Source organism: Pseudomonas batumici, assembly GCF_000820515.1.
GTDB lineage: Bacteria > Pseudomonadota > Gammaproteobacteria > Pseudomonadales > Pseudomonadaceae > Aquipseudomonas > Aquipseudomonas batumici.
In genome coordinates, this window is sequence record NZ_JXDG01000053.1 from 55369 (window position 1) to 113039 (window position 57671).

Sequence of the window (57671 nt, forward strand, 5' to 3'; positions counted from 1 at the left end):
TGGACCTGAGCCAGCACCTGGACAAGGATGACTATGAAGAGCAACTGATTACCGAGCAGGCGCGACTGGCCGGCCTGCTGCGGGACAAACGCATGCGCCGGCACGCGCTGGTGGCGGTGTTCGAAGGCAATGACGCGGCAGGCAAGGGGGGAGCGATCCGGCGGGTGGCGGCGGCGCTCGACCCACGGCAATACCGCATCATTCCCATCGCCGCGCCGACCGAGGACGAACGCGCCCAGCCTTACCTCTGGCGGTTCTGGCGGCAGATCCCGGCGCGGGGCAAGTTCACCGTGTTCGACCGCTCCTGGTATGGCCGGGTGCTGGTGGAGCGGATCGAAGGCTTCTGCAGCCAGGCCGACTGGATGCGCGCCTACAGTGAAATCAACGATTTCGAGGAACAACTGAGCGACGCCGGGGTGATTGTGGTGAAGTTCTGGCTGGCCATCGACAAGCAGACCCAGCTGGAGCGCTTCCAGGAACGTGAAGAGATTCCGTTCAAGCGGTTCAAGATCACCGAAGACGATTGGCGCAACCGCGAGAAATGGGACCTGTACCGCGATGCTGTCGGCGATATGGTCGACCGTACCAGCACCGAAGTGGCGCCCTGGACGCTGGTGGAAGCCAATGACAAGCGCTGGGCCCGGGTCAAGGTGCTGCGCACGCTCAACCGGGCGATCGAGGACGCGTTCGAAAAACGCGACAAGCACGACAAGAAGGGCAAGTCGAAGTAGAACGATGGCCGCGCATACGCCGGGTGAATGATTGTCGCGGTCGGGAATCGGGTGGGCTTATGCTCGCTCGATCCTTCAAACCGACAACAACAATCCATGAGGTGGGCCATGCGTGAAGTGGTGATCGTCGACAGCGTGCGGACTGGCCTGGCCAAGTCCTTTCGCGGCAAATTCAACCAGACCCGGCCGGACGACATGGCGGCCCATTGCGTCAATGCCTTGCTCAGCCGCAACGGCATCGACCCGGCCAGCGTCGAGGATTGCATCGTCGGCGCCGGTTCCAACGAAGGTGCGCAGGGCTACAACATCGGGCGCAATGTCGCGGTGTTGTCGAAGCTGGGCACCGGCACCGCCGGCATGACCCTCAATCGCTTCTGCTCGTCGGGCTTGCAGGCCATCGCCATTGCCGCCAACCAGATTGCCTCCGGTTGCAGCGAGATCATCGTCGCCGGCGGGGTCGAATCCATCAGCCTGACGATGAAAAGCGTCAACACCGAAAACCTGATCAACCCGTTGCTCAAGGAGCAGGTGCCCGGGATCTATTTCCCCATGGGCCAGACCGCCGAGATCGTCGCGCGGCGCTACGGTGTCAGTCGCGAGCAGCAGGACCTCTATGCGCTGCAAAGTCAGCAGCGCACCGCCGCCGCCCAGGCTGCGGGGCTGTTCGACGATGAAATCGTGCCGATGGCCGTGACCTACGCGGTCGAGGACAAGGCCAGCGGGCAGATCCAGCGTCTCGAGGGCGTGGTGGATCGCGATGACTGCAATCGTCCGGACACTACGCTGGAAAGTCTGGCCGGGTTGAAACCGGTGTTTGCCGAAGACGGGTCGGTGACGGCGGGCAACTCGTCGCAACTGTCCGATGGTGCCTCGATGACCCTGGTGATGAGCCTGGAAAAGGCCCTGGAGCTGGGGCTCACGCCCAAGGCGCTGTTCCGCGGTTTTGCCGTGGCCGGTTGCGAACCGGACGAGATGGGCATCGGTCCGGTGTTCTCGGTGCCAAGGCTGCTCAAGGCCAAGGGCCTGAGCGTGGCGGACATCGATCTGTGGGAGTTGAACGAGGCGTTTGCCTCCCAGTGCCTGTACAGCCGTGATCGGTTGGGCATCGACAACGAGAAGTACAACGTCAACGGCGGTTCGATTGCCATCGGCCATCCGTTCGGCATGACCGGCTCGCGCCAGGTCGGGCATCTGGTGCGTGAGCTGCAACGGCGCAAGCTGCGTTATGGCATCGTCACCATGTGCGTGGGCGGTGGCATGGGCGCGACGGGACTGTTCGAAGCGTTGCGCTGAGCCGGGGCCAAACCCTGTTTCTACAGGGTTTGGCTGGCCTTGATGGCGTTGGCCAGTTGCATGCGTGTGACATACACCTGGGTTCCGCGCTCGGCATCGGTGCGGGTAAAGAACGGCCCTTCCAGGGTGTTTTCCCGGGTGCTGAAAAAAAACCGGCCGTTGATGGCGGTCACCCGATGACTGCGGAAATGGGTGGCCTCGGTGCTGTCTTGCGCGCGTTTACCGAACATGGCGAAATCTCGCTGGTGAACATGGCTGTCAAGAATTCAGCATAAAACGTATAAAGATAGCGCGCCTGACCACCCGATCAATGGCAGGAGCCAATTTATTGGCGACGCTCCTGGTACGGTCGAGGTCGCATCCGGCTGCGGTTTCCGGCTGCGTTGCCGCATCTGCCGGGTCTAGAATGGCGGCATCCCCCACATGGCCACAGGACTCCTCATGCACATCTCATCCGGTCGCTGGGGTTATGGTCTGTTCCTGGCGCTGCTGACCGCCGTGCTCTGGGGCATTCTGCCGATCAAGCTCAAGCTGGTGTTGCAGGTGATGGATCCGGTGACCGTGACCTGGTGCCGATTGATCGTCTCGGGGGGCTTTCTCTTCGTTTACCTGGCGGCGACCCGACGTTTGCCGAGCCGGCGAGACCTCGGGCCCCGTGGCGGTTGGCTGGTGCTGCTGGCGGTGTTTGGCCTGGTGGGCAACTACGTGCTTTACCTCATGGGGCTGAACCGGCTCAGTCCCGGTACCGCGCAACTGGTGGTGCAGATGGGGCCGATCTTCCTGTTGATCGCCAGCCTGTTCGTGTTCAAGGAGCGGTTCAGCCTGGGGCAGGGGATCGGGCTGCTGGTGCTGCTGTTCGGCTTCGGCCTGTTTTTCAACCAGCGCCTGGAAGAGCTGCTGACCTCCCTGGGGACTTACACCGCCGGTGTCCTGCTGGTGCTGTTGGCGTCCACGGTCTGGACCTTCTATGCCTTGAGCCAGAAGCAATTGTTGACGGTGTGGAATTCGTTGCAGGTGATGATGGTGATCTACCTGTCTTGCGCCTTGTTGCTCACGCCCTGGGCGCATCCGGCCGAAGTCCTGCAACTGAGTCCGTTGCAGGGCTGGCTGTTGCTCGCTTGCTGCTTCAACACCCTGGTGGCTTACGGGGCCTTTGCCGAGGCCCTGGCGCACTGGGAGGCCTCGCGGGTCAGCGCGACCCTGGCGATCACGCCCCTGGTGACCTTTGCCGCGGTGGCCCTGGCGGCCTGGCTGTGGCCCGGGTTTGTCCAGGCCGAGGACATCAATGGCCTGGGCTATGGCGGGGCGCTGCTGGTGGTGCTGGGGTCGGCGCTGGTGGCGTTGGGGCCGTCGCTGATAGCCGGGCTCAAGGCCCGGCGCCTGCGCCTGACGGCGAACTGAAGCCCAGCGTCAGCCGTTCTTGCCGGATTCGAGCATGTTCTCCGGGCGGACCCAGGTGTCGAACTCCTCGTCGGTCAGGTAACCGAGTTCCAGCGCCGCCTCGCGCAAGGTCAGGTTTTCTCCATAGGCCTTCTTGGCAATCTGGGCCGCCTTGTCGTAGCCGATATGCGGGTTCAACGCCGTCACCAGCATCAGGCCGCGTTCCAGATGCGCGGCCATCTGCACGGGATCGGGTTCCAGCCCGGCAATGCAGTGCTGCTGGAAATTGCTGCAACCATCCCCGAGCAGACGGATCGACTGCAGCAGGTTGTGGATGATCACCGGTTTGAAGACATTGAGCTGCAGGTGACCCTGGCTCGCGGCAAAGCCGATCGTCACGTCATTGCCCATCACCTGGCAGGCCAGCATCGACAACGCCTCGCACTGGGTCGGGTTGACCTTGCCGGGCATGATCGAACTGCCCGGTTCGTTGGCCGGCAACTTGACCTCGGCCAGCCCGGCACGGGGCCCGGAGCCCAGCAGGCGCAGGTCGTTGGCGATTTTCATCAGGGCCACGGCCAGGGTTTTCAGGGCGCCGGAGAGGGTGGTCAAGGGTTCATGGCCGGCCAGGGCGGCGAACTTGTTCGGTGCGCTGGTGAACGGCAGGCCGGACAGCGCCGCCAGTTCGGCGGCGATCGCCTCGGCAAAGCCATGGGGTGCATTGAGCCCGGTGCCCACGGCCGTGCCGCCCTGGGCCAGTTCGCACACCGCCGGCAACGCCGAGCGAATCGCCCGCTCGGCGTAGCCCAGTTGCGCGATATAGGCCGAGACTTCCTGGCCGAAGGTGATCGGCGTGGCATCCATCATATGGGTGCGCCCGGTCTTCACCAGCTTCATGTGCCGCGCTGCCAGTTCCTTCAGCCCGCCGGACAACTCGGCAATGGCTGGCAACAAATGCCGATACACCGCCTGGGCGGCGGCGATGTGCATCGCGGTGGGGAAACAGTCGTTGGAACTCTGGGAACGGTTGACGTGATCGTTGGGGTGTACTGGCAACTTGCCGCCGCGGCCCTTGCCCGCCAGTTCGTTGGCGCGCCCGGCAATCACTTCGTTGGCGTTCATGTTGCTCTGGGTGCCGCTGCCGGTCTGCCAGACCGCCAGCGGGAATTGGTCGTCATGCCCGCCGAGCAGCACTTCGTCGGCGGCCTGTTCGATCAGCCGGGCGACATCGGCGGGCAGGTCGCCATTGCGGCTGTTGACCCGTGCCGCGGCCTTCTTGATCAGCGCCAGGGCGTGCATGACCGCCAGGGGCATTTTTTCCGTGCCGATGGCGAAGTTGATCAGCGAACGCTGGGTCTGGGCGCCCCAGTAGGCGTCTTCCGGTACATCCACCTGGCCAAGGCTGTCGGTTTCGATGCGGCTCATTCGGGTTCACTCCTGAAGGCGGGTTAGCAAAGTTTAGGTCCTGATCGGGCGCTTGGGTTCCCTTCCGGGTGTTTACCCGTTTCACGACCGCCGGACAGCCGCGCGGCAGCCTCGGGGTTGAGTGACACACTTTGTTAGGCGCAGAATGGTCGCCCTTGGGGTTTTACCTCGCCTGTTTAGAAAGGAAACTCGATGACCCGTCTTCGTGCCCTCTGTACCGCGGTTGCTCTGGTATGCGCCAGCGGCCAGGTTTTCGCCGATACCGCCAGCCACAACGCCAGTGCCGAAGCTTTCCTGACGCTGGCCCATGCCGACAAGCTGGGGACTCCGGTCTACGCGCAAGTGCAGCAAATGTTCGCCCAGCGTTTCGAGCAGACCCAGGCGCCGGCCTCGAAAAAGCCGTTGCTGGACACCTACCAGGCCAAGGCCAATGCCGCCCTGGACCAGGCCATCGGCTGGAACAAGCTGAAGCCGGACATGGTCAAGCTCTACACCGACAACTTCAGCGAATCCGAGCTCAAGGACCTGGTGGCGTTCTACCAGTCGCCACTGGGCAAGAAAGTCCTGGAAAAAATGCCGCAACTGACCCAGCAATCGGCCATGATGACCCAGGCCAAGCTGGAAAGCGCGGTACCGGTGGTGAACAAGCTGCTCGAGGACATGACCAACGAGCTGGCACCCGCCAAGGCCGCAGCGCCGGCAGCCAAGAAAAAGCCGTAAGCGGAGCCTGACATGAGCATGCAGCAACGTATCGAAACCGCATTGGCCGCCCTGCAACCCGAGCACCTGCAAGTCCTGGACGAAAGCCATATGCACAGCCGCGGGTTGCAGACCCATTTCAAGGCGGTGCTGGTCAGCGAACAGTTTGCCGGGTTGAACAGCGTCAAGCGCCACCAGAAGGTCTACGCCACCCTGGGCGACCTGATGAGTGAGTTCCATGCGTTGGCCCTGCATACCTACACCCCTGAAGAGTGGGTGAAAATCGGCGCGGCACCGGCATCGCCGGTCTGCGCCGGCGGAGGGCATTGATCCCTGGTTTTTCGACCGGTGTTTTTTTGCTAGAATCCGCAACGCGCCGCTCTGTCGGCGCGTTTTTTTTGCATCCGGTTCGCCCTTTGCGAGGGCTGCCACCTGGAGAGAATCACCCATGACTCAACCCATAGTCGTGGCGGCACTTTACAAGTTCGTCACCCTGGAAGACTACGTTGCCCTGCGCGAGCCACTGCTGCAGGCGATGGTCGACAACGGCATCAAGGGCACCCTGCTGATCGCCGAAGAAGGCATCAACGGTACCGTTTCCGGTAGCCGCGAAGGCATCGATGGCCTGTTGGCCTGGCTCAAGCTGGATCCGCGGATGGTCGATATCGACCACAAGGAATCCTATTGCGACGACCAGCCGTTCTATCGGACCAAGGTCAAGCTGAAGAAGGAAATCGTCACCCTGGGTGTCGAGGGCGTGGACCCGAACAAGCAGGTCGGCACCTATGTCGATCCGCAGGACTGGAATGCCTTGATCGCTGACCCGGAAGTGTTGCTGATCGACACCCGCAACGATTATGAAGTCTCGATCGGCACCTTCGAAGGCGCCATCGACCCGAAGACCACCAGTTTTCGCGAATTCCCCGACTACATCAAAGCCCATTTCGACCCGGCCAGGCACAAGAAAGTCGCCATGTTCTGCACCGGCGGCATTCGTTGCGAGAAGGCCTCCAGCTACATGCTCGGCGAGGGCTTCGACGAGGTCTATCACCTCAAGGGCGGGATCCTGAAGTACCTCGAAGAGGTGCCCCAGGCGCAAAGCAAGTGGCAGGGCGACTGCTTTGTCTTCGACAATCGCGTCACCGTGCGCCACGACCTCAGCGAAGGCGACTACGATCAATGTCATGCCTGCCGTACACCGGTCAGCGTCGAGGACCGTGCGTCGGAGCACTACGTGGCCGGTATCAGTTGCCCGCATTGCTGGGACAAGTTGAGCGAGAAGACCCGTCGCAGCGCCATCGACCGGCAGAAGCAGATCGAACTGGCCAAGGCACGCAACCAGCCGCACCCGATCGGTTACAACTACCGTCAATCTTCCGAGGACTGAACCATGTCCGCGCGCCTGCTCTATGTCATGGACCCGATGTGTTCCTGGTGCTGGGGATTTGCCCCGGTGGCCGAGGCGCTGGTCAAGCAGGCGCAGGCGGCGGGTGTCGAACTGCACCTGGTGATGGGCGGCTTGCGCACCGGCAGCGGCACCGCGCTGGAACCGACGACCCGGCGCTATATCCTGGAACACTGGCAGGCGGTCACCGAGACCACCGGCCAGCCGTTCAAGCTCGACGGTGCCTTGCCGGACGGTTTCGTCTACGACACCGAGCCGGCCTGTCGGGCGGTCGTCACGGCGCGCAGCCTGGCGCCGGACTGTGCGTGGACGCTGGTGGGGCTGATCCAGCGGGCCTTTTATGTCGAGGGGCGTGATGTCACGCAGGCCAGCGTGTTGGTGGAGCTGGCGGAACAGGCCGGACTGCCGCGCATCGAATTTGCCGGCGCCTTCGACACGGCCGAGCAGCATGCGGCCACCGCCGCCGATTTCACCTGGGTCCAGGACCTGGGGATTGCCGGTTTCCCGACCTTGCTGGCCGAACGCAATGGCCAGTTGGCGCTGCTGACCAACGGCTACCAGCCGCTGGCTGAACTCGCTCCGCTGCTCGGCCGTTGGCTGGAGCGTGCGGCCTGTGCTTGATCAGCCCGATCCCGACCCCGTCAAGCCACTTGCGGACCGCCTGAGCTGGGCAGAAATTCGGCGCCTGGCCCTGCGGCATAAAAAAGCGCTGTGGGTCGCCAATGCGGTGGCCGTGCTGGCGACCTTGTGCAGCGTGCCGATTCCCCTGCTGTTGCCCTTGCTGGTGGACGAAGTCCTGCTGGGGCATGGCGATGCCGCGCTCAAGGTCATGAACCACCTGCTGCCCGGCCCCTGGCAGCGCGCCGTCGGCTATATCGGCCTGATGCTGCTGGCGACCCTGGCCCTGCGCTGCGGGGCGCTGCTGTTCAACGTGGTGCAGGCGCGGCTGTTCGCCGGGTTGGCCAAGGACATCGTCTATCGCATCCGCACACGGCTGATCGAACGCCTGAAGCGCATTTCCCTGGGCGAATACGAAAGCCTGGGCAGCGGTACCGTGACCACGCACCTGGTGACCGACCTGGACACCCTGGACAAATTCGTCGGCGAAACCCTGAGCCGCTTTCTGGTGGCGATGCTGACGCTGGTGGGGACCTCCGTCATCCTGGTCTGGATGCACTGGAAGCTGGCGCTGCTGATCCTGCTGTTCAACCCGCTGGTGATCTACGCCACGGTGCAGTTGGGCAAGCGGGTCAAGCACCTCAAGAAGCTGGAAAACGACAGCACCTCGCGCTTTACCCAGGCCTTGACCGAGACCCTCGATGCGATCCAGGAAGTGCGCGCCGGCAATCGCCAGGGATTTTTCCTCGGCCGTCTGGGGATGCGCGCCCGGGAAGTGCGTGACTATGCCGTGGCTTCCCAATGGAAAAGCGACGCATCGAGCCGGGCCACCGGGCTGCTGTTCCAGTTCGGTATCGATATCTTCCGGGCGGCGGCGATGCTCACGGTGCTGTTTTCGGACCTGTCCATCGGCCAGATGCTCGCGGTGTTCAGTTACCTCTGGTTCATGATCGGGCCGGTGGAGCAACTGTTGAACCTGCAATATGCCTTCTATGCCGCCGGCGGTGCGCTTGAGCGGATCAACGAATTGCTGGCGCGGGCCGACGAACCGCAGTACCCCGGCGGCGTCGATCCCTTCGTGGGGCGTGACACCGTGGGCATCGAGGTGCAGGCCTTGAGTTTCGCCTATGGCGAGGAGCCGGTGCTCGACCAGTTGGACCTGTCCATCGCCCCCGGCGAAAAAGTCGCGATTGTCGGGGCCAGCGGCGGCGGCAAAAGCACACTGGTTCAACTGCTGCTGGGGCTGTATACACCCCAGGCCGGGACCATCCGCTTCGGCGGTGCGTCCCAGGCCGATATCGGCCTGGACACCGTGCGCGAGAACGTCGCGGTGGTGTTGCAGCATCCGGCGCTGTTCAACGATACGGTACGCGCCAACCTCACCATGGGCCGCGAGCGTAGCGATGAAGCCTGCTGGCGGGCGCTGGAAATTGCCCAGCTCGACGCTACGATCAAAGTGTTGCCGCAAGGCCTGGACAGCATTGTCGGGCGCTCCGGGGTGCGCTTGTCCGGTGGTCAGCGTCAGCGCCTGGCCATTGCCCGGATGGTGCTGGCCGAGCCCAAGGTGGTGATCCTCGACGAAGCGACCTCGGCGCTGGACGCGGCCACCGAATACAACCTGCACCAGGCCTTGAGTCGGTTTCTCAGCGGTCGTACGACCTTGATCATTGCCCACCGCCTGTCCGCGGTGAAACAGGCCGATCGGGTGCTGGTATTCGATGGCGGGCGGATTGCCGAGGACGGCGACCACCAGCAGCTCATTGCCGACGGCGGTCTTTATGCCAAGCTGTACGGGCATCTGCAAAAAATTTGACGTGCTTGAGTTTTGCCTGGTTTTCTGTGCTTAGTGGTTGAATTGGTTGGCGGAAAGACTGTTTTCTCTGTGCGTGCGAGCGATGGATGAGTTCCGGGGAGCGGCAAGGGATCGTTGATCCCTTCGATATCGTGGAAATTAGCCTAGGCTGTGCTATCAGGAGTGGATTTCTCTCGAGTGCTCATCTGGCAGTGCTGATGCAAGGGATCTCATGAAGCAAACGCGGACTCTCGGAACGCCACGGCTGTTGGGCATCGTCTGGCCATTTATCGCTGTTGTCCTGCTTCAGGCCTTGCTGGGCTGCCTGAGCCTGTACGTGCTTTCCGCCGTGCGCGGTTATGTGGCCGGCGAGAGCCTCTGGTCCAAGGGTCAGAAGGACGCCATCTACTACCTCAACCTGTACGCCGATAGCCGCGACGAAACGATTTTCCGCAAATACCAGGAGGCCATTGCCGTTCCCCAGGGTGGGCACGACCTGCGTATCGCCCTGGATGCGCCGACGCCGGACCTTGCGGCGGCCCGGCGCGGTATCCTGCAAGGCGGCAACCACCCCGACGATGTCTCCAGCATCATCTGGTTGTACCTGAACTTCCGCCACTTCAGCTATATGCAACGGGCCATTGAAAAATGGACGGTGGGCGACAGCTACCTGGTGCACCTGGACACGGTCGCCCAGCAGATGCACCGGGCGATCTCCGTCAACCAGGACAGCAATGACGATATCCAGCGCTGGAAGAGTCAGATCTTTGCCATCAACGATGGCGTGACGCCGGCTGCCAGGGCCTTCAGCGATGCCCTGGGCGAAGGCTCGCGGGTCATTCTGCGGCTGTTGCTGATCACCAACCTGGCCACCGCCCTGGGGTTGATCGCCCTGGCCTTGCTGCGCACGCACAAGCTTCTGGCCCAGCGCCATGCCTTTGCCGATGCCTTGCAACTGGAAAAGGACCGGGCGCAGATCACCCTCGAGTCCATTGGCGACGGGGTCATCACCACCGATGTGGAAGGCGCTATCGCCTACATGAACCCGGCCGCCGAGCACCTGACCCACTGGAAAGCCGGGCAGGCCTGTGGCCTGCCCCTGGCGGCGCTGTTCAACCTGTTGGACGAGAATGCCCAGGACGATGGTTATACCCTGATCGAGCATATCCTCAGTGGACGCTTGAAAGGTGGCAGCGAGCATTCCAAGCTGATCCAGCGCCTGGATGGCAGCACCGTGTCGGTCACCCTGGTAGGAGCACCGATCCGTAACGCCGGCAAGGTCAGTGGCACGGTGCTGGTGCTGCACGACATGACCCAGGAGCGGCAATACATCGCCAACCTGTCCTGGCAGGCCACCCATGATGCCCTGACGGGACTGGCCAACCGGCGCGAATTCGAGTACCGCCTGGAGCTGGCGCTGTACAACCAGAATCGCCAGCCCGCACGGCACGCATTGATGTTCCTCGACCTGGACCAGTTCAAGTTGGTCAATGACACCTGCGGTCATGCGGCCGGCGATGAATTGCTCCGGCATATCTGTGCATTGCTGCAATCCGGCTTGCGCGAGGGCGATACCCTGGCACGCCTGGGGGGCGACGAGTTCGGGATACTGCTGGAGAACTGTCCGGCGGAGGCGGCGGAAAAGATCGCCGAAAGTCTGCGACAGACCGTACAGAACCTGCATTTCGTCTGGAAAGGGCGGCCGTTCCAGACGACGGTCAGTATCGGCCTGGTGCATATCGCCCAGGTGCCGACCACGCTGGAGGCCTCGCTGCGGGCGGCGGACATGGCCTGCTACATGGCCAAGGAGAAGGGGCGCAACCGGGTTCAGGTGTATCACGCGGACGATTCGGAGTTGTCCCTGCGCTTCGGCGAGATGGCCTGGGTCCAGCGTTTGCACATGGCCCTGGAAGAAAACCGTTTCTGCCTGTACGCACAGGAAATCGCCTCCCTGGGGCATGCCGATCACTCCGCCGGGCATGTGGAAATCCTCCTGCGTTTGCACGACGAGGCGGGGCGGATGATCCTGCCCGACAGCTTTATCCCGGCCGCCGAACGCTATGGCCTGATGACTCAGCTCGATCGTTGGGTGGTGCAGAACGTCTTCAAGGTCATTGCCGAATGCATCGCCCAGCAGCGCGAAGGGGCGATGGCGATGTGCGCGATCAATCTGTCGGGCATTACCATTGGCGACGAGGAGTTCCTGGGCTTCCTGCATGAGCAGTTCAAAGTGTATGGCATTCCTGCGGATATGATTTGTTTCGAAATAACTGAAACCAGCGCCATCTCCAATCTCGGCAGCGCCATACGATTTATCAATGAACTCAAGAGCTTGGGCTGTCGGTTCTCCCTGGACGACTTTTGTGCCGGAATGTCTTCGTTCGCATATCTCAAACATTTGCCTGTAGACTTCCTGAAGATCGATGGAAGTTTCGTAAAGGATATGCTGGACGACCCGATTAACCGCGCCATGGTCGAGGTGATCAATCACATCGGCCATGTCATGGGGAAGCGAACAATTGCAGAGTTTGTCGAAACGCCGCAGATCGAGCAGGCCTTGCTCGAGATCGGTGTCGACTACGCTCAAGGCTACGTGATTGAGCGACCGCAATTGTTCACCTGCGACAGCCTGTTGTGTCGACCGGCACGACCTCGGCCACTCCTGCTCAAGGCGCCCGGTACATTCCGCTGAAACCTTTGCTGATCTGCTTAAATCACCACTCAGAAGGAGCCCGATAGTGATCGACACATTCAGCAGAACCGGCCCGCTTATGGAGGCCTCCAGCTACCCCGCGTGGGCGCAGCAGCTCATTCAGGACTGTAGCGAGAGCAAGCGCCGGGTTGTCGAACACGAACTTTACCAGCGGATGCGCGACAACAGGCTGAGCGCAAAAACCATGCGCCACTATCTGATTGGCGGCTGGCCGGTGGTTGAACAGTTTGCGTTATACATGGCACAGAACCTCACCAAGACCCGCTTTGCCCGCCATCCCGGCGAGGACATGGCGCGGCGTTGGCTGATGCGCAATATCCGCGTGGAACTGAACCACGCCGACTATTGGTTGCATTGGAGCCGGGCCCACGGCGTGACCCTCGAGGACCTGCAGGCGCAGGAGGTGCCGCCCGAGCTGCACGCGCTGAGTCATTGGTGCTGGCACACCAGTTCGGCTGATCCCTTGATCGTGGCGATTGCCGCGACCAACTACGCCATCGAAGGGGCTACCGGCGAATGGTCGGCGCTGGTCTGTTCGACGGGGGTCTATGCGGCGGCGTTCCCGGAGGAAGACCGCAAGCGTGCGATGAAATGGTTGAAGATGCATGCCCAGTACGATGATGCCCATCCGTGGGAAGCACTGGAAATCATCTGCACCCTGGCCGGCAACAATCCCGCCAAGGCGTTGCAGGTCGAGCTCCGGCAGGCGATCTGCAAGAGCTATGACTACATGTACCTGTTCCTGGAGCGTTGCATGCAGCTGGAACCCGCGGAAAAGGCCCCGGCTGCCCGTGGACGCCAGGCCGCCCTCGCTGAGGGTTGACTTGCACTGTAGTCACTGTGGGAGCGGCCGGTCGACGCTCGATTGCCGGCGATGAGGCCCTCTAGTCTTGCTGCGTCTATCCAGACGCCATCGCCGGCAAGCCGGCTCCTACAATAAGAACAAGGTTTGTGTGGTGGGGGTTACCCCGCCATGGCCAGTCGGTTGCGACCCTCCCGCTTGGCCACATACAGGGCACTGTCCGCGCGGCGTAGCAGGCTTTCCGTGGACTCTCCCGGCAACAGCGTGGCGCAACCCAGGCTCACCGTCAGGCTGACCAGTTGGCCATCACCTTGGTAATCCTGGACTTGCGCCGCATGGCGCAGGCGCTCTCCCACCAATGCCGCCGCTTCGCGGTGGGTATTGGACAGCAGGATCAGAAACTCCTCGCCGCCGTAGCGGAACACCCTGTCGATATTACGCAGTTGGTCCTTGATCGAGGCGGCCACGGTCTTGAGTACCGTGTCGCCGACGCTGTGTCCGTAGTTGTCATTGATTTGCTTGAAGTGGTCGATATCCAGCATCAGCACCGAGATCGGCTGGCCATGACGGCGTGCCAGCTCGAACTCCCGTTGCAGGGCCTGCTCCATGGCGACACGGTTGCCGGTTTCGGTCAGCGGGTCGCGCAGGGCACTGCGGGTGGCGGCACGATAGAGCAGGGCGTTACGCATCGGATACAGCAGGCTCGCCAGCAATGATTCCAGGCTGCCCAGTTCCTGTTCGGTGAAGCGTTGGTTGCGACGGAATATCAGCTCGCCCAGCTGCTCGCCTTCATGGCTCAGGCTGTAGCTGATCGAGTGATGGCCGCGCTGTCCGAACTCCAGGCGCAGATCACTGATCGGGTGCAGGTATCTCAACGCATCGAGCGGGACCACCCGCTGAATCTCGTGGAAGAAGATTTCCAGGATGCGCGCAGGCTCCAGGCTGATTTGCAACTGCAGGGCCAGTTGCTGGCGCAGTTGAGCCAGGCTGATGGGGCGTTGCTGGGTGAGCGGGAGCTGGCCAAAGCCCAGCCGTTGCAATCTGGCGCGATCGAAGTCAATTGCGTTGGTCTGGGTCGGCGTTTTCATGGTGGCAAGCCCCTAAGCGCAGAGTACGGTCTTGCAGGCTGGGCGAGAGCGGCTTGGGGCAACGCATCTTACTGGTCCATCAGTCCGGCAGGACCTTGGTACCAGTCTAGTCCTTTTGGCCCAGGCTTCTATAGCCGGTCGATGCAGCTCCCCCAGGCAACGCTCGCGCTGCATGTCTGAGGAAGTTAGAGCGAAAGTCGTGCCAATCGGCCCAACCGAATAAAACTCGTTTGAATTCAGTGGGATCGATTTGTCGGGACGGGCGTCGCCGGCAGAAAGGGTGGCAGTTGTTTGACTGGCGCTGATGGCTTTTTGAAATTGCGCTCCTGTGCGCCGGTATTCCGGCGCGCAGGGGCTGGGTGATGCGGGTGCTTACTGTGCGTCGAAGGCCTGGCCGTTGACGCCGCTGCTGTCGGGGCCCATCAGGTACAGGTAGACCGGCATGATCTGCTGGGGTGTCGGGTTGTTTTCCGGGTTCTCGCCGGGATAGGCCTGGGCCCGCATGCTGGTGCGGGTGGCGCCGGGGTTGATGCTGTTGGCGCGCACCGGAGCCACCGTATCGAGCTCGTCGGCCAGGGTTTGCATCAGGCCCTCGGTAGCGAACTTGGAAACCCCATAGGCGCCCCAGTAGGCGCGGCCTTTGCGGCCGACGCTGCTGGACGTGAAGATTACCGAGGCGTCCCGGGACAGCTTGAGCAGGGGCAGCAAGGTGCTGGTCAGCATGAACATGGCATTGACGTTGACGTGCATGACACGCATGAAGTTTTCGCCGGACAGCTGTTCCAGCGGCGTACGCGGGCCAATGATGGACGCGTTGTGCAGCAGGCCGTCGAGGTGGCCGAATTCGCTTTCGATCATCGCCGCCAGCTCGTCGTACTGGTGCGGCAGGGCGGTCTCCAGGTTGAACGGGATCACCACCGGTTGCGGGTGGCCGGCGCCTTCGATCTCGTCGTAGACCTGGCTCAGGTTGGCTTCGGTCTTGCCCAGCAGCAGCACGGTGGCGCCGTGGGCGGCATAGGTCTTCGCGGCCGCGGCGCCGATGCCACGACCGGCACCTGTCACCAGGATGACACGGTCCTTGAGCAGATCGGGGCGGGCGGAATAATCGAACATGGCTAAACCTCTACAAATGTAAAACAGGCAGGCGGCTCAACAGCTGCACAGCGCGTTATCCAATACCTTGCGCAACTCCAGCGGGTGATCGACCACCACATCGGCGCCCCAGTGATCGGGGTTGTCTTCCGGGTGAATGTAGCCGTAGCGCACGGCTGCGGTGCGGGTACCGGCGTCGCGCCCGGACTCGATATCACGCAGGTCGTCCCCCACGAATAATACGCTGGCCGGGTCCAGGTCGAGCATCTTGCAGGCCAGGATCAGCGGCTCCGGGTCGGGCTTGCTGTTCTTCACATGGTCCGGGCAGATCAGCAGCGCCGAGCGCTCCGCCAGTCCCAGCTGTTGCATGATCGGCTCGGCAAAGCGCAGTGGCTTGTTGGTGACCACGCCCCAGCGCAGATTGGCCTTCTCGATGTCGGCCAGCAGCTCGGTCATGCCGTCGAACAGGCGGCTATGGACGGCGCAGGCCTTGAGGTAGCGCTCCAGGAACTCCTGGCGCAAATCCTCGAAGCCCGGCGACTCGGGGTCCATCATGAAGGTCACGGCGACCATGGCGCGAGCGCCGCCGGAGATCTCATCGCGAATCGACTGGTCGGCAATCGGCGGCAGGCCGCGATCGGCCAGCATGGCCTGGCAGATGGCGATGAAGTCCGGCGCGGTGTCGAGCAGGGTGCCGTCCATGTCGAAGAGAACCGCTCTCAAGCGCATCGGTTATTCCTCGCGCAGGGTCTGGATCATGTAGTTGACGTCGACGTCCGCGGCCAGCTTGTAGTGCTTGGTCAGGGGGTTGTAGGTCAGGCCGATGATGTCCTTGACCGCCAGGCCCGCCTCGCGGCTCCACGCACCCAGCTCCGACGGGCGGATGAATTTCTTGAAGTCGTGGGTACCGCGCGGCAGCAGGCCCATGATGTATTCCGCGCCGACGATGGCGAACAGATAGGCCTTGGGGTTGCGGTTGATGGTGGAGAAGAACACCTGGCCGCCGGGCTTGACCATGCGAAAGCAGGCACGGATCACCGAGGACGGGTCGGGGACGTGCTCGAGCATTTCCAGGCAGGTCACGACGTCGAACTGTTCGGGCATTTCCTCGGCCAGGGCTTCGGCGGTGATCTGCCGGTATTCGACGTCGACACCGGACTCCAGCTGGTGCAGTTGGGCCACGGCCAGGGGCGCTTCGCCCATGTCGATGCCCATGACGGTGGCGCCGCGCTGGGCCATGGCCTCGCTGAGAATGCCGCCGCCGCAACCGACGTCGAGGACCTTCTTGCCGGCGAGCTTGACCCGCTCGTCGATCCAGTTGACCCGCAGCGGGTTGATATCGTGAAGCGGTTTGAACTCGCTTTCGCGGTCCCACCAGCGATGGGCCAGGGCTTCGAACTTGGCGATTTCAGCGTGGTCGACGTTGCTCATGGGCTATCCTCTAAAGCTTGGAAATCAGGTTGATGTCGCCTACAGGGTGGCGCCATCTTCAATTCAATGCGCTCGGAGGCGCGTCAATCAGTGTCCGTGGCCGCCGATGCGTTGGCCCCAGGACCGGGCCGTGGCGTTCAGGCGCTGTTCATCCAGGCGGGTCAGGCGCCGGTCTTCGAGCAGTGGCTTGCCGCCGACCCAGAGATGTTGCACACAGTCGCGACCGCTGGCGTAGATCAGCTGCGACACCGGGTCGTAGATAGGCTGCTGGGCCAGGCCCGACAGGTCGAAAGCGACGATGTCCGCGGCCTTGCCGACTTCCAGCGAGCCGATCTCCTGCTCCAGGCCCAGGGCCCGAGCACCATTGAGGGTCGCCATGCGCAGCGCGCGGTGCGCGTCCAGTGCCGTGGCGGAGCCGGCGACGGCCTTGGCCAGCAGGGCGGCGGTGCGGGTTTCGCCGAGCAGGTCGAGGTCGTTGTTGCTCGCCGCGCCGTCGGTCCCCACGGCTACATTCACGCCGGCCTGCCACAGGCGCTGCACCGGGCAGAAGCCGCTGGCCAGTTTCAGGTTCGATTCCGGGCAGTGGACCACGCTGGTGTTGCTTTCTACCAGCAGTGCCAGGTCATCATCGCTGACCTGGGTCATGTGAACGGCCTGGAAGCGCGGACCGAGCAGGCCGAGGCGGCCCAGGCGCGCCAGCGGGCGTTCGCCGCGTTGCTCCAGCGATTGCTGCACCTCGAAGGCGGTTTCGTGCACGTGCATGTGGATCGCGGCATCGAGTTCTTCGGTGATGACCCGGACTTTTTCCAGGTTTTCGTCGCCAACGGTGTAGGGTGCATGGGGGCCGAAGGCTATCTTGATCCGCGGATGGTGCTTCAGCTCGCCGAACAGTTCGACGGCCTGGCGCAGGGAGTCATCGACGCTGGCGGCGCCGGGGATCGGGAAATCGAGGATCGGGATGGCGATCTGTGCGCGAATGCCGCTGTTGTGCACGCGTTCACTGGCGACTTTAGGGAAGAAATACATGTCCGCGAAACAACTGATGCCGCCCTTGATTTGCTCGGCGATGGCCAGGTCGGTGCCATCGCGGACGAAGGCTTCGTCGACCCATCTGGCTTCGGCGGGCCAGATATGCTGTTCCAGCCAGGTCATGAGCGGCAGGTCGTCGGCCAGGCCGCGAAACAGCGTCATGGCGGCATGCCCATGGGCATTGACCAGGCCAGGGGCGAGCAGGGTATCCGGCAGCTCGCGGACTTGCGCGGCGCCGAGTGCAAGCGCCTCGGCCCGTGTACCGATAAAGGCGATGCGTCCGTCGCGAATGCCCAGGCCATGCTCCTTGAGCACCACGCCGGCGGGTTCGACAGGGACCAGCCAGGTCGGTAGCAGGAGGAGATCGAGCGGGGCTGCGGTGTTCGGCATCGTGGGCGGCGTCCGGGCTTTATCTGGAATAATGGCGAAGTATACCCGAGCGTCCTCGCTGGGGGATCGCTATAATCGGCGGCTTTTGTCGCTTCGTTGAGGATGAATCATGCGTAATCGATTGTTGGCTGCGGAAAAAGTGAAGGCCATCGATTGGCGTGATGGTGCCTTGTATCTGCTCGATCAGCGCATTCTGCCGTTCGAGGAAACCTGGTTGGCTTACGACAGTGCCGCAGGGGTTGCCGAGGCGATTCGCTCGATGGTGGTGCGCGGGGCGCCGGCCATCGGCATCAGCGCCGCCTATGGCGTGGTGCTGGCGGCGCGGGCGCGACGGGCGCAGGGCGGCGACTGGCTGGCGGCGATGGAAGCCGATTTTGCTCTGCTGGCGAGTTCGCGACCGACCGCGGTCAATCTGTTCTGGGCCCTGGACCGGATGCGTGAGCGTCTGGAACGGGTCAAGGACGGCGCTGATCCGCTGGCGGCCCTGGAGCTCGAGGCGATCGCGATCCATGAAAGCGATCGCGAGGCCAACCTGACCATGGCGCAGCTGGGGGTGGACCTGATCCGCAAGCACCAGGGCAATGCCCAGGCGATCCTCACCCACTGCAATACCGGCGCCCTGGCCACCGGCGGCTTCGGTACGGCCCTGGGGGTGATTCGCGGCGCCTTCCTGGAGGGCATGGTCGAGCAGGTCTATGCCGATGAGACCCGGCCCTGGCTGCAAGGCTCGCGCCTGACCGCCTGGGAGTTGGCCAACGAAGGCATCCCGGTGTCCCTGAACGCCGATTCGGCCGCCGCGCATATCATGAAGACCAAGGGCGTGACCTGGGTGATCGTCGGCGCCGACCGCATTACCGCCAATGGCGACGTGGCCAACAAGATCGGTACCTATCAACTGGCGGTCTGCGCCATGCACCATGGTGTGCGCTTCATGGTGGTGGCCCCGAGTTCGACCATCGACATGGACCTGGCCAGTGGCGACGACATCCCGATCGAGGAGCGCGACGGCAGTGAACTGTTGAGTGTCGGTGGTCATCGGGTCGGGGCCGAAGTCGATGCCTTCAACCCGGTCTTCGATGTGACGCCGGCGGACCTGATCGATGTCATCGTGACCGAAAAAGGCATTGTCGAACGTCCTGACACCGCAAAGATGGCGCAGTTGATGTGCCGCAAGCGTCTGCATTGACCTGCTTTTGTCCCTGGCCGAAGAGTATTTTGCCCGCCTCAGGGGTGGTCATCTTGCCTGTAGGCCCCTCTCGGCGCGCTCTCGGTGGGTTGCAGCTGCCGCCCGTCTACTTCCTTGCCTATCCCGGGGTAGGTGCGTGGCGGCGATTGTGATAACATCCGACGGTTTCCAGGGTAGCCCGAACCGGCTGCCTTCACTGCGCAGATCCAAGGCATAACTCGTTGATTTGTCGTAAGTCGTTGCAGGGCATCAGGCCCGCGGCGGCGAGCTTCGTTCGTCCCATATGGATGTGACGAAGTTTCACCAGAAAAAGGAATCAGGCTTCTCATGGGCGAACTGGCCAAAGAAATCCTCCCGGTCAATATCGAAGACGAGCTGAAACAGTCCTACCTCGACTACGCGATGAGCGTGATCGTCGGGCGGGCACTGCCTGATGCGCGCGATGGTTTGAAGCCCGTGCACCGGCGTGTGCTGTTCGCCATGAGCGAACTGGGCAACGACTGGAACAAGCCGTACAAGAAATCTGCCCGTGTGGTCGGTGACGTGATCGGTAAGTATCACCCGCACGGTGATACCGCGGTCTACGACACCATCGTTCGGATGGCGCAGCCATTCTCCCTGCGCTACCTGCTGGTCGATGGCCAGGGTAACTTCGGTTCCGTGGACGGCGACAACGCCGCGGCCATGCGATACACCGAAGTGCGCATGACCAAGCTGGCCCACGAGCTGCTGGCCGACCTGCACAAGGAAACCGTGGACTGGGTGCCGAACTATGACGGCACCGAGCAGATCCCGGCGGTCATGCCGACCCGTATCCCCAACCTGCTGGTCAACGGCTCCAGCGGTATCGCCGTGGGCATGGCGACCAACATCCCGCCGCACAACCTCGGTGAAGTCATCGACGGTTGCCTGGCGCTCATCGACAACCCCGACGTGACCGTCGATGACCTGATGCAATACATCCCGGGGCCGGACTTCCCGACAGCCGGGATCATCAACGGCCGTGCCGGCATCATCGAGGCCTATCGCACCGGTCGCGGGCGCATCTACATGCGCGCCCGCTCGACCGTCGAGGACATCGACAAGGTTGGCGGCCGCCAGCAGATCGTCATCACCGAGCTGCCGTACCAGCTGAACAAGGCCCGCCTGATCGAGAAGATCGCCGAGCTGGTGAAAGAGAAGAAGCTCGAAGGTATTACCGAGCTGCGCGACGAGTCCGACAAGGATGGCATGCGCGTGGTCATCGAGCTGCGCCGTGGCGAAGTGCCAGAGGTGATTCTCAACAACCTCTATGCCCAGACCCAGTTGCAGAGCGTGTTCGGCATCAACATCGTCGCGCTGATCGACGGTCGTCCGCGGATCCTCAACCTCAAGGACCTGCTGGAAGCATTTGTGCGTCACCGTCGCGAAGTCGTGACCCGGCGTACCGTGTTCGAGCTGCGCAAGGCTCGCGAGCGTGGTCACATCCTCGAAGGCCAGGCGGTCGCGCTGTCGAACATCGATCCGGTCATCGCCCTGATCAAGGCCTCGCCGACACCGTCGGAAGCCAAGGAGGCGCTGATCAGCACGCCTTGGGAATCCAGTGCGGTGATGACCATGGTCGAGCGCGCCGGCGCCGATTCCTGCCGTCCGGAAAACCTCGATCCGCAATACGGCCTGCGTGATGGCAAGTACTTCCTGTCGCCGGAACAGGCGCAAGCCATCCTGGAACTGCGTCTGCACCGCCTGACCGGCCTGGAGCACGAGAAGCTGCTGGCCGAGTACCAGGAAATCCTCAACCAGATCGGCGAGCTGATCCGCATCCTCAACAGCGCCACGCGCCTGATGGAAGTGATTCGCGAGGAGCTGGAAGTCATTCGTGCCGAGTACGGCGACGTGCGTCGTACCGAAATCCTCGATGCCCGCCTGGACCTGACCCTGGGTGACATGATCCCGGAAGAAGACCGCGTGGTGACCATCTCCCACGGCGGCTACGCCAAGACCCAGCCGTTGGCGGCCTACCAGGCCCAGCGCCGTGGTGGTAAAGGCAAGTCGGCGACCGGTGTCAAGGATGAGGACTACATTGCCCACCTGCTGGTTGCCAACAGCCACACCACGCTGCTGCTGTTCTCCAGCAAGGGCAAGGTGTACTGGCTCAAGACCTATGAAATTCCCGAGGCTTCCCGTGCCGCCCGTGGTCGTCCGCTGGTGAACCTGCTGCCGCTGGATGAGGGTGAATACATCACCACCATGCTGCCGGTGGAGGAATACACCGAAGGTCACTACATCTTCATGGCCACCGCTGACGGTACCGTGAAGAAGACCCCGCTGGAAGCGTTCAGCCGCCAGCGCAGCGTCGGTCTGATCGCCCTGGAGCTGGACGAGGGCGACGTGCTGATCAGCGCCGCGATCACTGATGGCGAGCGCGAGGTCATGCTGTTCTCCGACGCCGGCAAGGTGACGCGCTTCAAGGAATCCGACGTGCGTGCCATGGGCCGTACCGCGCGCGGTGTGCGCGGCATGCGCCTGAACGAAGGGCAGAAGCTGATCTCCATGATTATCCCGGAGGAAGGCAGCCAGATCCTCACGGCGTCCGAGCGCGGCTTCGGCAAGCGCACCGCGATCACCGAGTTCCCCGAGTACAAGCGCGGCGGCCAGGGTGTGATCGCCATGGTCAGCAACGAGCGTAACGGTCGTCTGGTCGGTGCGGTGCAGGTGCTCGACGGTGAGGAAATCATGCTGATTTCCGACCAGGGCACGCTGGTGCGTACCCGGGTCGATGAAGTGTCCAGCCTGGGTCGCAATACCCAGGGCGTGACGCTGATCAAGCTGGCCAATGACGAAACGCTGGTGGGCCTGGAACGTGTCCAGGAGCCATCGGAAGTCGAAGGCGAAGAACTGGAAGAAGGTGTCGGCTTCGATGGCGAAGCGCTGATAGACGAAGGTGCCGACGACCAGCCGTTGGATTCGGCGACCGACGACGCGCAACCGCAGGACTAAAAAGCGCCTGTCTGCTCTACTCTCTGGCGTAGGCGTAGCCGGTCTGGAGTAGGGCGCAGGCCGGTGTGTATTCAAAAGCATAGCGAGAGTGGATGTGAGCAAACGAGCCTATAACTTCTGCGCGGGTCCCGCTGCGCTGCCCGAAGCTGTCCTGTTGCGTGCCCAGTCCGAGCTGCTCGACTGGCACGGCAAGGGCCTGTCGGTCATGGAGATGAGCCACCGCAGCGATGAGTTCGTGTCCATCGCCACCAAGGCCGAGCAGGACCTGCGTGACCTGCTGGACATTCCCTCGAACTACAAGGTGCTGTTCCTGCAGGGCGGCGCCAGCCAGCAATTTGCCCAGGTGGCGTTGAACCTGCTGCCTGAAAGCGGCAAGGCCGACTACATCGAGACCGGTATCTGGTCGAAGAAAGCCATCGAGGAAGCCTCGCGTTTCGGTCACGTCAATGTCGCCGCCAGCGCCAAGCCCTACGACTATTTCGCCATTCCCGGCCAGAACGAATGGAAGCTGTCGAAAGACGCGGCCTATGTTCACTATGTATCGAACGAAACCATCGGCGGCCTGGAGTTCGACTGGATCCCGGAGGCCGGTGACGTACCGCTGGTGACGGACATGTCCTCGGACATCCTCTCGCGTCCGGTGGATGTTTCCCGCTTCGGCATGATCTACGCCGGTGCGCAGAAGAACATCGGCCCGAGCGGCATTGTCGTCAACATCGTCCGTGAAGACCTGCTGGGTCGCGCCCGTTCGATCTGCCCGACCATGCTCGACTACAAGGTCGCGGCCGACAACGGCTCCATGTACAACACCCCGCCGACCCTGGCCTGGTACCTGTCGGGCCTGGTCTTCGAGTGGCTCAAGGAGCAGGGCGGTGTCGAAGCCATCGGCAAGCTCAACGAAGTCAAGCAACGCACGCTGTATGACTTCATCGACGCCAGCGGCCTGTACAGCAACCCGATCAACAAGAGCAACCGCTCCTGGATGAACGTGCCGTTCCGCCTGGCCGACGATCGCCTGGACAAGCCGTTCCTGGCTGGCGCCGAAGAGCGCGGCCTGTTGAACCTCAAGGGGCACCGTTCGGTGGGCGGCATGCGCGCCTCCATTTACAATGCCGTCGACATCCATGCGGTGAACGCGCTGGTGGCGTACATGGCGGCGTTCGAGAAGGAACACGGCTGATGTCCGAGCAAGAACTCAAGGCACTGCGCCTGCGTATCGACAGTCTCGATGAGAAAGTCCTCGAGTTGATCAGCGAGCGCGCACGCTGCGCCCAGGAAGTCGCGCGGGTAAAAATGGCCTCGCTGGCCGAAGGCGAAGTGCCGGTGTTCTATCGTCCCGAGCGTGAAGCTCAGGTGCTCAAGCGGGTCATGGAGCGTAACCAGGGGCCGCTGGGCAACGAAGAGATGGCGCGCTTGTTCCGCGAGATCATGTCTTCCTGCCTGGCCCTGGAACAGCCGCTGAAAGTGGCTTACCTGGGTCCTGAAGGTACCTTCACCCAGGCGGCGGCCATGAAGCATTTCGGCCATGCGGTGATCAGCAAGCCGATGGCGGCCATCGACGAGGTCTTCCGCGAAGTGGCGGCGGGCGCGGTGAATTTCGGCGTGGTGCCGGTGGAAAACTCCACCGAGGGGGCGGTCAACCACACCCTCGACAGTTTCCTCGAGCACGACATGGTGATTTGCGGCGAAGTCGAGCTGCGTATTCACCACCACCTGCTGGTGGGCGAGAACACCAAGACCGACAGCATCAGTCGCATCTACTCCCACGCCCAGTCCCTGGCCCAGTGCCGCAAGTGGCTGGACGCCCACTACCCGAACGTCGAGCGCGTGGCGGTGTCCAGCAACGCCGAGGCGGCGAAGCGGGTCAAGGGCGAGTGGAACTCGGCGGCGATTGCCGGCGATATGGCGGCCGGTCTCTATGGCCTGACGCGCCTGGCGGAGAAAATCGAGGACCGTCCGGACAACTCCACGCGGTTCCTGATGATCGGCAACCAGGAAGTGCCGCCTACCGGCGACGACAAGACCTCGATCATCGTTTCCATGAGCAACAAGCCCGGCGCGCTCCACGAGCTGCTGGTGCCGTTCCACGACAACGGGATTGACCTGACGCGTATCGAGACCCGACCTTCGCGCAGCGGTAAATGGACGTATGTGTTCTTTATCGACTTCGTCGGCCATCACCGTGATCCGCTGGTCAAGGGTGTGCTGGAGAAGATCAGTCAGGAAGCCGTCGCCCTCAAGGTGCTGGGCTCCTACCCGAAAGCGGTTCTGTAAAGGCGTTGATCATGAGCGGTAACTTCCTCGCCCTGGCGCAGCCGGGCGTGCAACAACTGTCGCCTTACGTTCCGGGCAAGCCCGTGGACGAGCTGGCTCGCGAGCTGGATATCGATCCGGCGCGGATCATCAAGCTGGCCAGTAACGAGAACCCCCTGGGGGCGAGTCCCAAGGCCCTGGCGGCGATTGCCGAGGCCCTGGCCGAGCTGACCCGTTACCCGGACGGCAACGGCTTCGAGCTCAAGCAGCGTCTGTCCGAGCTGTGCCGGGTGCAGGCCAGCCAGGTGACCCTGGGCAACGGTTCCAACGACATTCTCGAACTGGTTGCCCGTGCCTACCTGGCGCCGGGGTTGAACGCGGTGTTCAGCGAACACGCCTTTGCGATCTATCCCATCGTGACCCAGGCGGTGAATGCCGAGGCCCGCGTGGCGCCGGCCAAGGACTGGGGGCATGACCTGGCGGCGATGCTCGCGGCCATCGACGAAAACACTCGCGTGGTGTTTATCGCCAACCCGAACAACCCGACGGGCACCTGGTTCGGTCCGCAGGCGCTGGAGGCGTTTCTCGCCGCGGTACCGCGGGATGTCCTGGTGGTGCTGGACGAGGCTTATATCGAGTACGCCGAGGGTGTCGACCTGCCGGATGGCCTGAACTACCTGGCGAGCTATCCGAACCTGCTGGTTTCGCGCACCTTCTCCAAGGCCTACGGCCTGGCGGCCTTGCGCGTCGGTTATGCGCTGTCGTCGCCCGCCGTGGCGGACATCCTCAACCGTGTTCGCCAGCCGTTCAACGTCAACAGCCTGGCGCTGGTCGCGGCCCGTGCCGCGCTGGATGATGTCGAGTATGTCGCCCGCAGCCGCAGCTTGAACGAAGCCGGCATGCAGCAACTGGAGGAAGGTTTTCGCCAGTTGGGGCTGAGCTGGATTCCCTCGAAGGCCAACTTCATCGCGGTCGATGTCGGGCGTGACGCGGGGCCGGTGTACCAGGGGCTGCTGCGCGAAGGCGTGATCGTGCGTCCGGTGGCCGGTTACGGCCTGCCGAGGCACCTGCGGGTCAGTATCGGCCTGGCCAGCGAGAACAGTCGTCTGCTGGAGGCGCTGGCCAAGGTCCTGGCCCGTGGTTGATGTCATGTCGATGCAATCTGTGAAGCCTATGATCGGCCGCCTTGTGGTGGTCGGCCTGGGTTTGATCGGCGGATCCTTTGCCAAGGGGCTGCGTGAAAGCGGTCTGTGCCGGGAAGTGGTCGGTGTCGATCTGGATCCGCTGTCGCGCGAACTGGCGGTCGAACTGGGTGTGGTCGATCGCTGCGAGGCAGACCTGGCCGCCGCTTGCCAGGGCGCCGACGTGATCCAGCTGGCGGTGCCGATCCTGGCCATGGAGAAAATGCTCGGCCTGCTGGCCGATATGGACCTGGGCCACGCGATCCTGACGGATGTCGGCAGCGCCAAGGGCAATGTCGTGCGTGCCGCCGGTCAGGCCTTTGGTCGCATGCCGGCGCGTTTCGTCCCGGGACACCCGATTGCCGGGTCCGAGCAGAGTGGCGTGCAGGCCTCCAACAGCGCGCTGTTCCGTCGGCACAAGGTGATCCTGACGCCGTTGGCCGAGACCGATCCGTCGGCGCTGGCGACGGTCGATGCGCTCTGGCGGGCCCTGGGGGCGGATGTCGAGCACATGCAGGTCGAGCGCCACGACGAAGTGCTGGCGGCGACCAGTCATCTGCCGCATCTGCTGGCCTTCGGTCTGGTGGACTCGTTGGCCAAGCGCAACGAGAACCTGGAAATTTTTCGCTATGCGGCGGGTGGGTTCCGTGATTTCACGCGGATCGCTGGCAGCGATCCGGTGATGTGGCACGATATCTTCCTGGCGAACCGGGATGCTGTCCTGCGTGCGCTGGACAGCTTTCGCGGTGACCTGGACGTCTTGCGCGATGCCGTCGATGCCGGGGACGGGCCTCAGTTGCTGGAGGTGTTCCAGCGTGCGCAGGCGGCGCGTGAGCATTTCGGCAGAATCCTGGCCCGCCGGGCCCGCAAGGGCACCCTGAACGCCAATGATGATCACAAAGAGGCACGCTCGTGAATATTCAAGCTCCAGTTATCACCATTGACGGGCCGAGCGGTTCGGGCAAGGGCACGGTCGCCGGGATCCTGGCCAAGCGCCTGGGCTGGTGCCTGCTGGATTCCGGTGCGCTGTATCGGTTGCTGGCGTTCGCTGCGCGCAACCATGGGGTCGACCTGACCAACGAGGAACTGCTCAAGGCCCTGGCCGCCCACCTGGACGTGCAGTTCGTCGGGGCGACCAGTGACCGTACGGCGCGAATCATTCTTGAAGGCGACGACGTCACCGAGGATATCCGCAACGAGCAGGTCGGCGCCTGGGCTTCCCAGGTGGCGGCGTTGCCGGCGGTGCGCGAGGCCTTGCTGCAACGCCAGCGGGCGTTCCAGGAGCCACCGGGCCTGGTGGCCGATGGCCGGGACATGGGCACGGTGGTGTTTCCCGATGCGCCGCTGAAGATTTTCCTGACCGCCAGCCCCGAGGAGCGGGCTCGTCGTCGGTACTTGCAGTTGAAGGCCAAGGGCGATGATGTTAGTCTGTCGAGTCTGCTAGATGAGATTCGTGCACGCGATGAGCGTGACACCCAGCGAGCGGTAGCCCCGCTCAAACCGGCGGCTGACGCCATACAGCTGGATTCCACGGAATTGTCCATCGAGCAGGTGCTGGAACGCATCATGAGCGAGATCGCCATTCGCGACCTCGCCGGATGACCAAGAAGCGTGCAGGGGACCAGTCATAGTCCTGCATGGCTTCTTTCATATGAACGTAACCCACACCGTCTGGGGTGTGGCAGATGGGCGTATTCTTCGCCCTTATCAACAGGAATTAAAATGAGCGAAAGCTTTGCGGAACTCTTTGAAGAGAGCTTGAAGACCCTTAATCTTCAGGCTGGTTCGATCATCACCGGTGTTATCGTTGATATCGATTACCAAGCTCGTTGGGTCACTGTCCACGCCGGTCTGAAGTCTGAAGCTCTGATCCCGCTAGAACAGTTCTACAACGATGCTGGCGAGCTGAACATCAACGTCGGTGACGAAGTTCACGTGGCGCTGGATTCGGTTGAAGACGGCTTCGGTGAAACCAAGCTGTCCCGTGAAAAAGCCAAGCGCGCTGAATGCTGGATCGTTCTGGAAGCAGCCTTCGCAGCCGAAGAAGTGGTCAAGGGCGTTATCAACGGTAAGGTTAAAGGCGGCTTCACTGTCGACGTTAACGGCATCCGTGCGTTCCTGCCAGGTTCTCTGGTTGACGTCCGTCCAGTGCGCGACACCACGCACCTGGAAGGCAAAGAGCTCGAGTTCAAGGTCATCAAGCTGGACCAGAAGCGCAACAACGTTGTCGTTTCCCGCCGCAGCGTCCTGGAAGCCGAGAACTCCGCCGAGCGTGAAGCTCTGCTGGAATCCCTGCAGGAAGGCCAGCAAGTCAAGGGTATCGTCAAGAACCTCACCGATTACGGCGCATTCGTCGATCTGGGTGGCGTCGATGGCCTGCTGCACATCACCGACATGGCTTGGAAGCGCATCAAGCACCCATCGGAAATCGTCAACGTTGGCGACGAGATCGATGTCAAGGTTCTGAAGTACGATCGCGAGCGCAATCGTGTTTCCCTGGGCCTCAAGCAACTGGGCGAAGATCCATGGGTCGCTATCAAGGCCCGTTACCCAGAAAGCACTCGCGTCACCGCTCGTGTGACCAACCTGACCGACTACGGCTGCTTCGCTGAGCTGGAAGAAGGCGTTGAAGGTCTGGTACACGTTTCCGAAATGGACTGGACCAACAAGAACATCCACCCTTCGAAAGTCGTACAAGTCGGCGACGAAGTGGAAGTCATGGTTCTGGACATCGACGAAGAGCGTCGTCGTATCTCCCTGGGCATCAAGCAGTGCAAGTCGAGCCCATGGGAAGACTTCTCTGGCCAGTTCAACAAGGGCGACAAGATCTCCGGCACCATCAAGTCGATCACCGATTTCGGTATCTTCATTGGTCTGGACGGCGGCATCGACGGTCTGGTTCACCTGTCCGACATCTCCTGGAACGAAGTGGGCGAAGAAGCCGTACGTCGTTTCAAGAAGGGCGACGAGCTGGACACCGTTATCCTGTCGGTTGACCCGGAGCGTGAGCGTATCTCCCTGGGTATCAAGCAACTGGAAAGCGATCCGTTCTCCGAGTACGTCTCGGTTAACGACAAAGGCGCCATCGTTAAAGGCACTGTGAAAGAAGTTGACGCCAAAGGCGCCATCATCGTTCTGGCCGACGATATCGAAGCGACTCTGAAAGCCTCCGAAATCAGCCGTGACCGCGTTGAAGACGCGCGCAACGTTCTGAAAGAAGGCGAAGAAGTAGAAGCCAAGATCATCAGCGTTGACCGCAAGAGCCGCGTGATCCAGCTGTCGATCAAGTCGAAAGACGTTGAAGACGAAAAAGAAGCCATCCAGAGCCTGCGCGACAAGCCAGCTGCTTCGGATGCTCCAGTCGACACCACTCTCGGTGCTCTGCTGCGTGCTCAGATGGAAAAACAGAACTAAGTTCTGTCAGACCATAGAAAAAGGGCGACTTCGGTCGCCCTTTTTTGTGGGTGAAATTTGAGGCGAGGAAACCAAATGGGGGGCTAGTGGTCCTATTGGATGCCTGTATGGGGGGTATATTCTAACCTTATGGATAGGTCGATGCATGGGCTGTTCAAAACCCTTCAGTCGTGCTAAAACCTTCGAAGCACTTTTCCTAGTTGCTTGAAAAAGAAGGGAAAAATATGACGAAGTCGGAGTTGATCGAACGAATTGTGACCCATCAGGGGCTGCTTTCATCTAAGGATGTGGAGCTGGCCATCAAGACCATGCTTGAGCAAATGTCCCAATGTCTGGCTACTGGAGATCGTATCGAGATCCGGGGGTTTGGCAGCTTCTCTCTGCACTACCGCGCTCCACGGGTTGGTCGTAATCCGAAAACTGGGCAGTCTGTCAGTCTCGACGGCAAATTCGTCCCGCATTTCAAACCGGGTAAAGAATTGCGTGATCGTGTAAATGAGGAGGAGGAAGGTTTAGGTGGCGATGAGTTGCTGAGATAAGAGTCGCATCAAGCGATTCATGATCACTGGGCTTGTCTTGTTAATATGAATTACAAGCTTGCTGCTCTTCGTGCTGGAAAGCTAGCAGTTTGTCGTAGTTTCCCTCTTCGGTTTTTCGTCAGCCTAGCTACAGATCTCGCTGTTCGGAGTTGCTTTGTTCCTGATGGGGGTGATTTTTGGTAGAGGGGCGTGGTGGCTCATTTCCTGGAGAGGAGGTGCGGACGATAGGCTGGGCGTTGATTTTGCTTGGTATTATTGATTTGCGCGCCCATCGGCGTAATAAAATATTTTCGTGACTTTAGAAAAGGACTGTTGTAGTCTCCTTCGTCTCTGTCTGGTTTATGTTGACTTATCTCAAATGGTTTTGTTTTTGTAGTTAACATAACCGCTTAAGTGAAAAAGGCTAGCAATATATGAGTGTTGATTCAAAAAAAGATAATGGGCTGGAAGATTTTGAGTTTCAAAGATTTGTTCGTGGAATTTTAAGGCGGAAACTTGTTGTTGTCGGCTCTGCTGTTTTGGGGGCTGTTATAGCAGCGAGCTATGCTTTTCTGGCCTCTCCCGTCTATGAGGCGAAAGTTTTTGTGACGTCGCCGTCTCAGAGTGATATATCCAACTTAAACTACGGTCGAATAAAAGAGTCGGGTTTGGCTCTTTACACAGTTAAAGATGTCTATGATATTTACACTCGATATCTGCAGGCAGAGTCCCTCCGTCTAGATTTTTTTAACAAGATTTATGTGCCGAGTTTGCCACTGGATGAGCAAAAAAAATCCCGGGATGTCCTGCGTTCGGAGTTTTCCGAGGTGTTGCGTGTAGTTCCGCCGCTCGGTGCTAGCTCTGACAGGTATTCGATTGTCGTGCGGACCACTGATCCCGAGAAGGCCAAAGAGTGGGTTGCTGAATATGTGGCTCAGGCTGGTGAATTGGCCAAGAACGAAATAATCAAGAACATTTCAATTGAGAATGAGGTCTGGGCTCGTAATGTGGAGCAGCAGATTGGTTTCGTCAGAGAGAAAAGCAGCAAGGTGAGAGAAGACACAATTGCCAGGTTGGGTGAGGCGCTGCAGATTGCCGAGTCAATCGGTCTGGAGAAGCCGCCAGCGATCACGGTGAGTCAGTCGGCCATTGCAGGTGGGGAGTCTGGTCAGCTTACGTATATGCGTGGCTCGAAAGCGCTAAGGGCAGAAATTGAAAGTATACAGGCGCGCAAGTCCGATGACCCTTTTACGGATCACTTGCGTGATCTTCAGGAGCGATACAGCTTCTTCAAGGGGCTGAAAATCGAGCCGGCGGTGGTGTCCGTTTATCGGCAAGACGGGGTTGTGGAGTTGCCAGATAAACCGGTGAAGCCTAACAAGGCGCTGATCCTTGTATTGGGTGTTATTGCTGGCCTGATCACAGGCATTGCTTTCGTATTGCTTCGTGGGCTGTTTGTCGTTAGGCCGGAATAGCGAGGTTTGTAGGAAATCACCCAGGGAGGAATTTTTGTCCTTGGCTCAGATATAGACTGTTTGGCCGTTTGGTCGAAACGGATCGGGTTCTGGTTGGGGTATTGATTTCAGCGCCCTTGCGGCTGTCAATCCTGACAGGAATGCTTACGGGCAAAACGCCGCTATCCAGGGTTCGCGTGTTTTTTAATGTGTGGGGTTGAATGTGTGCTTGGTGCCATGCTAGGTCGGGTGCGATCAAAGATTGGTAGTTGCGTTGCAGGCGCGGCTCTGAGTGTGTGCAGGCGGAAAGGAGGGGGTTGAGCTCTTCGTTGGCTTTCTGAAAATTCTTATGGCTCCCATAGGTAGGCGCTTTCGGTATAATTTCTAGTTTACGCAGACGTAATGTTTGTTCTAAAACGCGAAATTTGGCGCGTTTTTTGCGATTGACTTAAATATTGATGAAAGGCAAGGGAAAACAATGCTTAAACTCGAAGATGTGAAGTTGGCCATAGTGGGGCTCGGTTATGTGGGCTTGCCGCTGGCGGTTGAGTTTGGCAAAAAAATGCAAGTCGTCGGATTTGATATCAGCCAGCTTCGAATCGAGGCGCTCAAGGCAGGTCATGACGCTACTCTCGAAGTGTCTGATTCTGAGTTGCGTTCTGCGTCGGGTTTAAACTTTAGCTCTGTGCTGGAAGAGTTGTCTGCCTGCAATATATATATTGTTACCGTCCCAACTCCGATTGATGAGCATAAGAGACCGGATCTGACTCCTTTGGTTAAAGCCAGTGAGTCGATTGGACGTGTTTTGAAAAAAGGCGATATCGTTATTTATGAGTCAACAGTCTATCCTGGCGCTACTGAGGAAGACTGTGTTCCAGTGCTGGAGAAAGTATCCGGACTGAAGTTTAATGTCGATTTCTATGCAGGCTATAGTCCGGAGCGGATAAATCCTGGCGATAAAGAGCATCGTGTTGCTACCATCAAGAAGGTGACAGCTGGGTCCACTCCAGAGGTCGCTGATCTGGTTGATGCTTTGTATAATAGAATAATTGTCGCCGGCACTCATAAGGCCAAAAGTATCAAGGTTGCCGAGGCAGCAAAAGTTATTGAAAATACACAGCGCGACTTGAATATTGCCCTGATCAATGAGTTGGCACTTATTTTTAATAAAATGGGTATCGATACTCAGGCGGTCCTGGAGGCGGCGGGGACGAAGTGGAACTTCTTGCCTTTCCGTCCGGGACTGGTTGGCGGGCACTGCATCGGTGTAGATCCCTATTACTTGACTCACAAGGCGCAATCCATCGGATATCATCCGGAGATCATTTTGGCGGGTCGTCGCTTGAATGACAGCATGGGAGCATATGTGGTATCTCAACTTGTCAAGGCGATGCTCAAACGCAAAATTCATGTTGATGGTGCTCGCGTCTTGATCATGGGGTTGACGTTCAAAGAGAACTGCCCGGACCTGCGTAACACTAAAATCATCGATATCGTGAATGAACTCGCTGAATTCAATATTGTTGTTGATGTTTATGATCCGTGGGTAGATGCGGCGGAAGCAATGCACGAGTACTCAATCACTCCTATCGGGCAACCACAGGTTGATTCTTACGACGGTATCATCTTGGCTGTCGCACACAATGAGTTCTCTGCGATGGGGGCTGAACAGATTCGCAGCCTGGGTAAAGCTGAGCACGTTCTCTATGATCTCAAGTACCTGCTGGATGCCTCTCAATCAGATCTGCGTCTCTGAATATCAGGGGCTGTAAAGATTCTGGTTCGTTACCGCCGGAAAAACAAGTCGAGAGTCAAATGATCCGTTTCGAAGAAGTTAAAGCTGAAATTCAACAATCCCCAAAGGTTTGGCTGGTTACGGGGGTGGCCGGGTTTATTGGCTCCAATTTACTGGAGACACTGCTGCAATTAGATCAGCGGGTTGTAGGTCTCGATAACTTTGTAACAGGGCACCAGCATAATCTCGATGAAGTGCAATCAGTAGTGAGTCCTGAGCAATGGTCGCGCTTCGTGCTGGTAAAAGGTGATATCAGAAATATTGACGATTGCAGAACCGCGATGACTTTTCCTGCGGCCACCGATATTCCGGTGGATTACGTTTTGCACCAGGCAGCATTAGGCTCTGTTCCACGCTCCATCAATGATCCCGTTACAACGAACAGCACCAATATCGACGGTTTTCTGAATATGTTGGTTGCGGCGAAGGATGCGAAAGTAAAAAGTTTTACCTATGCCGCGTCGAGTTCTACCTATGGCGATCATCCTGGACTTCCAAAGGTTGAAGGTGTGATTGGCAAGCCGCTGTCCCCTTATGCGGTCACAAAGTATGTAAACGAACTGTATGCTGAGGTTTTTTCCAGTACATACGGGTTCAATACCATTGGGCTTCGCTATTTTAACGTCTTTGGCAAGCGTCAGGATCCGAACGGCGCCTATGCAGCCGTGATCCCTAAGTGGACGGCGGCCATGATCAATAACGAAGAGGTTTTCGTCAATGGCGATGGTGAAACAAGTCGGGACTTTTGCTTCGTAGAAAACGCAGTGCAAGCCAATATACTGGCTGCCTGTGCCAGTCCTGAAGCAAAGAATAATGTTTACAACGTCGCCGTCGGTGACAGAACAACATTGAATCAAGTTTTTTTCTGCATCAAGGACGCTTTGGCTCGCGTTGATGTCAAGTCTACATCGGAGATGGTCTATCGGGATTTCCGGGCTGGCGACGTAAGGCACTCGCAGGCGAATATTGATAAGGCTAAGAGTTTGTTGGGCTATAAACCGCTTTTCACTGTTGGTGAGGGTATGTTGAAAGCAGCAAGTTGGTATGTCTCGTTCTTTGCGGGAAGTTAAGACTGGTGATTAAAGAGATCTGCGCAATCACCGTTCTTGCAAACAAGCTTTGCATGTTTGTATTGTTGTTCAGTTTGGCAAGAATTTTAGGTGTCGAACTATACGGTGTGTTTTCTTACCATTACGCGATAGTCACAGGCATCGCAACGGTGGTAGGAGAGTGCTTGAGTGTGGCGTTGAGTCGTTATGCGGTCCTGAACGCAGAGGAAGTAAATTACAAGACTTCCTTGGGACTCATGTTATGGGGCGGTATCATTGTAGCTGCTCTCTGTGTCATCGTGTTTTTGATTTTTCCGGCGCCTGCTTCTTCTTACGGAATGAATCCTGGTTACTTACTGATCGGTGCATTTTTTCTAGGTTTCGCTTGTGTTTGTAATTTGACTATAACCGGGTTGATGTTTTCCCTTAACGCCTCGGGGAAATGGGCTGTTGCACTGGCGGCCCATGGTCTTCTTGGATTGTTGCTGGTAGTTTCCATTGCGAAGATTACAGGGCAAATAGAAGGGGTCATTCTGACTCTCGCGATTTGTACACTAATCGCGCCTGCATATGGATTCTTTACAATAAAGAAAAACCACTTCAGCCATGATGACAAGGGGGGGCGAGAGTCTTCTTTTTTTCGACAAATTGCGGCATTGCTTTCGCGCTCAGGGGCTCCGACTATTGCTGGTAGTATGCTACTCGGGGCACCTGTTCATATTGTTTGTCTAATGATATTTGCCAAATCGAGCTTGAATGTGTCGGAGGTTGGCTATTTTAGTCTGTTTTTCCTTTTTTATATCCTGGTCACTGTGTTGCCAAGCTCGCTGACATCCTATGCCATTGTAAAGCTGGCAGGACGCGGGAAGAGTGCTAGTAAGTTGTACTTGATGCTCGGGCTATCAATTTCAGTTTGCTTGCCTGTGTTCCTGGTGTTGTCGCAGAGCTATTGGCTGTGCCTGCTCGGTAGTAGGTTTTGCAGCAAAAATGATCTTCTGGCTTACGCAGTACTGGCGGGTGGCATAGGGCTTACGACTACAATCGTCACTCAAATATTGCACAGTAAAAACATGACCAGGGTTGTTTTTCTTGGTAGCTGTATTTATGCGTTTGTTTACTTGTTGCTGACAGTAGTTGCAGGGTTAAAAGGCAATATGTTGGCAGTCGATCTTTTCAGGTCCTTTGTTTTTGCGCTGGCAGCTCAAATTGCCGTGCTTGCGGTCCTGGGTGGTCGTAAGTTGGTGCAGTGATGAACATGTTGAACATGTGCGTTGGTGACACAAGGTGCATGGCTGAAAGTAATATTGGGGCCAGTATTGAGTCTGGCTTACGGTTCAGTTGCGTTATTTTTTTGGGTCAAGGTTAATGGTTATATTACTGGTTTCGACGTGCTTGCTGTTATTGCTTGTGCAATGCGCTCTGTGCCTGATATCAAAAAAATATCTCGTTGCGTTGTACGCCGTTTGCTATTCGGTGCCTTTTTTGGGGCTCGTCAGTTGCTTGTGGGGCGACACCATTAAACTTTGGCCTATTGGAGACTATGAATTTTATCTGGATGACATATTAGTATTCCGACTTTCGCTGGTCTGGTTTCTTGGTGTTGCTGGTGGACTCGTTGCTTATCTATTGTCATTGCTGGTGCCGCCCAGAAATTTGCACGTAGAGCGAAAAACATTTTTTTCTGCGTCGGACTTCAAGTTAGCAGGGTTCATTTTTATTGCGCTGTCCGTCTTCCTTATCAGCTTCAGGTTCGTGAACGCGGGCGCACTGCTTGAAATGTTCACGGGTATCGAGTCAGTGATAGTTTTTTCCATCATTGCGATCATTGCCTTGGCATTTTCCTACCCATCCAGATCGATGTTTTTTGTGTCTGTGGCTCTGGTGGTTTCTTATTCTATTGTCAACTCAATTGCGGGGAAACGTGATTTTGTTGTCGTGGTTGTCGCTTCGATTCTGGGGCTGTTGTTTCGCTATAATCAGTTTGTCAAGCTTAAAACTCTGTTGTCCGTTGCTGTATTCATGGCTTTTCTGCTCCTCAGCGGTGTTGTTGTTTCAATGACCCGAATGGATGTGCCCTTTACGTCGGATAATATTGCACAGTATTTCTTGTTCAACTCCTGGAATGCGATAATTTTACCGCTCGTTCAGCAGTTAACCAATTTTTGGGATGGGGAGCATCTGCGTTACGGCCAAACCTACCTCGATATGTTTCTTTCTTTGCCACCGTCACCTTTATATTCGGCTTTGGGTATGGAAAAACCCATTATGGTGGATAATCCTGCCTTCTGGTATTATATTACCGGGCTCGGTGGGATCCACGCTGCTGGCGTGGCTTTTGAGAATTTTGGACTGTTTGGTGTTTTCCTCAATGGATTCATCAGTGTCTGCTTCTGGCGGTTGATCGACTCGCGCTGCCGCGAGGATGATTTTTTGCGAATTTTCTTGTACATGCTGTGTGCTTCATCGGTTATGCACTCTGTTTGGTACGGCGAAATATACTTGCTGAACTCATTGGTTTTTTATGTGATGGCATTAGGATTATTCTTCACGATGAAGCTCGTTCGGGTTTTGAAGTGAGTTTTAATATTTTCATTGGATTGAGATAGTCGGTATGTGCGGAATTGCGGGAGTTGTCGGGTGGAAGCAGGATCAGCAAGGCGCCGTTGCCGTTGGCAAGATGGTGGATGCGCTGATACATCGTGGGCCCGACGATGGAGCAGTTTGGTCAGATGCCGATAGTGGAGTGTCGCTGGGACACCGGCGGCTTTCGATCCTGGAGCTCTCGGTACACGGCAGTCAGCCGATGATTTCCGATGATGAGCGGTATATTATTGTTTTCAATGGTGAAATCTACAATTTTAATGAGTTGCGCGAGAAGTTGATTGCGTCAGGGTTGACGCGCGTCTGGCGCGGGCACTCTGATACAGAAGTGTTGCTTGCAGCGCTCGGTGTGTGGGGGGTACAAAAAACCCTTGAAAACCTGGTGGGTATGTTTGCTTTTGCGGTTTGGGATAAAGTTTCCAGAACGATTACATTGGCACGAGACAGAATGGGAGAGAAACCACTTTACTACGGTATTGTGGGCAACCGTTTTGTCTTCTCCTCCGAGTTGAAGGCGATCAAGGCTGTATTTGGTAGCGATCTGCGAATTGATCGTCATGCGCTAGCCAAGTTTGTAAGATATGGTTACGTTCCGGCTCCGGAGTCCATCTATGAAGGCATTAAAAAGTTGGCGCCGGCACACTATTTGAGTGTCGGCTCGTTTTCTAGTGTGCTGGAACCCGTTTCCTACTGGTCGTTACCGCCAGCTGGCGAGTTGAAACACGAGCTTTCGCAGGCCAGCGATAAGGAAGTTGTGGATGTTGTCGGTCAAAGATTGTCTGCTGCAGTAAAATCGCAAATGATCGCCGATGTTCCACTTGGTGCGTTTTTGTCCGGTGGTGTCGATTCAAGCTTGATAGTGTCGTTGATGCAATCACAAAGCTCTGCCAGTATCAACACGTACACGATCGGGTTTAATGAGCCTGAGTTTGATGAAGCACCTTACGCCAAAGCTATTGCCAAGCACTTGGGGACTAACCATACCGAGTTTTATCTGCGTGCCGATGATGCTGTTTCAATAATTCCGCACCTGCCGGAAATATACGACGAGCCATTTGCTGACTCCTCGCAAATACCTACAATCCTGGTTTCCAGGATGACAAAACAGCATGTGTCCGTTGCCCTGTCCGGTGATGGTGGTGATGAGCTTTTTGCCGGATATCCCCGTTATCAGATTACTGCCGGGCTATGGGAGCGTATAAAAAAGCTGCCGTTGCCTGCGCGCCAGGTCATGGCTTATTCACTTCGTTCGCTCTCTTCCAAAGGGTGGGACAACGTCTGTTCGATTCTGCCGGGCAGCCTTCGAACCAAAGTCAATGGTCGACGTATCTACAGAATGTCCGAGCTGTTGGGCTCTGAAAGTCTGGCGCAGATGTATACTGGTTTGATGTCTCAGTGGCAGTCGACCGACAATGTGGTGCTGGGTGTCGATGCTCAACGGCACGACGTAATTTCCTGGGGGGCGGCAGTGGATTACGTCGAGGAAATGCGTCGCTGGGACGTCTCTCAGTATTTGCCTGACGATTTGCTGGTTAAAGTGGATCGTGGTGCGATGAGCGCAAGCCTGGAAACCCGCGCTCCATTGCTTGATCATCGGGTTGCGGAACTCGCGTTTTCCTTGTCGTCAGACCAACTGATAAAAAATGGTGTGGGAAAGTGGCCGCTTCGCGAGCTTCTTAAGCGATATGTTCCTACTTCTTTTTTTGACAGGCCGAAGGCGGGGTTCTCTATCCCATTGGCTCAATGGTTGCGAGGACCGCTGAAGGAGTGGGCAGAGGACCTGTTAACGGAGGAACGGCTGAAGAGAGAGGGCTACTTCGATTCTCAAAAAATCCGCTCGGCATGGCTCCAGCATCAGAACGGAACATACGATCGCAGTCTTCATTTGTGGAATATTCTAATGTTCCAATCCTGGCTCGATAAAAATAGCCACTAATTCAGATTGAGCAAAAGGTTTCCCATGAAGATAGTTTTCAATGCGCTCTCTGCCCGTCTTGGTGGAGGTCAGACATATCTGATTAATCTTTTTCAGTTCGTACCTGACAATGCAAATCTTGAGATTCTGGTTTTCGCCCCGGCGTCACTCAAACTGCCTGATCACCCGAGGATCAAACGGGTCGAACCGGCCTGGCCCACTGAAAACCCGATTGTGAGAGCCGTGTGGGAGCGGTGGGTGCTGCCCGGTATTTTGAAGGCTGAGAAAGCTGACGTATTGTTTTGTCCCGGCGGCGTAGTGGCGTCCTCTGCTCCAACAGGTTGCAAAGTTGCGACAATGTTTCGGAACATGATTCCATTTGATTTGCGAGTACGCAAAAGTATTCCACTTGGATTGCAGCGCCTGCGAAATTGGTTGTTGAATCGTATTATGCTCAAGAGCATGCGGGAAGCGGATCTGACGATATTCATCTCAAATTATGCGCGAAGTGTCATTGAGTCACTGACCAATATCAAGAATCCAGTTACGATTCCTCACGGAATCGGCTCGGTATTCAGGACACATGGCGATTCTGCTGTTCTTCGGCCGGATTTTTTACCCGCTGGAGAATATGTTTTATACGTGTCGCGATTTGATGTTTACAAGCATCATTATGAAGTGGTTAGTGCTTATGCGGAACTGCCAAAGGAACTTCGCGAAAAATTTCCATTGGTTCTTGTGGGCGAAACAAACCTGCCGGAGGCCGATCGAGTCAAGTCTCTAATTGCAACGCTAGGCCTTGAAGGCCAAGTACTGTTATTGGGCGCTATTCCCTATCAGATGCTTCCTCCACTTTATCATCACGCCTATCTAAATCTTTTTGCCTCATCGTGTGAAAACTGCCCTAATATTCTTCTCGAAGCGCTCGCTTCCGGAAGACCGATGATTTGCTCCAACGTAATGCCGATGCCGGAATTTGGAGCTGATGCAGCACTGTATTTTTCTCCGTTTGATTCAAAAGACATAAAAAGTGTGCTGTCTGAGGCGCTGACAAGCCCTGATACTTTGAAGGCGTTGTCCGTTGCGGCGGTGACGCAGAGCGATAAGTTTGACTGGGAAAAAACTTCAAAAAAAACATGGTCAGAGTTGCTGGCGTTGGCCGTGAGTCCCAAAAAAGGTGTTTGATAAATGAAGGTTCTTGTGGTGTCGCAATATTTTTGGCCAGAGTCTTTTATTATCAATGACCTGGTTAAAACTTTATCTGCCCAAGGCCACGTTGTAAAAATTCTTACCGGAAAGCCAAACTACCCGGATGGTGTAGTCTTTAATGGCTACAGTGCCTCCGGCACTCAGGAAGAAAAGTTCGAGTCCTCTGTCAGTGTTTTCCGTGCACCGCTCAGACCTCGTGGTACTTCTGGTGCAAAAAACCTCATATTGAACTATTTGTCATTTATCTTGAATGGCTTGAAGCACTACCCAGGCGCAGTGAAAGGGGATGCCTATGATGCGATTTTTGTGTTTGCTCCATCTCCAATTACCTCGGTTATTCCGGCGATTTACTTGAAGTGGAAACTCAAAAGCCATCTGGTTGTATGGGTCCAGGATCTCTGGCCAGAGAGCTTGAGTGCGACCGGGTTCATCAAGAACAAGGCAATATTGCGCGTTGTAGGCTGGCTGGTGAAAGGTATTTACGCCTTCGTCGATACGCTGCTTGTTCAATCGAGGGCGTTTCAAGGCCCGGTTGCCCGTTATTCCGATCCTGGCAAAGTTGTGTATTATCCCAACTCCTATCAGGACGCACCGCCGAGTGTCGAGGAGACCCGGATTTCCGAAGCCTTGCTCGCGGAACTTGACAATCATTTCTGTCTTGTTTTTGCCGGAAACCTGGGGACCGCACAATCGGTCGAGACCCTCGTTGAGGTAGCTGATAAGCTTCGCCATTTGTCGCAGGTCAGGATTGTACTGGTCGGTAGCGGCAGCATGTTGAGCTGGATCGAAAGCCAGAAGAAATCCCGCGGTTTGGACAACCTTATTCTTGCCGGACGCTTTGCGGCCACTGAAATGCCGCATTTTTTCAGTCGTGCGCAGGGATTGTTGGTGACGTTGAAGCAGGATGAGGCATTCTCCTATACCATCCCCAGTAAAGTCCAGGCTTACTTGGCAGCGGGGAGGCCGATTGTCGCCGCGCTGGATGGCGAGGGTACGCGTGTCATCCTGGAGGCCGGAGCCGGTTTGACCACTGCGGCGCAAGACGCCGAAGGAATGGCCCGCTGCATCGAGCAACTTTTTCACATGACTTCGGATGAACGGGAGTCGTTGGGACGGGCAGGTCGGGCGTACTACCTGGAGCATTTCGAAATGAAGCGGCAAAGCCAGCGTCTGGTCGAAATCCTCAGTAGCAGGATCAATGAATTGAAAGGTAGCTCAAAATGAAAGTTCTTGTGTTAGGGGTCACCGGAATGCTGGGTAGCACGGTGTTCAGGCAATTCCATGGAAACCCGCACTTCGAGGTGTGGGGCACTTTGCGCAATCCGGGTGGCGCAAGATACTTTTCTGAGGACATGCACGGTTCGTTGATCAGCAATGTCGACGTGCTTGACCAGGACTCGCTGGTTTCGGTGCTGGCACGGGTCAAGCCGAATGTCGTCGTCAACTGCGTCGGGCTCATCAAGCAATTGTCTGACGCTAAGGACCCCCTTTCCGCACTACCTATCAATGCCATGTTGCCGCATCGCATCGCCAAGTTGTGCGCGTTGTCCGGTTCCCGCTTGATTCATATCAGCACCGATTGTGTGTTTTCTGGCCGCAAAGGCATGTACACCGAGGAGGATATGTCCGATGCAGAGGACCTCTACGGTAAGTCCAAGTACATTGGTGAGCTTCACTCGGACCTGAATGCTATCACGCTGCGAACCTCCATCATTGGTCACGAACTGGGGAGCCAGTATTCGCTGGTGGACTGGTTCCTGTCTCAGGACGGGGCGGTCAAGGGTTATGAGAAAGCCATTTTTTCGGGGCTTCCTACCGTAGAGCTGGCACGCGTCATTCGCGACTACGTGATCCCGAATCCGCAGCTCAACGGCCTGTATCATGTTTCGGTGGCACCAATTGACAAGCTGTCTCTTCTGAAGCTGATAGCGGAAGTTTACGAAAAGAAAATCGATATCATCGCGGATAGTCAAGTGTCTATAGATCGCTCACTGAACTCGTCGAAATTTCAGGCAGCAACCGGTTACGTTCCACCTTCGTGGTTGGAATTGGTTAAATCGATGCGCGCGTTGCGTTGATCATTAAATTCAATAAAATTTTGGAAGGTAATTATGTTCGATAATAAGGTTTTGATGATCACCGGTGGCACAGGCTCGTTTGGCCACACGGTGTTGAAGCGTTTTCTGGATACCGATGTAAAAGAAATTCGCGTATTCAGTCGTGACGAAAAAAAGCAGGAAGACATGCGCATTGCTTTGTCGAATGACAAAGTGAAGTTCTATATCGGTGACGTACGTGATCGCGATAGCCTCGATCAGGCTATGGTGGGGGTGGATTACATTTTCCACGCCGCAGCGCTGAAACAGGTGCCTTCCTGCGAGTTTTACCCGATGGAGGCCGTGCGTACCAACGTCATGGGTACCGAAAACGTGTTGAATGCAGCCATTGCTTCGGGTGTGCAACGTGTTGTTGTACTGAGTACCGACAAGGCTGTTTACCCGATCAATGCCATGGGTATTTCCAAAGCCATGGCCGAGAAGCTGATGGTTGCCAAATCGCGGATGATTCCGGCGACGGGCCCGGTGATTTGCGCAACCCGCTACGGTAACGTCATGGCATCGCGCGGCTCGGTGATCCCGTTGTTCATCAATCAGCTGCAGAATGGCGAACCGCTGACCGTCACCGACCCGAACATGACACGTTTCCTGATGTCGCTCGAGGATTCTGTTGACCTGGTTCTGCATGCGTTCGAGCATGCCGAGCAAGGCGATATTTTCGTCCAGAAAGCACCTGCCTCGACAGTGGCGGACCTGGCGCAAGCGCTCAAAGAGCTGTTTGCTCGCGACAACGCCGTCAAGATCATCGGTACTCGCCACGGCGAAAAGCTTTACGAGTCGCTGATCTCCCGTGAAGAAATGGCCAAAGCCGAGGACATGGGGCGCTACTACCGTATTCCTTCGGATAATCGCGACCTTAACTACAAGAAGTTTTTTGTTGAAGGTGAACAAGAGATATCCGATCTCGACGACTACACCTCCCACAATACAGAACGCCTCGATGTAGAAGGCGTGAAGAAAGTTCTGTTGAATCTGGATTACATTCAGGAGCAACTTGATGCTTAAGGTCATGACGCTGGTTGGTACGCGACCAGAACTTATCAAGATGAGTCGCGTCATTGCCGAGCTCGATAAGCAGGTTAATCACGTGCTGGTTCACTCGGGTCAAAACTACGACTTCGAATTGAATCAGGTGTTTTTCGATGATCTCGAAATCCGTAAGCCTGATTACTTCCTGGGTGCCGCCGGCGATACCGCCGCCAAGACCATCGCCGAAGTGATTTCGAAGGCGGATGAAGTATTTGAGGCCGAAAAGCCTGATGCGCTTCTGCTCTACGGCGATACCAATACCTGTCTGGCCGTCATTGCCGCCAAGCGCCGCAAGATTCCGGTGTTCCACATGGAGGCCGGCAACCGTTGTTTTGATCAGCGCGTCCCTGAAGAACTGAATCGCAAGGTGCTCGATCACCTCAGCGATATCAATATGGTCCTGACCGAGCATGCCCGGCGTTACCTGATCGCTGAAGGGATTCGTCCTGAAACCATCATCAAGACCGGATCGCACATGGAAGAGGTGCTCGACTATTACATGCCGAAGATCCTCACTTCCGACGTGCTGGCGCGAGAAGGCCTGGAGCAGGACAAGTTCTTCATCATCAGCGCTCACCGTGAGGAAAACGTCGATACGCCGGACAACCTTCGCGACTTGCTCAACACGCTGCGAGCCCTGGCGGACAAGTACCAGTACCCGATTGTCGTTTCCACGCACCCTCGTACCCGCAAGCGTCTGGAAGCGATAGGTGAATCGCTGGATCACCCTCTGATTCGCTTCTCGAAGCCATTCGGTCTGCTCGACTACATCAAGTTGCAGATGTCGGCATTCTGCGTGCTGTCCGATAGCGGCACCATCACCGAGGAAGCCTCTCTTCTGAACTTGCCTGCCATTACCATTCGTAATGCGCACGAGCGTCCGGAGGGGATGGATGAAGGCACCCTGATCATGAGCGGCCTGAAAGTGGAGGGCGTTCTGGATGCCGTTCGTGTGGTGACCAGCCAGCATGATCGTACCCGGCGCGTTATCCCGGTCGTGAGGGATTACCAGGCAGGTCCTGTGTCGAAGCAGGTAGTTCGGGTCGTGTTGAGTTACACCGACTACATCAATCGTACTGTCTGGTCGAAATCCTGAGTGTCGTCGAGGTTTGAAAAATGCGTGTTTTATTGACAGGCGCTACGGGTTTCGTTGGTCGCGCGGTATTGGGTCGTCTGGCGGCTTCTGACGATCTGGAGCCGGTGGCAGCGATTCGTGGGCACGCCTTGCCTGACTGTCCATCGCGCGTTACTACCGTTCGAACCGCCGGGCTCAGTGCTGATACCGATTGGTCGCAGGCGCTGGATCAAGTGCAGGTTGTCATTCATGGCGCGGCACGCGTTCACGTCATGAATGACACCGAAACCGATCCGCTGGAGGCGTTTCGCAAGGTGAATGTCGAAGGCACGCTCAGCCTCGCTCGGCAAGCAGCCTCGTTGGGTGTTCGTCGCTTTGTGTTCATCAGTTCGATCAAGGTGAATGGCGAAGGTACGCCGCTCAATCAGCCTTACTTCGCCGACGCGACTCCCGCGCCTGGGGATCCGTATGGCATTTCGAAAATGGAGGCCGAGCAGGGGTTGCGCGAAATTGCGAGCGTCTCCGGGATGGAGGTGGTGATCATCCGTCCGGTGCTGGTTTACGGCCCGGGTGTGAGAGCCAACTTTCTGAACATGATGCGTTGGCTGGACAAGGGCATACCCTTGCCATTCGGGGCTATCCATAATCGGCGTAGCCTGGTCGCGCTCGAAAATCTTTCGGACTTGATCGTGACCTGCATCCGTCATCCGGCCGCCGCCAATCAGACTTTCCTCGTCAGTGATGGGGAGGACCTGTCCACGACGCAATTGTTGACGCGGATGGCACAGGCATTGGGTAAGCCTGCACGCTTGTTGCCTGTGCCGAGCGTGTTGCTTGAGCGGGGGGCGCAGCTTCTGGGCAAGCAGGCTTTGTCGCAACGGCTGTGCGGCTCGTTGCAGGTCGATATAAGCAAAACTCGAGAATTGTTGGGCTGGACTCCTCCAGTCAGCGTCGATGAGGCGCTTGTTTCGGCTGCCAACTACTACAAGGAAAGGCAGCGCTAAGCTGGCTTATGACAGTGCCGGTTCAATTGCAGAGTTGGTTTTGGCTGTTTCAGGAAGTTGACCTTTGAACACAATATGGTTGTTGGCGTTGGTGCTGGGTGTTTCATTCTTGGGCACAGGTGCATTGCGCAAATACGCGTTGGCACGCAGCTTGATCGATATTCCTAATGCGCGTAGTTCACATTCGGTCCCGACCCCTCGGGGTGGTGGTGTGGCTATCGTCCTGAGTTTTCTGATTGCGCTGCCTGTCCTGGCCTGGACAGATGCCGTCGCCTGGCCGATGGCGCTGGCTCTGCTGGGGGCAGGCGGCTGGATCGCGATCGTTGGTTTTCTCGACGACCATGGGCATATTGCCGCGCGTTGGCGCCTGCTTGCGCATTTCGCGGGTGCCATCTGGGCCTTGTTCTGGATGGGGGGGATGGCGCCGGTCAATCTGTTCGGTCACGAGTTCAGTCTCGGCTGGTTCGGTTATGTCATCGCAGCGTTCTATCTGGTCTGGATGCTCAACCTCTACAACTTCATGGATGGCATTGATGGCTTGGCCAGCGTCGAGGCGATTTGTGCCTGTGCCGGTGCTTGCCTGGTCTACTGGATTGAAGGCCACACCAGTCTTGCAATTGCTCCGCTGGTGCTGGCGATGGCTGTATTGGGTTTCCTTGTCTGGAATTTCCCGCCAGCGAAGATTTTCATGGGCGATGCCGGCAGTGGTTTTCTGGGCATCGTATTGGCGGTGATGTCGCTGTATGCGGCATGGACGAATCCACTGTTTCTCTGGGCCTGGCTCATTTTGTTGGGCGTCTTTATTGTGGATGCCACCTTTACCCTCATTCGTCGGCTATTGCGAGGGGACAAGGTCTATGAGGCCCATCGCAGTCATGGATACCAGTATGCTTCACGAAAATATGGCAGCCATCGGGCAGTCACGCTGGCAATAGCGGCGATCAATTTGTTGTGGTTAGTACCCGTGGCTATATTGGTCGTCATGCAATATCTCGATGGCGTGGCAGGATTGCTCCTGGCCTACGTGCCTCTGGTCTTGCTGGCTTTCAAGTTTCACGCGGGCGAGTTGGAAATCGCTGGCAAGGCGTGATGGACACATTGGTTTTTGAGTATTGCTTTGTCGGTAAATGAGCTACCAAAAGCTGTAGTTGCTGTATCAATGCTAGTAGCTTCTAGAGGTGTTTAGAGGGGTTATGGATAAGATTCGGGCAAGGTTGTTAAGTCTGCCAAGACGACATAAACGCATTCTGCAGGTCCTGACTGATATTTCGTTGGTCTGGTTTGCCCTGTGGATGGCGTTTGTTGTGCGACTTGGGGTGGACGAGTTAGTCAACCCGTTCACTCAGCACGTCTGGCTTTTTGTCAGTGCATCTGTCATCGCCATCCCTCTTTTCGTTCGCTTTGGCATGTACCGTGCGGTCATGCGGTACTTTGGAAATGACGCGCTCATTGCCATTATCAAGGCGGTGACACTATCGTCCTTGATACTTGGCGTTGTGGTGTACTGGTACAGCAATCATCAAAACGTCGTTCCTCGTTCGGTCATTTTCAACTATTGGTGGTTGAGCTTGATCATGATCGGCGGGCTGCGACTGGCCATGCGTCAGTATTTTATGGGCGACTGGTTCAGCGCTGCCCAGCACGTCCCGTTCACCAGTCGCGATGACGGTCTGCCGAAAGTGGCTATCTATGGCGCAGGTTCTGCGGGTAATCAACTCGTCGCGGCCTTACGGATGGGACGCGCCATGCGGCCTGTTGCTTTTATCGACGACGATAGCGGAATCGCCGACAGGGTGATCTCTGGACTGAAGGTGTATAAGCCCAAGCACATTCAGCAGATGATCGACTACACGGGCGCTCAGGAAATTCTCCTCGCCATTCCATCGTCCAACCGTGGACGCCGTCGTGAGATTCTAGGGTTTCTCGAAGGCTTTCCGTTGCACGTACGAAGTGTCCCAGGTTTCATGGATCTGGCCAGCGGTCGGGTCAAGGTCGACGATATCCAGGAAGTAGACATTGCCGACCTGCTCGGGCGTGACGCAGTCCCGGCCCAGGCTGACTTGCTCGAACATTGCATAACTGGGCAGTCCGTGTTGGTCACGGGCGCCGGGGGCTCCATTGGCTCAGAGCTTTGCCGACAGATTTTGGCGCTACGCCCGACAACGCTTCTACTGTTTGAACACAGTGAGTTCAATCTCTACTCTATCTTGTCCGAACTGGAGCAGCGGGTCGCTCGAGAGTCGCTGTCCATCCGTATTTTGCCGATTCTTGGGTCGGTTCGAAACCCGCACAAGTTGCTCGATGTCATGAAAACCTGGCGAGTAGACACGGTGTATCACGCCGCCGCCTACAAGCATGTCCCTATGGTCGAACACAACATTGCCGAAGGTGTACTCAACAATGTGATTGGCACGCTTAATACCGCGCAGGCCGCGCTCCAGGCTGGAGTGGCCAACTTTGTGCTGATTTCGACGGACAAGGCCGTGCGACCAACCAATGTGATGGGCAGCACCAAACGTCTTGCCGAGTTGACGTTGCAAGCGCTGAGTCGCGAATTGGCTCCGGTGTTGTTCGGTGATTCGAGCAGTGTTTCGCGCGTGAACAAAACGCGCTTCACAATGGTGCGGTTCGGTAACGTCCTGGGGTCTTCGGGTTCGGTCATTCCGTTGTTTCACAAACAGATCAAGTCAGGCGGTCCGCTGACTGTCACGCATCCGAAGATCACTCGATACTTCATGACCATCCCTGAAGCGGCGCAGCTGGTGATCCAGGCCGGCTCCATGGGGCAGGGCGGCGACGTTTTTGTCCTGGACATGGGCGAGCCCGTGAGGATCGTCGAGCTGGCCGAGAAGATGATCCATTTGTCCGGCCTGAGCGTTCGCTCGGAAAAAAATCTGCATGGCGACATCGCTATCGAGTTCACCGGGCTACGTCCAGGCGAGAAGCTCTACGAAGAGCTGCTGATCGGTGACAACGTCGCCGCCACCCAGCACCCGATGATCATGAGCGCCAATGAAGACCATCTGCCTTGGGAGGTGCTGAAGGGCAAGCTGACGGAATTGCTGTCTGCCATTGAGCGGGATGATTATTCGCGGGTCCGCCAGCTCCTGCGGGACACGGTCAGCGGTTACGCTCCGGACGGAGAGATTGTCGATTTGATCTACCAGCAGCGTCGTCTTGAGCCCTGATTGTTAGTAAGCGCTCCATGAAGACCACATTCCAAGCCGATATTTGATGGCCGATGCTGCGCTCCCGAATTCTTTCTGGAGCCTGTTGCCATGATGCGACCCGATGCAAAAGTCGAAAATCTATGGTCACCCCCTTTTTTTGCAACACTGATCAATGACGGTGAGTTGGCTTGCCTAAATCTATCCGGCGTCTAGTTGGAGCACGCGCTGCCCTGGTCGAGCTGGACATCAAGGTGGCGGTGTTCGACCCCGTGTTTTTCATCTTTCTCAACAAGCCCCGCAACCGAGTGAAGACTTGTATTGGAAGCGCAACGGCTTCTGCCTTTACGGCCATTGGGTTGGACTAGGAGGTAGAGGCTATCGCCGTCGAAAAGCTTGTAGGTGCGGTCTGTAGGTTTGCCAGGTGGCAAGCGGTTGGAGTCCACCAGTTTCTGGCGGAAACCGATGGCGCGTCTAAACGAAAAAACCGCCAGAAGACTGTTTTTTCAGGGAGGGTCAGAGATTTTGAAAGCCTTCTCTGGAACCTTGGGTGGTGCGGCACCAGGAATCGACCCCGGGACCTACTGATTACAAGCGACTTGTCATTCGAGCGCCTGCCATTAAAGACTAATCGCCTCGAAAGACTGTTGCTGCCTGCGCGCGCGGTTGGCAGCTTCGCCAACACCCGCCCACGACTAAAAAGCACGATGAGTCAATTCGCCATTCTCTATGAGGAGTGCTTCACCAGGCCGTATATCTAGATTATGATTGCGCCGCCGCCTCACCGTAATTACCTCGTTTGGCAGCAAATGCCGCGTTGGGCCTCCCGCACTGGCACCAATTATCCCAAGCGTATTGTGAATACTAGAAAAGATGATCTTTATAAGAAATAACAAGCTTTTCTCCTGTTTATACTTGCTGGCGGTCGTCATAACCATCGGTTTGGTGTACTCACTGGGCTTCGGGGTAGCGGCAAGCCAGATTGCGACCGAGCCCGAGCGCCTGAGAAGCTACACGTTCCCCATCTGGGAGCAACACGCTTTTTCGCAGCACGGTTTCCTCGTCTTCTATTCGATGGAGAACTACGCAAATAAGATCGCGTATTCCAACCACGCCACGGCTTATCTGTTCTACATGTACGCCCTCTATAAAGTAGAAATGTATGTGCATGCATTGCCGATGAGAGTGACAGGGGCTTTCCTGAACATCATTTCGCTGGCTGGTGTTACGTTCTTTTTTCTGTCCCGTCTGGTGGAAAAGCGCCTGACATTCGGTCAGGGACTGCTGATTCTGTTATCGGTCGTATTCATGGTATCGATGCCTGGATTCTGGATTTCTTCGGCCAGATTCAACGTCGACAACACGTTCCCATTGATATTTGCGTTCCAAGCGATGGCTGCGTTCTTGATCTGGAAAAATCAGGAACGGTCCGGAACGGTCATGACAGTGATCGTGTGTTTTGCCGTGTTTTCTCCGATCTCGGCGGCGTTGCTGGGCGTCGCCTTGCTGGTTTGGGCATGCCGCAGCGACGGTCTCGACAGACGGATGTGTCGTCTGGCATTGGTGGCCCTCGTTGCGGCCGTTGCCTTCTATCTGCCGTCCCCTCTGATATCGAAGGCACTGGGTTTCACCTCGTCCAACAGCGGCTGGCTGTTTCGCGCTGGCCTGGATGGCGACACCACTTATTTCACCAACGTCGTGAAGTCGGTACTTGATCCACAGTTCCCGCGGCCAATTCCAACCATTGCCGTGCCGATCCTGTTCCTGGTAGCCCAGTTGGCCTGTTTCCGCATGATCAAACGGCGTGAACCTGCCGGCGTTGCGGCACCGACGGGAACCTCCCCGCTGGCCGGCATCAGCCTGTTCTACTACCTGCTTTTTTCGCAGTATGTGATGAGCAGCCTGCTGTGGCCGCAGGCCATTGCCATTCATCCGTACCTGTATGACTACCTGCTGATGGCACCGGTTTTCGTTGCCATTGTTCTGAATTTTGCGTTCAAACCTTCACCGGCTGCGTTGCGTTTCTGGGCGCTGGCGCTGTTGTTCTGCATTTCATTCCATTTCCAGCAGGTCGCGCAGGCAAAATGCCAGGGGTGTTACTACCCGGCCGCCTGGGACGCGAGCAGCAAGCAGCCATGAAGACCGTCGCCATTCTCCAGTCGAACTACATACCCTGGAAGGGCTATTTCGACATGATCGCTGCCGTCGATGAGTTCATCCTCTACGACGACATGCAGTTCACCAAGAACGACTGGCGCAATCGCAACCTGATCAAGACGCCGCAAGGCGTCCAATGGCTCAGCGTGCCTGTCGGGCAAGGCATCAGTCGCCGCATTCGCGATGTCGAACTGGCGCCTGCCTGGCAAGCCAAGCACTGGAAAACGTTGCAGAGCAACTATCGGCGAGCGCCTTTCTTCGATGAGGTCGCCCAGTGGCTCGAGCCGCTCTATCTGGTGGAGACCCACACGGGGCTGTCGGCGATGAACCGGAAGTTCATGGAAGCGATTTGCCGATACATCGGTATTGAAACCCGAATTACGAATTGCTGGGACTATATGTCTACCGGCGACAAAACCCGGACTGCCCGCCTGGTGGACCTTTGTCAGCAGGCCGGTGCGACGCACTACCTGTCGGGGCCGGCGGCAAAGGACTACATTGAGGCGCCGCTGTTCGACGCCGCTGGCATTGCGCTGCAATGGTTCGATTACGCCGGCTTCCCCGAGTATCCGCAACTCTGGGGGGAATTCACCCATGGCGTCACCGTCCTGGATCTGCTGTTCAATTGCGGCAAAGACGCGCACCGTTACATGAGGCATGTCAAAGCATGAAGCTGTCCATTGTCGCTACGCTTTTCCGCTCGGCCAAGTTCGTCGAGGAGTTCCATCTCCGTGCAAGCCAGGCGGCACAACAACTGGTCGGAGACGATTACGAGATCGTACTGGTCAACGACGGCTCACCGGACTCAAGCCTGGAACTGGCCGTCCAGTTGAGCGAAGCCGATCACCACGTGGTGGTCGTCGATCTCTCGCGCAACTTCGGCCACCACAAGGCCATGATGACGGGCCTGCGACATGCCTGCGGTGAACGTGTCTTCCTGCTCGATAGCGACCTGGAGGAAGATCCGGCATGGTTGCTCTCGTTCAGCGAGCAGATGGAGCGCGAAAAGGCCGATGTGGTCTACGGTGTCCAGCAACAGCGAAAAGGCAAGCACTTTGAGCGCTGGACCGGGCAGGTGTTCTACAAACTCTTCCGTTTCCTCAGCGGGCTGGATATGCCCGACAATATCGTCGTCGCCAGGCTGATGTCGCGCCGCTATGTGGACGCGCTGATTCAGCACGACGAACGCGAGTTGTTCATGGCGGGTCTGTGGGTCATCACCGGCTTCGATCAGCGTGCGCAGGCCATCGTCAAGCGCAGTCGTGACGAGACGACCTACACGCTGGGAAAGAAAGTGGCGCAACTGGTCAATTCGATTACTGCCTTCAGCAGTGCACCGCTGGTGGGAATCTTCGGCGTGGGCTGCGCGATCTTCCTGCTGTCGGCCGCCTACACGAGCTTTCTCATCATCAACTGGCTGCTCCTGGCGAACCCACCCAGCGGCTATACGTCGCTGATGGCTTCGATCTGGCTGCTCGGCGGTCTGATCATCGCATTCGTCGGCGTGGTCGGGATTTATCTCGCCAAGATCTACTCCGAAGTCAAACAGAGGCCCTACACTATCGTCCGGAACGTCTACCGTCAGGCTGAGGCGCGGAGCATCGAATGAAAAAACTGATTATTTTTGGTCTCACCGACGCCGCCGAGCTCGCACTCTATTATTTTTCCAACGACTCCGACTATGAGGTCGAGGCGTTTGCTGTCGATCCCGCCTACATGCCGGCCGACAAGAGCTTCAAGGGATTTCCGGTGGTGGCATTCGATGAAGTCACCCAAATCTACCCACCAGACCGGTATGTCTTTTTCGTCGCGCTCGGCTATTCCAAGCTCAACCAGATCCGCAAGGAAAAATATCTGGCAGTCAAGGCGCTGGGCTACGAAATGGTCAGCTACATCAGTTCGCGAGCCTCGGTGCTGACAGAGGACATCGGCGAGAACTGCTTCATCCTGGAAGACAATACCGTTCAGCCCTTCGTGCGCATCGGCAACAACGTGACCCTGTGGAGCGGTAATCACGTGGGGCATCATTCGCGTATCGAGGACCACTGTTTCCTGGCCTCGCACATCGTCGTATCCGGCCGTGTGACGATCGGGGAAAGCTGTTTTCTCGGCGTCAACGCGACCCTTCGCGATCACGTCACCATCGGCGAGAAATGCATCATCGGCGCCGGCGCCCTGATTCTTGGAGATGCCGCTGCTGAAGGTGTGTACATCGGACAAGCCACCGAACGGTCGCGCGTGCCGAGTACCCGCGTCAGGAACATCTGAAGAACATCATCATTGGCGTGAAGACATCCCATGTGGAAAAAACTAGGCAAGATATTCTGCGCAGAAGGGCAGAGCGATTGGTTGTACTCTCACGCGATGATTCCCATTGCTGAGCAGGTGAACGGCGACCTGTATCGCATCTATTTCTCATCGCGTGACAAGAATAATCGCGGACATGGCGGCTACCTCGAGATCGACATGCGGGACCCGACCAAGGTCTTGCGCGTCCATCCGGATCCAGTCCTTGAACCGGGCGACCTCGGATGTTTCGACGACAGTGGCGCCTTGCCCAATTCGATCGTCAACGTCGGTGGCCGCAAGCTGCTGTACTACACCGGGATCAACCTGGGCGTGACGGTGAAGATCCGCAATTCCATCGGCCTGGCCGAATGGAACGAGTCCACTCAGCGCTTCGAGCGGCTGTTCCGCGGCCCCGTCATCGACCGCACCCGCGATCTTCCTCACTTCGTCGCCACCCCCGAGGTGCAGTTCGAGGCCGGACGATTCAGGGCCTGGTTCACCTCCTGTGTGCGATGGGAGCAAGGCCCTTCGGAAGCGAAGCACTTCTATCATCTCGAGTATGCTGAGTCCGCCGACGGGATCGATTGGGAGCGCAACGGCACGGTTGCCATCGAGTTCCGTGACGAACACGAGTACGCCCTGGGTGTGCCACGCGTGCTCAAGGATGGGGACATGTACCGGATGTGGTTCTGTTCCCGGGCCACGAAGGACTGCCCCACCTACCGGATCCGCTACGCGACCTCGTCCGATGGCGTGCAATGGACGCGACACGATGAGCAGGTGGGAATCGACGTATCGGAATCGGGTTGGGATTCGGAGATGATCTGCTACCCGTTCGTCTTCGATCATGCCGGTCGACGCTACATGCTTTATAACGGCAACGGCTATGGCAAGACGGGTTTCGGGATTGCCGTCTGGGGAGATGAGTGATTCCAATGCAGCGCTGGCGGCCCGTGATCAGGCCCATTCTCCGTTACGCAGTCGTCGGCGTCGCCTGCAATGCCATTGGTTATGCAGCCTACCTGGCATTGACGTGGTTGGGCATCCCATTCAAGCTGGCCATGAGCTTCCTGTACGTGCTTGGCATCTGCATCAGCTTCCTGGGCAACCGCAACTGGGCGTTCGAGCATCGCGGCAACGTCGTGGGGACGGCATGGCGCTTCGGCCTGGCGCACGCAGCCGGCTATTTGCTTAACCTGGCCTTGCTGACGGTGTTCGTCGACAGGCTGGGATATCCTCATCAGTGGGTCCAGGCCGCTGCCATTTTCGTTGTAGGAGGTTTCTTGTTCGTCCTCTTCAAGCTATTCGTCTTTCGTCATGGCCAACCGGATGGGAATCAGGTGTGAAGATCTGTTCTCAATGCGAGACGCCGTACGCCTCGGAGCAATGGACATGCGTCCAGTGTGGACATCAGGTGGCTCGAAAGAACGGTTTTGCTGCGTTTGCGCCAGAACTCGAGGACAAGCAGGAGGGCTTCAAGGCCGACTTCTACGAGACCTACGCGCATCTTGAAAGCGGCCATTTCTGGTTCCGGGCGCGTGGCAAGTTGATTACATGGGCGCTGAAGAAATATGCGCCGCGCATGCGTTCATTTCTGGAAATCGGGTGCGGTACCGGCTTCATTCTGAGTCGGGTCGCCGTGGCGTTTCCGAAGGCCAGGTTGCTTGGCAGCGAGATGTTCTCGACCGGGCTGAAGTTTGCCTCCTCTCGCTTGCCCGGTGCGGAGTTTGTGCAGATGGATGCGCGCGATATTCCTTACATTGACGAGTTCGAAGCGATTGGCGCGTTCGATGTCATCGAGCACATCGAGGCGGATGCCGTGGTGCTCCAGCAGATGCACCGTGCCTTGAAGCCCGGGGGAATCATGCTGTTGACCGTGCCCCAGCATCAGTGGCTGTGGAGCCAGGTGGATGAATATTCCTGCCACGTGCGGCGCTACGATGCCGCCGACCTGCATCGCAAGGTGGAAGAGGCGGGGTTTTCCGTCGTGCGCAGCACATCGTTCGTCTCGTTACTGCTGCCGGCGATGATGATTTCACGCGGTGCCAAGAAGCAACAGCGGGGCGATACGAGCGAGACCGCCGAATTAGAGGTACCCAAGGCGCTCAATGTGCTGTTTGGTTTCGTGATGTGGCTGGAGTGTTTGCTCATCAAGGTGGGAGTGAGTTTTCCGGTCGGTGCTTCCAGGTTGCTTGTCGTCCGGAAAAAGAGTGGATGCCCCCCCACTTTGCATAACGACGTGAGTCTAGTTCGACCCGATTAAAATTTGCGTGCGAAGGCTCAAATGATGGAAGACAAAACGATCCAGTTCAATCGCCCCTACATGACGGGGAAAGAGCTTTATTACATTGCTGAAGCCAAGTTCGGCAATATCCTCGCCGGCGATGGCCCGTTCACCAAGCGGTGCCATGAGTGGTTGACCGAACGTACCGGTTCGAGCAAGGTCTTGCTGACCCACTCCTGCACGGCAGCGCTGGAAATGTCCGCGTTGTTGTTGGACATCCAGCCGGGCGACGAGGTCATCATGCCCTCGTTCACGTTCGTTTCCACGGCCAATGCCTTCGTTTTGCGCGGCGGCGTTCCCGTGTTCGTCGATATCCGTCCAGATACCCTGAACCTGGATGAGACGCTGATCGAGGCGGCCATCACGCCGCGCACCAAGGCAATCGTGCCGGTTCATTATGCGGGCGTGAGTTGCGAGATGGATACGATCATGGAGATCGCCCAGCGTCACAACCTGAAGGTGGTCGAGGATGCGGCGCAGGGGGTCATGGCCGCTTACAAGGGCCGGCCTCTGGGCAGTATCGGGGACTTCGGCGCCTTCAGCTTCCATGAAACCAAGAACGTCATTTCGGGCGAGGGCGGCGCATTGCTCGTCAATGATCCTGCGTATGTGTTACGCGCAGAAATCATCCGCGAAAAAGGCACTGACCGTAGCCGTTTCTTCCGCGGCGAGGTCGACAAATACACTTGGCAGGAAGTCGGGTCGTCATTCCTTCCAGGCGACGTGACTGCCGCGTTTCTCTGGGCGCAGTTGGAAGAGGCCGAACACATCACGCAGGCGCGGCTTGCCATCTGGCAGCGGTATCACGAATTGCTGGCGCCGCTGGAAACCAGCGGGGCACTGCGCCGCCCTATCGTGCCAGCCGACTGCCAGCACAACGCGCACATGTACTACGTGCTGCTGCCCGCAGACGTGCCGCGACAACCGGTGCTCGATGGCCTCAAGCGAGAGGGAATCAATTCGGTCTTCCATTACGTGCCCCTGCACTCCTCGCCGGCTGGCCAGCGTTACGGCCGTGTCCATGGCGCCATGGACAACACGGTGAGCCTCTCGGAACGCTTGCTGCGACTGCCGCTGTGGGTAGGTATGTCGGTCGAGCAGCAGGAACGTGTGGTGGAGGTCTTGCGGGACGAACTGTGTCGCTGATCCGACAAGCACTCTTGCCTGAGTTCGGCGCGATCCCGAGTCCGAGCTTTATCGCAGCAGCTTTCTGCTCGGCGCGTTCTTTGTAGCCAAGAAGGCCAAGCACTCGGCCAGTGTGCGTGCTTGTCCCGTGGAAACCGCCTCGGGCATGTTGGTGCATCGTGTGATTGAAGGGCAGGCCAGCGATACGACTGACTGCCTGGTGGATTTGTGACACGAGTGGCCATTTCAAGTAGAGCAAATCACAATCGTATCCACCGAAAGCGAGCGCTTTCCAGGTCTTCCGGATAGAAGTATGGGGGGATTACACAAATCTCTACATAGCTCGATCACCGAAGAGTTCAAACATCGATGGACCAGCCACCTCGACTAGGTAAGCCGGCTGCTGAACGGGAATGTAGCCTCGACAACCTTGCGTTTGAACGCTAAAGGGAAGTTTGGGCGGCGACCGGGGCGACGGGCTGGGGCAACGGTATCCAAGATAGTGTCCACTAAAAAATGGTGCCCACTATCTTGGCCGATTTGGAGGGCTGTCAGGAGAGGGTGCTGGCCGGACGGTTGCGGAGCTCTCGTCCCTCCCCTGCGCGAATTTTTCCGGGTGACGCAGGAAGTGGTTTTCTAGACAGGGTATTAAGCGTATTTTCGCTACAGCTACAGGCGGTCTTGCATGGCACGAGCCTGTTTCGGGGGGATTCTGATCGGGGTCTTCGTCGTGGGTGCGACGTTCACATTGATAAGGCGATTTTTGCAGCGTGCAAGGGTCTATGAAGCGCACTGTAGCTACGTGTACTAGATGTTCAGTCCCGGAAAGTCATGGTGCATCCTTGACCCCTCAGAAGGAGGATGCATTTTGGAAGGACGTGTCCATGGCTCAGCCCGAACGACGCCGCGAATTAGAGCCGAGCTCCAAGCGTCGCAAGAGTCGAATCGAAAGCTTGCCACTCGCTACAGATTGAACGTGAAAACTGTTGCCAAGTGGCGAGCTCGCTCAACAACCCAAGACTCACGAATGGGGCCTGCCAAGCCCAGTAGTGCTTGCCTCACAGTGTCGGAAGAGGCAATGGTGGTCGACTTCCGCCGTCGCACGATGCTGCCGTTGGACGACATGCTGGGGCATCTCCACGAGAGCCTTCCCCAACTGAGTCACAGCGCCCTGCACCGGTGCCTGGTTCGTCATGGCATCAGCCAACGACCCAGCACCACCAACGCAACCAAGCGTGGAAAATTTTCACCCGTTGAGATGGGTTATCTGCACATCGATAGTTCCGAGCTACGCCTGGAGCATGGCAAACGGCATTTGTTCGTCACTATCGATCGAGTCACCAAATTCACCTATGTGGCTTTTTACGATGCGGCGACGAAACGCAATGGCGCCGTTTTTTTGCGGGAAGTCGTTGATGCCTTTCCGTACAAAATTCATACGGTGCTGACTGATAACGGAGCTGCGTTTACTGAGCAGCCAGACATCTGAAGGCGCTGAGGTGGCGAACGCCCTTCAGGGTGATCTGCGAAGCCTGGACTCTGACTCCAGAACGTTTCAAGATCAATCCGCACCACCTCATTCCGGGACCGCACACCTAGTGTTCAGCACGTCAATTAGGTACGCATTCAATCGTCACATTGGGGAGGGGCGATTGGCCGATTTTGATTATTATCGCTTGCTTTGTATGTTGGTTTTTTCGTTCTGGATGGTTTGATCGGCTTGGTTATAGAGTATGTTCCCTTGGTGATTTTAGAGGTATGGTTTCATGTTGCGGTATTGAAGGGTTTTATGTGAAATTAATTTTTGTCAAGGTGGTTTTGCTTTGTAGAGTATAAAAGGTGTGCAACGGGATTATGGATAAAATACGAGAATATTTGTTGAGCCTTCCGCGTCGACGCAAGCGAATTTTGCAAGTTATTACAGACTTCCTGCTGGTCTGGATAGCCTTGTGGATGGCATTTGCCGTCCGCTTGGGCATAGA

Annotated in this window: 48 protein-coding genes and 2 pseudogenes (2 of these 50 only partly in view); 43 read left to right on the plus strand and 7 right to left on the minus strand. The window is 57.5% G+C overall.

Going from position 1 to position 57671, the window contains the following annotated elements; translation table 11 throughout:
• Together pap and UCMB321_RS19335 are read left to right on the plus strand one after the other, a co-directional pair.
• Positions 1 to 731, plus strand: the 3' portion of a protein-coding gene (pap, locus tag UCMB321_RS19330; RefSeq protein ID WP_040069934.1) for a polyphosphate:AMP phosphotransferase. The gene continues 787 nt to the left of window position 1, outside the view; only the last 731 of its 1518 coding nucleotides appear in the window; the start codon falls outside the window, past its left edge; the stop codon is at positions 729 to 731.
• Between the two features lie 108 nt (positions 732 to 839).
• Positions 840 to 2024 carry a thiolase family protein gene (locus UCMB321_RS19335; RefSeq protein WP_040069936.1) on the plus strand — a complete coding sequence of 395 codons (1185 nt, stop codon included), beginning with the start codon at positions 840 to 842 and terminating at the stop codon, positions 2022 to 2024.
• A gap of 20 nt (positions 2025 to 2044) precedes the next feature.
• On the opposite strand, the gene UCMB321_RS19340 is transcribed toward UCMB321_RS19335, so the two are convergent.
• Positions 2045 to 2254 carry a DUF6316 family protein gene (locus UCMB321_RS19340; RefSeq protein ID WP_040069937.1) on the minus strand — a complete coding sequence of 70 codons (210 nt, stop codon included), beginning with the start codon at positions 2252 to 2254 and terminating at the stop codon, positions 2045 to 2047.
• Between the two features lie 211 nt (positions 2255 to 2465).
• Here UCMB321_RS19340 and UCMB321_RS19345 point away from each other — a divergent pair, with 211 nt between their 5' ends.
• Positions 2466 to 3425, plus strand: coding sequence for a DMT family transporter (locus UCMB321_RS19345; RefSeq protein ID WP_040069940.1), 960 nt, complete (start codon positions 2466 to 2468; stop codon positions 3423 to 3425).
• Positions 3426 to 3434: 9 nt separating this feature from the next.
• On the opposite strand, the gene UCMB321_RS19350 is transcribed toward UCMB321_RS19345, so the two are convergent.
• Positions 3435 to 4829 (minus strand): class II fumarate hydratase, encoded by a 1395-nt coding sequence (locus UCMB321_RS19350; RefSeq protein WP_040069943.1) that lies wholly within the window; start codon positions 4827 to 4829, stop codon positions 3435 to 3437.
• A 192-nt stretch (positions 4830 to 5021) separates the two neighbouring features.
• Between UCMB321_RS19350 and UCMB321_RS19355 the strand changes: the two genes are divergently transcribed.
• The 7 genes from UCMB321_RS19355 to UCMB321_RS19385 all read left to right on the plus strand — a co-directional run bounded on the left by UCMB321_RS19355 (position 5022) and on the right by UCMB321_RS19385 (position 12879).
• Positions 5022 to 5549, plus strand: coding sequence for a DUF2059 domain-containing protein (locus UCMB321_RS19355; RefSeq protein ID WP_040069945.1), 528 nt, complete (start codon positions 5022 to 5024; stop codon positions 5547 to 5549).
• A gap of 12 nt (positions 5550 to 5561) precedes the next feature.
• The gene (locus tag UCMB321_RS19360; protein ID WP_040069948.1) at positions 5562 to 5858 is read left to right on the plus strand and encodes a BolA family protein; all 297 of its coding nucleotides are present in this window, start codon (positions 5562 to 5564) and stop codon (positions 5856 to 5858) included.
• A gap of 118 nt (positions 5859 to 5976) precedes the next feature.
• Entirely contained in the window at positions 5977 to 6915 is a 939-nt protein-coding gene (gene trhO / locus UCMB321_RS19365) for an oxygen-dependent tRNA uridine(34) hydroxylase TrhO (RefSeq protein ID WP_040069950.1), read from the plus strand.
• Positions 6916 to 6951: 36 nt separating this feature from the next.
• Positions 6952 to 7554: a DsbA family protein gene (locus UCMB321_RS19370; RefSeq protein ID WP_209437193.1), complete on the plus strand. Its 603-nt coding sequence runs from the start codon at positions 6952 to 6954 to the stop codon at positions 7552 to 7554.
• A complete protein-coding gene (locus UCMB321_RS19375; protein WP_040069955.1) occupies positions 7547 to 9364 on the plus strand; it encodes an ABC transporter ATP-binding protein in 1818 nt (605 codons plus the stop codon). The genes UCMB321_RS19370 and UCMB321_RS19375 overlap by 8 nt, the downstream gene beginning before the upstream one ends.
• Before the next feature lie 211 nt (positions 9365 to 9575).
• Positions 9576 to 12035, plus strand: coding sequence for an EAL domain-containing protein (locus tag UCMB321_RS19380; protein ID WP_040069957.1), 2460 nt, complete (start codon positions 9576 to 9578; stop codon positions 12033 to 12035).
• 79 nt (positions 12036 to 12114) lie between these two features.
• A complete protein-coding gene (locus UCMB321_RS19385; protein WP_425338586.1) occupies positions 12115 to 12879 on the plus strand; it encodes an iron-containing redox enzyme family protein in 765 nt (254 codons plus the stop codon).
• Positions 12880 to 13019: 140 nt separating this feature from the next.
• On the opposite strand, the gene UCMB321_RS19390 is transcribed toward UCMB321_RS19385, so the two are convergent.
• From UCMB321_RS19390 to UCMB321_RS19410, 5 genes are all read right to left on the minus strand, one after another.
• On the minus strand, positions 13020 to 13946 hold the full coding sequence (locus tag UCMB321_RS19390; protein WP_040069963.1) for a GGDEF domain-containing protein: 927 nt from the start codon (positions 13944 to 13946) through the stop codon (positions 13020 to 13022).
• A gap of 372 nt (positions 13947 to 14318) precedes the next feature.
• A complete protein-coding gene (locus tag UCMB321_RS19395; protein WP_040069966.1) occupies positions 14319 to 15059 on the minus strand; it encodes a YciK family oxidoreductase in 741 nt (246 codons plus the stop codon).
• Between the two features lie 36 nt (positions 15060 to 15095).
• Positions 15096 to 15767 (minus strand): N-acetylmuramic acid 6-phosphate phosphatase MupP, encoded by a 672-nt coding sequence (mupP, locus tag UCMB321_RS19400; protein WP_040069968.1) that lies wholly within the window; start codon positions 15765 to 15767, stop codon positions 15096 to 15098.
• A 3-nt stretch (positions 15768 to 15770) separates the two neighbouring features.
• Positions 15771 to 16469: a bifunctional 2-polyprenyl-6-hydroxyphenol methylase/3-demethylubiquinol 3-O-methyltransferase UbiG gene (gene ubiG, locus UCMB321_RS19405; protein WP_040069970.1), complete on the minus strand. Its 699-nt coding sequence runs from the start codon at positions 16467 to 16469 to the stop codon at positions 15771 to 15773.
• 87 nt (positions 16470 to 16556) lie between these two features.
• Positions 16557 to 17888 carry a TRZ/ATZ family hydrolase gene (locus UCMB321_RS19410; RefSeq protein ID WP_040069972.1) on the minus strand — a complete coding sequence of 444 codons (1332 nt, stop codon included), beginning with the start codon at positions 17886 to 17888 and terminating at the stop codon, positions 16557 to 16559.
• A 109-nt stretch (positions 17889 to 17997) separates the two neighbouring features.
• Here UCMB321_RS19410 and mtnA point away from each other — a divergent pair, with 109 nt between their 5' ends.
• From mtnA to UCMB321_RS19575, 33 genes and pseudogenes are all read left to right on the plus strand, one after another.
• Positions 17998 to 19074: an S-methyl-5-thioribose-1-phosphate isomerase gene (gene mtnA, locus UCMB321_RS19415; RefSeq protein WP_040069973.1), complete on the plus strand. Its 1077-nt coding sequence runs from the start codon at positions 17998 to 18000 to the stop codon at positions 19072 to 19074.
• A 327-nt stretch (positions 19075 to 19401) separates the two neighbouring features.
• Complete coding sequence (gene gyrA / locus UCMB321_RS19420) at positions 19402 to 22053, plus strand: DNA gyrase subunit A (RefSeq protein WP_040069975.1); 2652 nt, start codon at positions 19402 to 19404, stop codon at positions 22051 to 22053.
• Between the two features lie 94 nt (positions 22054 to 22147).
• Positions 22148 to 23233: a 3-phosphoserine/phosphohydroxythreonine transaminase gene (gene serC / locus UCMB321_RS19425; protein ID WP_040070047.1), complete on the plus strand. Its 1086-nt coding sequence runs from the start codon at positions 22148 to 22150 to the stop codon at positions 23231 to 23233.
• Positions 23233 to 24327: a prephenate dehydratase gene (pheA, locus tag UCMB321_RS19430; protein WP_040069977.1), complete on the plus strand. Its 1095-nt coding sequence runs from the start codon at positions 23233 to 23235 to the stop codon at positions 24325 to 24327. The genes serC and pheA overlap by 1 nt, the downstream gene beginning before the upstream one ends.
• Before the next feature lie 11 nt (positions 24328 to 24338).
• Entirely contained in the window at positions 24339 to 25451 is a 1113-nt protein-coding gene (gene hisC / locus UCMB321_RS19435; protein WP_040069979.1) for a histidinol-phosphate transaminase, read from the plus strand.
• Positions 25444 to 26394 (plus strand): annotated as a pseudogene (locus tag UCMB321_RS19440) (prephenate dehydrogenase/arogenate dehydrogenase family protein); the annotation flags it as partial. The gene hisC and the pseudogene UCMB321_RS19440, both read left to right, overlap by 8 nt.
• Before the next feature lie 5 nt (positions 26395 to 26399).
• Positions 26400 to 27089: a (d)CMP kinase gene (gene cmk / locus UCMB321_RS19445; RefSeq protein WP_040069981.1), complete on the plus strand. Its 690-nt coding sequence runs from the start codon at positions 26400 to 26402 to the stop codon at positions 27087 to 27089.
• Between the two features lie 120 nt (positions 27090 to 27209).
• Positions 27210 to 28901 carry a 30S ribosomal protein S1 gene (gene rpsA / locus UCMB321_RS19450; protein ID WP_040069982.1) on the plus strand — a complete coding sequence of 564 codons (1692 nt, stop codon included), beginning with the start codon at positions 27210 to 27212 and terminating at the stop codon, positions 28899 to 28901.
• 224 nt (positions 28902 to 29125) lie between these two features.
• Positions 29126 to 29440, plus strand: a complete 315-nt coding sequence (gene ihfB, locus UCMB321_RS19455) for an integration host factor subunit beta (protein WP_040069984.1) — start codon at positions 29126 to 29128, stop codon at positions 29438 to 29440.
• 413 nt (positions 29441 to 29853) lie between these two features.
• Entirely contained in the window at positions 29854 to 30894 is a 1041-nt protein-coding gene (locus UCMB321_RS19460; RefSeq protein WP_040069986.1) for an LPS O-antigen chain length determinant protein WzzB, read from the plus strand.
• 457 nt (positions 30895 to 31351) lie between these two features.
• On the plus strand, positions 31352 to 32629 hold the full coding sequence (gene tviB / locus UCMB321_RS19465; protein ID WP_040069989.1) for a Vi polysaccharide biosynthesis UDP-N-acetylglucosamine C-6 dehydrogenase TviB: 1278 nt from the start codon (positions 31352 to 31354) through the stop codon (positions 32627 to 32629).
• A gap of 59 nt (positions 32630 to 32688) precedes the next feature.
• Positions 32689 to 33738: an NAD-dependent epimerase/dehydratase family protein gene (locus UCMB321_RS19470; RefSeq protein ID WP_040069991.1), complete on the plus strand. Its 1050-nt coding sequence runs from the start codon at positions 32689 to 32691 to the stop codon at positions 33736 to 33738.
• Between the two features lie 5 nt (positions 33739 to 33743).
• On the plus strand, positions 33744 to 34967 hold the full coding sequence (locus UCMB321_RS19475; RefSeq protein WP_040069993.1) for an oligosaccharide flippase family protein: 1224 nt from the start codon (positions 33744 to 33746) through the stop codon (positions 34965 to 34967).
• A gap of 142 nt (positions 34968 to 35109) precedes the next feature.
• Positions 35110 to 36294 carry a hypothetical protein gene (locus tag UCMB321_RS19480; protein ID WP_157016012.1) on the plus strand — a complete coding sequence of 395 codons (1185 nt, stop codon included), beginning with the start codon at positions 35110 to 35112 and terminating at the stop codon, positions 36292 to 36294.
• Between the two features lie 34 nt (positions 36295 to 36328).
• The gene (gene asnB / locus UCMB321_RS19485; RefSeq protein WP_040069997.1) at positions 36329 to 38254 is read left to right on the plus strand and encodes an asparagine synthase (glutamine-hydrolyzing); all 1926 of its coding nucleotides are present in this window, start codon (positions 36329 to 36331) and stop codon (positions 38252 to 38254) included.
• A gap of 24 nt (positions 38255 to 38278) precedes the next feature.
• Positions 38279 to 39418, plus strand: a complete 1140-nt coding sequence (locus UCMB321_RS30245; RefSeq protein ID WP_084615108.1) for a glycosyltransferase family 4 protein — start codon at positions 38279 to 38281, stop codon at positions 39416 to 39418.
• A gap of 3 nt (positions 39419 to 39421) precedes the next feature.
• Complete coding sequence (locus tag UCMB321_RS19495; protein ID WP_040070000.1) at positions 39422 to 40666, plus strand: glycosyltransferase family 4 protein; 1245 nt, start codon at positions 39422 to 39424, stop codon at positions 40664 to 40666.
• A complete protein-coding gene (locus UCMB321_RS19500; RefSeq protein WP_040070002.1) occupies positions 40663 to 41520 on the plus strand; it encodes a dTDP-4-dehydrorhamnose reductase family protein in 858 nt (285 codons plus the stop codon). The genes UCMB321_RS19495 and UCMB321_RS19500 overlap by 4 nt, the downstream gene beginning before the upstream one ends.
• Positions 41521 to 41553: 33 nt before the next feature.
• The gene (locus tag UCMB321_RS19505; RefSeq protein WP_040070004.1) at positions 41554 to 42564 is read left to right on the plus strand and encodes a nucleoside-diphosphate sugar epimerase/dehydratase; all 1011 of its coding nucleotides are present in this window, start codon (positions 41554 to 41556) and stop codon (positions 42562 to 42564) included.
• Positions 42557 to 43684, plus strand: a complete 1128-nt coding sequence (gene wecB / locus UCMB321_RS19510) for a non-hydrolyzing UDP-N-acetylglucosamine 2-epimerase (protein WP_040070006.1) — start codon at positions 42557 to 42559, stop codon at positions 43682 to 43684. The genes UCMB321_RS19505 and wecB overlap by 8 nt, the downstream gene beginning before the upstream one ends.
• A gap of 20 nt (positions 43685 to 43704) precedes the next feature.
• Positions 43705 to 44667 (plus strand): UDP-glucose 4-epimerase family protein, encoded by a 963-nt coding sequence (locus tag UCMB321_RS19515; RefSeq protein ID WP_040070008.1) that lies wholly within the window; start codon positions 43705 to 43707, stop codon positions 44665 to 44667.
• Positions 44668 to 44731: 64 nt separating this feature from the next.
• Complete coding sequence (locus tag UCMB321_RS19520) at positions 44732 to 45757, plus strand: MraY family glycosyltransferase (protein WP_040070010.1); 1026 nt, start codon at positions 44732 to 44734, stop codon at positions 45755 to 45757.
• A gap of 103 nt (positions 45758 to 45860) precedes the next feature.
• Positions 45861 to 47855, plus strand: a complete 1995-nt coding sequence (locus tag UCMB321_RS19525) for a polysaccharide biosynthesis protein (protein ID WP_040070012.1) — start codon at positions 45861 to 45863, stop codon at positions 47853 to 47855.
• 894 nt (positions 47856 to 48749) lie between these two features.
• The gene (locus UCMB321_RS19530) at positions 48750 to 49973 is read left to right on the plus strand and encodes a hypothetical protein (protein ID WP_040070014.1); all 1224 of its coding nucleotides are present in this window, start codon (positions 48750 to 48752) and stop codon (positions 49971 to 49973) included.
• Complete coding sequence (locus tag UCMB321_RS19535; protein ID WP_040070015.1) at positions 49970 to 50662, plus strand: WbqC family protein; 693 nt, start codon at positions 49970 to 49972, stop codon at positions 50660 to 50662. The genes UCMB321_RS19530 and UCMB321_RS19535 overlap by 4 nt, the downstream gene beginning before the upstream one ends.
• Positions 50659 to 51600, plus strand: coding sequence for a glycosyltransferase family 2 protein (locus UCMB321_RS19540; RefSeq protein WP_040070016.1), 942 nt, complete (start codon positions 50659 to 50661; stop codon positions 51598 to 51600). The genes UCMB321_RS19535 and UCMB321_RS19540 overlap by 4 nt, the downstream gene beginning before the upstream one ends.
• Positions 51597 to 52259 (plus strand): acetyltransferase, encoded by a 663-nt coding sequence (locus tag UCMB321_RS19545; RefSeq protein WP_040070018.1) that lies wholly within the window; start codon positions 51597 to 51599, stop codon positions 52257 to 52259. Before UCMB321_RS19540 ends, UCMB321_RS19545 begins: the two co-directional genes overlap by 4 nt.
• 30 nt (positions 52260 to 52289) lie before the next feature.
• Positions 52290 to 53210, plus strand: a complete 921-nt coding sequence (locus UCMB321_RS19550) for a glycoside hydrolase family protein (RefSeq protein ID WP_040070019.1) — start codon at positions 52290 to 52292, stop codon at positions 53208 to 53210.
• Between the two features lie 5 nt (positions 53211 to 53215).
• The gene (locus UCMB321_RS19555) at positions 53216 to 53626 is read left to right on the plus strand and encodes a GtrA family protein (RefSeq protein ID WP_040070020.1); all 411 of its coding nucleotides are present in this window, start codon (positions 53216 to 53218) and stop codon (positions 53624 to 53626) included.
• 68 nt (positions 53627 to 53694) lie between these two features.
• Positions 53695 to 54543, plus strand: coding sequence for a class I SAM-dependent methyltransferase (locus UCMB321_RS19560; protein WP_052451314.1), 849 nt, complete (start codon positions 53695 to 53697; stop codon positions 54541 to 54543).
• Positions 54544 to 54567: 24 nt separating this feature from the next.
• Positions 54568 to 55710, plus strand: a complete 1143-nt coding sequence (gene rffA, locus UCMB321_RS19565) for a dTDP-4-amino-4,6-dideoxygalactose transaminase (protein WP_040070022.1) — start codon at positions 54568 to 54570, stop codon at positions 55708 to 55710.
• An 847-nt stretch (positions 55711 to 56557) separates the two neighbouring features.
• Positions 56558 to 57288: pseudogene (locus UCMB321_RS19570) on the plus strand (transposase family protein).
• 255 nt (positions 57289 to 57543) lie between these two features.
• On the plus strand, positions 57544 to 57671 hold the 5' end (the start) of the coding sequence (locus UCMB321_RS19575) for a polysaccharide biosynthesis protein (protein ID WP_040070024.1). 1867 nt of this gene lie beyond the right edge of the window; only the first 128 of its 1995 coding nucleotides appear in the window; it begins with the start codon at positions 57544 to 57546; the stop codon falls past the right edge of the window.

What these genes read in the sequence shown, in the direction of transcription:
- UCMB321_RS19385 (WP_425338586.1), top strand. Translation starts at nt 12,115, where the DNA reads ATGGAGGCCTCCAGCTACCCCGCGTGGGCGCAGCAGCTCATTCAGGAC.
- UCMB321_RS19340 (WP_040069937.1), bottom strand. Translation starts at nt 2,254, where the DNA reads ATGTTCGGTAAACGCGCGCAAGACAGCACCGAGGCCACCCATTTCCGC.
- UCMB321_RS19525 (WP_040070012.1), top strand. Translation starts at nt 45,861, where the DNA reads ATGGATAAGATTCGGGCAAGGTTGTTAAGTCTGCCAAGACGACATAAA.
- trhO (WP_040069950.1), top strand. Translation starts at nt 5,977, where the DNA reads ATGACTCAACCCATAGTCGTGGCGGCACTTTACAAGTTCGTCACCCTG.
- UCMB321_RS19500 (WP_040070002.1), top strand. Translation starts at nt 40,663, where the DNA reads ATGAAAGTTCTTGTGTTAGGGGTCACCGGAATGCTGGGTAGCACGGTG.
- pheA (WP_040069977.1), top strand. Translation starts at nt 23,233, where the DNA reads ATGTCCGAGCAAGAACTCAAGGCACTGCGCCTGCGTATCGACAGTCTC.
- UCMB321_RS19410 (WP_040069972.1), bottom strand. Translation starts at nt 17,888, where the DNA reads ATGCCGAACACCGCAGCCCCGCTCGATCTCCTCCTGCTACCGACCTGG.
- rpsA (WP_040069982.1), top strand. Translation starts at nt 27,210, where the DNA reads ATGAGCGAAAGCTTTGCGGAACTCTTTGAAGAGAGCTTGAAGACCCTT.
- UCMB321_RS19470 (WP_040069991.1), top strand. Translation starts at nt 32,689, where the DNA reads ATGATCCGTTTCGAAGAAGTTAAAGCTGAAATTCAACAATCCCCAAAG.
- wecB (WP_040070006.1), top strand. Translation starts at nt 42,557, where the DNA reads ATGCTTAAGGTCATGACGCTGGTTGGTACGCGACCAGAACTTATCAAG.
- gyrA (WP_040069975.1), top strand. Translation starts at nt 19,402, where the DNA reads ATGGGCGAACTGGCCAAAGAAATCCTCCCGGTCAATATCGAAGACGAG.
- UCMB321_RS19390 (WP_040069963.1), bottom strand. Translation starts at nt 13,946, where the DNA reads ATGAAAACGCCGACCCAGACCAACGCAATTGACTTCGATCGCGCCAGA.
- mupP (WP_040069968.1), bottom strand. Translation starts at nt 15,767, where the DNA reads ATGCGCTTGAGAGCGGTTCTCTTCGACATGGACGGCACCCTGCTCGAC.
- UCMB321_RS19380 (WP_040069957.1), top strand. Translation starts at nt 9,576, where the DNA reads ATGAAGCAAACGCGGACTCTCGGAACGCCACGGCTGTTGGGCATCGTC.
- hisC (WP_040069979.1), top strand. Translation starts at nt 24,339, where the DNA reads ATGAGCGGTAACTTCCTCGCCCTGGCGCAGCCGGGCGTGCAACAACTG.
- UCMB321_RS19540 (WP_040070016.1), top strand. Translation starts at nt 50,659, where the DNA reads ATGAAGCTGTCCATTGTCGCTACGCTTTTCCGCTCGGCCAAGTTCGTC.
- ubiG (WP_040069970.1), bottom strand. Translation starts at nt 16,469, where the DNA reads ATGAGCAACGTCGACCACGCTGAAATCGCCAAGTTCGAAGCCCTGGCC.
- UCMB321_RS19555 (WP_040070020.1), top strand. Translation starts at nt 53,216, where the DNA reads ATGCAGCGCTGGCGGCCCGTGATCAGGCCCATTCTCCGTTACGCAGTC.
- UCMB321_RS19355 (WP_040069945.1), top strand. Translation starts at nt 5,022, where the DNA reads ATGACCCGTCTTCGTGCCCTCTGTACCGCGGTTGCTCTGGTATGCGCC.
- UCMB321_RS19550 (WP_040070019.1), top strand. Translation starts at nt 52,290, where the DNA reads ATGTGGAAAAAACTAGGCAAGATATTCTGCGCAGAAGGGCAGAGCGAT.
- UCMB321_RS30245 (WP_084615108.1), top strand. Translation starts at nt 38,279, where the DNA reads ATGAAGATAGTTTTCAATGCGCTCTCTGCCCGTCTTGGTGGAGGTCAG.
- UCMB321_RS19545 (WP_040070018.1), top strand. Translation starts at nt 51,597, where the DNA reads ATGAAAAAACTGATTATTTTTGGTCTCACCGACGCCGCCGAGCTCGCA.
- rffA (WP_040070022.1), top strand. Translation starts at nt 54,568, where the DNA reads ATGGAAGACAAAACGATCCAGTTCAATCGCCCCTACATGACGGGGAAA.
- UCMB321_RS19515 (WP_040070008.1), top strand. Translation starts at nt 43,705, where the DNA reads ATGCGTGTTTTATTGACAGGCGCTACGGGTTTCGTTGGTCGCGCGGTA.
- UCMB321_RS19505 (WP_040070004.1), top strand. Translation starts at nt 41,554, where the DNA reads ATGTTCGATAATAAGGTTTTGATGATCACCGGTGGCACAGGCTCGTTT.
- ihfB (WP_040069984.1), top strand. Translation starts at nt 29,126, where the DNA reads ATGACGAAGTCGGAGTTGATCGAACGAATTGTGACCCATCAGGGGCTG.
- UCMB321_RS19535 (WP_040070015.1), top strand. Translation starts at nt 49,970, where the DNA reads ATGAAGACCGTCGCCATTCTCCAGTCGAACTACATACCCTGGAAGGGC.
- mtnA (WP_040069973.1), top strand. Translation starts at nt 17,998, where the DNA reads ATGCGTAATCGATTGTTGGCTGCGGAAAAAGTGAAGGCCATCGATTGG.
- asnB (WP_040069997.1), top strand. Translation starts at nt 36,329, where the DNA reads ATGTGCGGAATTGCGGGAGTTGTCGGGTGGAAGCAGGATCAGCAAGGC.
- UCMB321_RS19345 (WP_040069940.1), top strand. Translation starts at nt 2,466, where the DNA reads ATGCACATCTCATCCGGTCGCTGGGGTTATGGTCTGTTCCTGGCGCTG.
- tviB (WP_040069989.1), top strand. Translation starts at nt 31,352, where the DNA reads ATGCTTAAACTCGAAGATGTGAAGTTGGCCATAGTGGGGCTCGGTTAT.
- UCMB321_RS19495 (WP_040070000.1), top strand. Translation starts at nt 39,422, where the DNA reads ATGAAGGTTCTTGTGGTGTCGCAATATTTTTGGCCAGAGTCTTTTATT.
- UCMB321_RS19335 (WP_040069936.1), top strand. Translation starts at nt 840, where the DNA reads ATGCGTGAAGTGGTGATCGTCGACAGCGTGCGGACTGGCCTGGCCAAG.
- UCMB321_RS19460 (WP_040069986.1), top strand. Translation starts at nt 29,854, where the DNA reads ATGAGTGTTGATTCAAAAAAAGATAATGGGCTGGAAGATTTTGAGTTT.
- UCMB321_RS19360 (WP_040069948.1), top strand. Translation starts at nt 5,562, where the DNA reads ATGAGCATGCAGCAACGTATCGAAACCGCATTGGCCGCCCTGCAACCC.
- UCMB321_RS19395 (WP_040069966.1), bottom strand. Translation starts at nt 15,059, where the DNA reads ATGTTCGATTATTCCGCCCGCCCCGATCTGCTCAAGGACCGTGTCATC.
- UCMB321_RS19370 (WP_209437193.1), top strand. Translation starts at nt 6,952, where the DNA reads ATGTGTTCCTGGTGCTGGGGATTTGCCCCGGTGGCCGAGGCGCTGGTC.
- UCMB321_RS19350 (WP_040069943.1), bottom strand. Translation starts at nt 4,829, where the DNA reads ATGAGCCGCATCGAAACCGACAGCCTTGGCCAGGTGGATGTACCGGAA.